The organism is Stenotrophomonas sp. STEN240 (assembly GCF_056756175.1).
Map to the genome: position 1 here is coordinate 57,672 of NZ_JBRRBO010000013.1, position 53,876 is coordinate 111,547.

Annotated in this window: 39 protein-coding genes and 3 pseudogenes (1 of these 42 only partly in view); 12 read left to right on the forward strand and 30 right to left on the reverse strand. The window is 60.7% G+C overall.

The genetic code is table 11. The annotated features are described in order from the left end of the window. The 5 genes and pseudogenes from ACVOKO_RS08245 to ACVOKO_RS08265 all read right to left on the reverse strand — a co-directional run. A protein-coding gene (locus ACVOKO_RS08245; protein WP_346498454.1) for a hypothetical protein crosses the window boundary here: on the reverse strand, positions 1-1,671 show its 5' portion. Its footprint begins 393 nt before the window's first position; 1,671 of the gene's 2,064 nt are visible here — the first part of the coding sequence; it begins with the start codon at positions 1,669-1,671; its stop codon lies beyond the left edge, outside the window. Beyond that, positions 1,668-3,389 carry a hypothetical protein gene (locus ACVOKO_RS08250; protein ID WP_346498455.1) on the reverse strand — a complete coding sequence of 574 codons (1,722 nt, stop codon included), beginning with the start codon at positions 3,387-3,389 and terminating at the stop codon, positions 1,668-1,670. Before ACVOKO_RS08250 ends, ACVOKO_RS08245 begins: the two co-directional genes overlap by 4 nt. Further along, a complete protein-coding gene (locus ACVOKO_RS08255) occupies positions 3,382-4,665 on the reverse strand; it encodes a site-specific integrase (protein WP_346498491.1) in 1,284 nt (427 codons plus the stop codon). The genes ACVOKO_RS08250 and ACVOKO_RS08255 overlap by 8 nt, the downstream gene beginning before the upstream one ends. Before the next feature lie 67 nt (positions 4,666-4,732). Next, positions 4,733-4,882 (reverse strand): annotated as a pseudogene (locus tag ACVOKO_RS08260) (ATP-binding protein); the annotation flags it as partial. 544 nt (positions 4,883-5,426) lie between these two features. Next, positions 5,427-6,179, reverse strand: coding sequence for an HNH endonuclease (locus ACVOKO_RS08265; protein WP_346498456.1), 753 nt, complete (start codon positions 6,177-6,179; stop codon positions 5,427-5,429). Positions 6,180-6,434: 255 nt separating this feature from the next. On the opposite strand from ACVOKO_RS08265, the gene ACVOKO_RS08270 reads away from it, so the two are divergent. Beyond that, entirely contained in the window at positions 6,435-7,325 is an 891-nt protein-coding gene (locus ACVOKO_RS08270; protein ID WP_346498457.1) for a hypothetical protein, read from the forward strand. Between the two features lie 356 nt (positions 7,326-7,681). Further along, positions 7,682-8,836, forward strand: a complete 1,155-nt coding sequence (locus tag ACVOKO_RS08275) for a hypothetical protein (RefSeq protein ID WP_346498458.1) — start codon at positions 7,682-7,684, stop codon at positions 8,834-8,836. Between the two features lie 365 nt (positions 8,837-9,201). Here the strand turns inward: ACVOKO_RS08275 and ACVOKO_RS08280 are convergent, their stop codons facing one another. From ACVOKO_RS08280 to ACVOKO_RS08295, 4 genes are all read right to left on the reverse strand, one after another. Next, positions 9,202-10,878, reverse strand: a complete 1,677-nt coding sequence (locus ACVOKO_RS08280) for a UvrD-helicase domain-containing protein (RefSeq protein WP_346498459.1) — start codon at positions 10,876-10,878, stop codon at positions 9,202-9,204. Further along, positions 10,875-12,779: an ATP-dependent nuclease gene (locus ACVOKO_RS08285; protein WP_346498460.1), complete on the reverse strand. Its 1,905-nt coding sequence runs from the start codon at positions 12,777-12,779 to the stop codon at positions 10,875-10,877. Before ACVOKO_RS08285 ends, ACVOKO_RS08280 begins: the two co-directional genes overlap by 4 nt. 581 nt (positions 12,780-13,360) lie before the next feature. Next, a complete protein-coding gene (locus tag ACVOKO_RS08290) occupies positions 13,361-13,678 on the reverse strand; it encodes a hypothetical protein (RefSeq protein ID WP_346498461.1) in 318 nt (105 codons plus the stop codon). Positions 13,679-13,680: 2 nt separating this feature from the next. Further along, on the reverse strand, positions 13,681-13,962 hold the full coding sequence (locus tag ACVOKO_RS08295; protein ID WP_346498462.1) for a hypothetical protein: 282 nt from the start codon (positions 13,960-13,962) through the stop codon (positions 13,681-13,683). A 1,490-nt stretch (positions 13,963-15,452) separates the two neighbouring features. On the opposite strand from ACVOKO_RS08295, the gene ACVOKO_RS08300 reads away from it, so the two are divergent. Next, positions 15,453-15,929, forward strand: coding sequence for a helix-turn-helix domain-containing protein (locus ACVOKO_RS08300; protein ID WP_346498463.1), 477 nt, complete (start codon positions 15,453-15,455; stop codon positions 15,927-15,929). Between the two features lie 1,126 nt (positions 15,930-17,055). Next, positions 17,056-17,235, forward strand: a pseudogene (locus ACVOKO_RS08305) (ATP-binding protein); the annotation flags it as partial. 46 nt (positions 17,236-17,281) lie between these two features. On the opposite strand, the gene ACVOKO_RS08310 reads toward ACVOKO_RS08305, so the two are convergent. The 7 genes and pseudogenes from ACVOKO_RS08310 to ubiK all read right to left on the reverse strand — a co-directional run bounded on the left by ACVOKO_RS08310 (position 17,282) and on the right by ubiK (position 26,068). Further along, entirely contained in the window at positions 17,282-17,968 is a 687-nt protein-coding gene (locus ACVOKO_RS08310; RefSeq protein ID WP_346498464.1) for a YozE family protein, read from the reverse strand. Positions 17,969-18,450: 482 nt separating this feature from the next. Next, positions 18,451-19,854, reverse strand: a complete 1,404-nt coding sequence (locus ACVOKO_RS08315; RefSeq protein WP_346498465.1) for a tyrosine-type recombinase/integrase — start codon at positions 19,852-19,854, stop codon at positions 18,451-18,453. Beyond that, positions 19,847-20,443: a hypothetical protein gene (locus tag ACVOKO_RS08320; RefSeq protein WP_346498466.1), complete on the reverse strand. Its 597-nt coding sequence runs from the start codon at positions 20,441-20,443 to the stop codon at positions 19,847-19,849. Before ACVOKO_RS08320 ends, ACVOKO_RS08315 begins: the two co-directional genes overlap by 8 nt. Next, positions 20,440-22,488: a hypothetical protein gene (locus tag ACVOKO_RS08325; protein ID WP_346498467.1), complete on the reverse strand. Its 2,049-nt coding sequence runs from the start codon at positions 22,486-22,488 to the stop codon at positions 20,440-20,442. The genes ACVOKO_RS08320 and ACVOKO_RS08325 overlap by 4 nt, the downstream gene beginning before the upstream one ends. A gap of 37 nt (positions 22,489-22,525) precedes the next feature. Further along, complete coding sequence (locus tag ACVOKO_RS08330; protein WP_346498468.1) at positions 22,526-24,805, reverse strand: hypothetical protein; 2,280 nt, start codon at positions 24,803-24,805, stop codon at positions 22,526-22,528. 86 nt (positions 24,806-24,891) lie between these two features. Beyond that, positions 24,892-25,800 (reverse strand): annotated as a pseudogene (locus tag ACVOKO_RS08335) (YifB family Mg chelatase-like AAA ATPase); the annotation flags it as partial. A gap of 10 nt (positions 25,801-25,810) precedes the next feature. Beyond that, a complete protein-coding gene (gene ubiK, locus ACVOKO_RS08340) occupies positions 25,811-26,068 on the reverse strand; it encodes a ubiquinone biosynthesis accessory factor UbiK (protein WP_346498469.1) in 258 nt (85 codons plus the stop codon). 156 nt (positions 26,069-26,224) lie between these two features. Here ubiK and ACVOKO_RS08345 point away from each other — a divergent pair, with 156 nt between their 5' ends. After that, complete coding sequence (locus ACVOKO_RS08345) at positions 26,225-26,563, forward strand: P-II family nitrogen regulator (RefSeq protein ID WP_057628415.1); 339 nt, start codon at positions 26,225-26,227, stop codon at positions 26,561-26,563. A gap of 155 nt (positions 26,564-26,718) precedes the next feature. Here the strand turns inward: ACVOKO_RS08345 and ACVOKO_RS08350 are convergent, their stop codons facing one another. After that, the gene (locus ACVOKO_RS08350) at positions 26,719-27,375 is read right to left on the reverse strand and encodes an RIO1 family regulatory kinase/ATPase domain-containing protein (RefSeq protein ID WP_346498470.1); all 657 of its coding nucleotides are present in this window, start codon (positions 27,373-27,375) and stop codon (positions 26,719-26,721) included. A 269-nt stretch (positions 27,376-27,644) separates the two neighbouring features. Continuing rightward, complete coding sequence (speE, locus tag ACVOKO_RS08355; protein WP_346498471.1) at positions 27,645-28,502, reverse strand: polyamine aminopropyltransferase; 858 nt, start codon at positions 28,500-28,502, stop codon at positions 27,645-27,647. Positions 28,503-28,735: 233 nt separating this feature from the next. Between speE and speA the strand changes: the two genes are divergently transcribed. Beyond that, a complete protein-coding gene (speA, locus tag ACVOKO_RS08360; RefSeq protein ID WP_346498472.1) occupies positions 28,736-30,625 on the forward strand; it encodes an arginine decarboxylase in 1,890 nt (629 codons plus the stop codon). 161 nt (positions 30,626-30,786) lie between these two features. Here speA and ACVOKO_RS08365 read toward each other — a convergent pair whose 3' ends face one another. The 4 genes from ACVOKO_RS08365 to radC all read right to left on the reverse strand — a co-directional run bounded on the left by ACVOKO_RS08365 (position 30,787) and on the right by radC (position 35,987). Further along, positions 30,787-31,536: an SDR family NAD(P)-dependent oxidoreductase gene (locus ACVOKO_RS08365; RefSeq protein ID WP_346498473.1), complete on the reverse strand. Its 750-nt coding sequence runs from the start codon at positions 31,534-31,536 to the stop codon at positions 30,787-30,789. Positions 31,537-32,428: 892 nt separating this feature from the next. Next, positions 32,429-33,310, reverse strand: a complete 882-nt coding sequence (locus ACVOKO_RS08370) for an SPOR domain-containing protein (RefSeq protein WP_346498474.1) — start codon at positions 33,308-33,310, stop codon at positions 32,429-32,431. A 21-nt stretch (positions 33,311-33,331) separates the two neighbouring features. Then, entirely contained in the window at positions 33,332-35,020 is a 1,689-nt protein-coding gene (gene argS, locus ACVOKO_RS08375) for an arginine--tRNA ligase (RefSeq protein ID WP_346498475.1), read from the reverse strand. A gap of 292 nt (positions 35,021-35,312) precedes the next feature. Further along, complete coding sequence (radC, locus tag ACVOKO_RS08380; RefSeq protein WP_346498476.1) at positions 35,313-35,987, reverse strand: RadC family protein; 675 nt, start codon at positions 35,985-35,987, stop codon at positions 35,313-35,315. A 97-nt stretch (positions 35,988-36,084) separates the two neighbouring features. Here radC and coaBC point away from each other — a divergent pair, with 97 nt between their 5' ends. Genes coaBC through ACVOKO_RS08395 form a run of 3 tightly spaced genes read left to right on the forward strand, consistent with a single transcriptional unit; the run spans position 36,085 to position 40,158 of the window. Then, positions 36,085-37,326: a bifunctional phosphopantothenoylcysteine decarboxylase/phosphopantothenate--cysteine ligase CoaBC gene (gene coaBC, locus ACVOKO_RS08385; RefSeq protein WP_346498477.1), complete on the forward strand. Its 1,242-nt coding sequence runs from the start codon at positions 36,085-36,087 to the stop codon at positions 37,324-37,326. Then, a complete protein-coding gene (dut, locus tag ACVOKO_RS08390; RefSeq protein ID WP_346498478.1) occupies positions 37,323-37,790 on the forward strand; it encodes a dUTP diphosphatase in 468 nt (155 codons plus the stop codon). Before coaBC ends, dut begins: the two co-directional genes overlap by 4 nt. Before the next feature lie 16 nt (positions 37,791-37,806). Continuing rightward, positions 37,807-40,158, forward strand: a complete 2,352-nt coding sequence (locus ACVOKO_RS08395) for a phosphomannomutase/phosphoglucomutase (RefSeq protein ID WP_346498479.1) — start codon at positions 37,807-37,809, stop codon at positions 40,156-40,158. Positions 40,159-40,591: 433 nt separating this feature from the next. Here the strand turns inward: ACVOKO_RS08395 and ACVOKO_RS08400 are convergent, their stop codons facing one another. The 8 genes from ACVOKO_RS08400 to pyrE all read right to left on the reverse strand — a co-directional run bounded on the left by ACVOKO_RS08400 (position 40,592) and on the right by pyrE (position 50,772). Further along, positions 40,592-41,299: a response regulator transcription factor gene (locus tag ACVOKO_RS08400; RefSeq protein WP_346498480.1), complete on the reverse strand. Its 708-nt coding sequence runs from the start codon at positions 41,297-41,299 to the stop codon at positions 40,592-40,594. Continuing rightward, a complete protein-coding gene (locus ACVOKO_RS08405; RefSeq protein ID WP_346498481.1) occupies positions 41,292-43,952 on the reverse strand; it encodes an ATP-binding protein in 2,661 nt (886 codons plus the stop codon). Before ACVOKO_RS08405 ends, ACVOKO_RS08400 begins: the two co-directional genes overlap by 8 nt. Before the next feature lie 36 nt (positions 43,953-43,988). Beyond that, positions 43,989-44,597: a potassium-transporting ATPase subunit KdpC gene (gene kdpC, locus ACVOKO_RS08410; RefSeq protein ID WP_346498482.1), complete on the reverse strand. Its 609-nt coding sequence runs from the start codon at positions 44,595-44,597 to the stop codon at positions 43,989-43,991. After that, on the reverse strand, positions 44,594-46,690 hold the full coding sequence (gene kdpB / locus ACVOKO_RS08415; protein ID WP_346498483.1) for a potassium-transporting ATPase subunit KdpB: 2,097 nt from the start codon (positions 46,688-46,690) through the stop codon (positions 44,594-44,596). The genes kdpC and kdpB overlap by 4 nt, the downstream gene beginning before the upstream one ends. 8 nt (positions 46,691-46,698) lie before the next feature. Beyond that, positions 46,699-48,417 carry a potassium-transporting ATPase subunit KdpA gene (gene kdpA / locus ACVOKO_RS08420; RefSeq protein WP_346498484.1) on the reverse strand — a complete coding sequence of 573 codons (1,719 nt, stop codon included), beginning with the start codon at positions 48,415-48,417 and terminating at the stop codon, positions 46,699-46,701. Positions 48,418-48,428: 11 nt separating this feature from the next. Further along, positions 48,429-48,521: a potassium-transporting ATPase subunit F gene (locus tag ACVOKO_RS08425; RefSeq protein ID WP_082746531.1), complete on the reverse strand. Its 93-nt coding sequence runs from the start codon at positions 48,519-48,521 to the stop codon at positions 48,429-48,431. 853 nt (positions 48,522-49,374) lie between these two features. Then, positions 49,375-50,043, reverse strand: a complete 669-nt coding sequence (locus ACVOKO_RS08430; protein ID WP_346498490.1) for a hypothetical protein — start codon at positions 50,041-50,043, stop codon at positions 49,375-49,377. A 69-nt stretch (positions 50,044-50,112) separates the two neighbouring features. Then, positions 50,113-50,772, reverse strand: coding sequence for an orotate phosphoribosyltransferase (pyrE, locus tag ACVOKO_RS08435; RefSeq protein ID WP_346498485.1), 660 nt, complete (start codon positions 50,770-50,772; stop codon positions 50,113-50,115). A gap of 198 nt (positions 50,773-50,970) precedes the next feature. On the opposite strand from pyrE, the gene ACVOKO_RS08440 reads away from it, so the two are divergent. The 3 genes from ACVOKO_RS08440 (at position 50,971) to ACVOKO_RS08450 (ending at position 53,605) form a co-directional block, all read left to right on the forward strand. Continuing rightward, complete coding sequence (locus ACVOKO_RS08440; protein ID WP_346498486.1) at positions 50,971-51,771, forward strand: exodeoxyribonuclease III; 801 nt, start codon at positions 50,971-50,973, stop codon at positions 51,769-51,771. Further along, positions 51,768-53,297, forward strand: coding sequence for an AmpG family muropeptide MFS transporter (locus tag ACVOKO_RS08445; protein ID WP_346498487.1), 1,530 nt, complete (start codon positions 51,768-51,770; stop codon positions 53,295-53,297). The genes ACVOKO_RS08440 and ACVOKO_RS08445 overlap by 4 nt, the downstream gene beginning before the upstream one ends. Before the next feature lie 80 nt (positions 53,298-53,377). Beyond that, a complete protein-coding gene (locus ACVOKO_RS08450; protein WP_346498488.1) occupies positions 53,378-53,605 on the forward strand; it encodes a hypothetical protein in 228 nt (75 codons plus the stop codon). Positions 53,606-53,876: the final 271 nt, after the last annotated feature.

The window sequence follows — 53,876 nt, forward strand, 5'->3', positions numbered from 1 at the left end:
CGAGAACTCAATTGCAACCATTTCGTACATTGTTCGAATATATTCTGCTTTCGCACTGTCGTTGAGCGGAAAATTTAGATGATAGTAGCCCTGTCCGTAGTAGCGGCTCATCGCGCGACTGGCGTGCTTAAGCTGGTACTGAAGGGATGAGTCTCCCACTATCCCCGAGGCGGTCATGTTTACAGCCCCAGTCCGACGCAGCTGATGCCACGCAATTGGCCACACCTTGCCCACCTCGAACAGTTCTGGGTCTAGGCTAGGTGTCACGAGACGAGCAATCTCAAGATCCGCACTGGTGATTTTCATAATCTGGCTATCGAAGAGCTGTGGGAATCTCTCTATGAAGTTCCTATAGCTTTGAGAGGTCTGTCTAATGGCGATAGGGAGATTCATATCGCCTGCCCTGCCGCCCCAAGGCTCATAAGGCCTGAGAGTTAGAAATGGGGCACGCAAGTCATCATCGGTGACCGGGACATCAGGGTTGGCGTCCGCGGCAAGCATTCGAAGCTTGGCAACGCAGGCCATCGCTTCTACTGCGGCATGGGATGTAGGTGCGGTGATCCATCGGGCATCGTCGTCCTCAACGGTCTTGGTCGTAACGCCCTGTAAGATGTGAATATCGTCCCCTAGATCATCTCGCTCAACGGTCAGACAGTCAGAACGCAATGACCACGCTTCCTCGATGCGCATGAGCGAGAAGTTCGCAAGATATGCGGTACCAACAAATCCGATAAGGGTGAAATACGTACTGAGAGAGTGGATGCCGCGTCCTGACTTCTCTAGACTCTCCCCAGGTTGAAGAAGCCAACGTTCCAGCAGGCCGTCTATACCGAATCTACGTGCCGTTAGGTGGAATGGGCCGTGGAACAAACGGCCATCTGTGGATTCGCCTGCTCTTCTATGGCCGCCGAAGGGCCTGTGGCCGGACTTCGTTTCTCTTCGGCACGCTTGAGCTAGGGACCCTGAGTTTCTAGCGTAGGCATCAAGACAAAAAAGATAGCATGCTTCGATTTCCCGTCGATTGTCATTGAAATCATCGATGCAGGCCTTTAGACGGTTTAGCTGATACTGCCAAATTCTGGGTGGAATGTACGGAGTCTGTTCCTTCTCGTGCTTGGAGAGCGATGCACCAATTGCTTTTAAGTTCTCCGTATCAAGTAAATGAAAGCCTAAGGAATCGCGTAGTTCCCACAGTTGATGCAGAAGCGTAAGTCCGTAGTGAGCTGATGAGGGGGCTAGAACTCCTGCCACGAGATCAACAGCGCGAGGAAAGCGCATAAGGTCGCTCGCCTTGATGCGGTTCTGCGAACAAAGTACAAAGATGGGTCGTATTATCTCGAAGCGCCTGAGCAGCGCTTCAGGTGATCTGGCTCGAACGGGGCCGTGAAGCCACCAAGCCGAAATCTGGCGCAATAGGTTCGCATTTTCATTTGATAGGCTGGGGCAGTTCTTGCGCGGTGGGCCGTCACCAAAGTTGAGAGTGACGGGCTTGCCAGCCCAGACGTTGAGATTCCACTTATGGTCACCGTAGTAGCTGACAGTTCTCCCGGAAGCGTCCACGATAATTGGGAAATCTTGAGGAGGAGGCCAAGTCGGTAGCGGAGGTGTGTGCTCCGATTTGCTCAGTTGGCTATCAAAACGCTCCGAAGCCGAAAGACTGTGCGCCTTCACTTAGCCTCCAGAAGTTGAATAAAACCATCCCATGCCGGGTGGAATCTGCCTTCACGAACTCGATCCCGCGCTTCATCCACCCACGCCGATCGCAAGCTGCTCGCTTCTCGGAAGGAGGCAAGCTTGGCATCAATTCGTTCGATCACTGCAACCGCGGGGTGCGGGGAAACTTCTTCTTGGATCGGACGGAATCGAGATAGCTCAAGGCACTTGTAGTAACTAAAGCTAGTTAATGACCACACATAGTCTTGGGTGTCCATATCCCGGTGGAACTGACAGAAAAGACAACCGCTAGGGCTAATGCAATCGGGCGTTGGATATGCGGGAGGAAATCTAGTGGGCGAAGTGGTTTGTGGATTCTGCCCAACGCATGTTCCCGGTCCAGGTGGAGCCCTGCTCGAATCATTGAGCGCATGGAATCTGGAGATCTCCCTTGCAGCTGTTTGATGGTGAGGCCTTTCGTATATGCGAAGAAGGGTTTCCTTCGAGTGCTGCGCCATCTGAGCTGTAATCTCGGGATCGCGACTGCGCCGGAGTACCCAGTTAACTCTAGTGCTTCTGAGCTCCATGGGTCGAACGCACTTTATGTTGAGCTCCTTGCAATGATGGCGTATAGATTTAAAGCCGGGGGCGGTGGCGAAGGATGGGATTTTTCCGGAGTACATGTAAGGAAAGAGTCTTTGATCTTCCTCTTCCGGAATAATGGCGTCCAGCCATTCGATATATTTTTGGAAAAGGGATCGATACTCTCTGAATATCCTGAACTCAGATTCTCCCCCCATTCTCCTTTTGTAGGCCCTATAAACCAAAAAGTTCTCACCTTCTGATCGATAACGAAAGCTGCCTCGTTTCAACTTGTACGCTTGAGTCAGATTCATGCCGGTTTGCGCGATAAACATGAGGAGCTCAGCATCTACCCTTAGATTGATCGCCGGGTATCTACACCTGATTGATGCCGTGTCTTTAAGGGGCGACCGCGCATCCAATGCTTTAACCAGTCTCGACAATGGCGCGCTAAAGTGAAGGCCTTTGATTTCTTTGGAAGGTTTGAGTCCGCACCAGACGAGTGCTTTCTTTCCAATTCGGAGCTCAATTTCTATAGGGAGAGGTCCCCTGATTGCCTCGACTGTGAGAGCTTGCGTGATGTCGAAAAGTGCGTGTCCGAATTCGAACGTTTCGGCGAGGTTCTGCTTGTCAGCTTTTGTGCTTAGGACTTTTTTCTTGACTGGAACCGCCTCAAGCATCGTTTGCCGAATAGGTGACAGCCGTATATCCAAAGCCGTCTTCAGGGGTGAAGATGCCGCATTTGCAAGCCGATATGCGTACATCTGATTCATATCTTTTGCTATGTGCACTCTATGCCACAGTGAGTTACCCCAAGCTATAAAGTCATCGAGTGCTGATTCTACGGTCAAATCCCGTCGGTTAGCGTCAGCCCAGGCGTAGAAGATTCTCAAGGCCTTGATGCGATTGAGAGCCGTGGAACGACTCTTACCCATGGCGATGGACCCCGAGATTGCGTCATGCAGCTTAGTCACAAGAGGTAGGCGCTGCATGATCGGATGACCGAGGCACCCGTCAGCGAGTAAAGCGCCAACCTTGCTTAAGTGCACACTGCTCGCACCGCGGTAAAGGAGCAACTGGAGGTCGTGTTGTACCTGGTGGCTTCCGTAGGGGATTTGCGGAAATGTCAGATCGGGTCGGGCTTGCTTACTCAAGCTCACTTTCCTCCACTACGGCAGGGAAGCCTACGAACGCTTTGGTGAATTCATCTGCAGCGCTTGCCATAACGGAGTTGTTCTCAACAAACCGAATGTACTTTAGGGTGGTTGATTCATCCCGATGAAGCAGGGCTTGTTTCACAAAGCTAATGGCCTGGTTTGCATTTCCGTGTTTGAGTGCTAGTCGCGCTATTTCCGTGGCGAACGTGCAACGGCTTTGGTGAAAGTGAAAGTTGCGTAAGTCCTCTATCCCTTCGGCTATGCTTCTTCTACGCAGACGATGGAGCTCTACGTTGAGCGCGTTCGATTTATCTCCAGAATCGGCACCGTAGGGAGCGCCATTTCGCGTAAGAAATACATGCTCTCTATGCTCAGGAGCGGCCCTAGCCTGCCTGTTCAATCGGCGAAATTCGAACGAGTAGGAGGTGATTGCTTGCAAGTCAGACTCATCTATCCAGATCTGACCTGTTACTCCATACTTCGTGTGCACTGGTGGATGTGCGCCAGGCCCGACGGCTATTCGAAACCAGCCGGGAAAGGACGGATCTGGTACGGCTCGTTGGAGGGTTTTAATCTTTAGGTCGCATATTGTTCCAAGACGCATGCCCGTGCGAAACCCAAGGCCTAGCATTAGGGTTAGTTCTTGACTCGCGTTCTTGTTGCAATAAGTAAGAATTGCATTCCTGCGTCGAAGGGAGACCGGTAGCAGCCCGCCTTCAAGCGGGTCTCGAGATGCTTTTCGATTGGGAATTGCAAGGTCCGTACTGTTCGTGATGAGTGTTCTTTCAAAGCCGAATGAGTCAGTCAGTCGAACCCCGACGACTTTCTCGTTCCACATAGGCCATTCTGGCGATAGTAAATTCTCGGAATGCAGCCAGCGGTAGAACCGGATTACTGCAGACATGCGATGACTTGCAGTCGAGGGTGCCAAGCAGCCCTCTTCGACGTTGTTCATCAAAGCTCCACGGAAGCGCACAAGGCATCGATCGGATTCGCGCGAAGGAAAATCCCACCACCTTACTCCTTCATCCTCTAACCATTTCGCGTAAGCGTTGAGGTGTGTCATCGCCGAGAGCACAGTTTTCATGCTCTTAGTTGCTTTGCGTGCCTGCTCAAGTGCCCATAAATTGGCTTCCCGCCAAGGGCTTTGATCAGCCCAAACGATTTGTGGTAATCCATGGATGGTGCTGCGGATCGTTACCGGCTTCCAACTGACCGTACCCCCACTCGTATCGGCGCGACAAGGCACATGCGAAATCTGTTCGAGTGGCACCGTTACCTCCAGATGGACGGATGTGTCGGCACCCTAGCATGTAATCTGTGCTGACTTGTTTGCCTATGTAATCCTTACAGGGGCAGGGGTTCATGGCCGCGATCAACTGGAAGCGCGCCGGGAACTCCATGCTGCGTGCCGCCCGCGATACCGTGACCGTGCCCGATTCCAATGGTTCGCGCAGCACTTCCAGTGCATGTCGATTCCACTCCGGCATTTAGCTTTTTGCAACCAATTTTCCGTAGAGTTGTCACCGATTTTTCAGTGGGTGCTGTGTCTCGCGATTTGGATGGAGGCGGAAGTCGAAGCATTCTAATCCCGTGTTGCACTTGAATCTTGAGAGTGCTGTTTGGCCCACGCCTGGCCAGCTCTGCTTACCGTCTGTTCATCCCAGCCGTCTTTTTCGCTATCGCAAATGGACTGCATCGGGAGGACTGTAGTGCCTGTCAACTCGGTACACCCTCCGAGCAAGCGAAGCAGAATTCCGACCATGAGCGGCAGCATACCGCCGCCACTCGAATCCTGCCGCGACAGCGAGAATGGATGTTGCTGCGTTACTCGGCGAGCTTCCACTGCAGGTTTCGGGGCTGGATGGAGATATCAGCGATCGATGGAAGCATCCCAGCCCACTGGTAGCGGTGCGCCTTTGATGTCGATTAGCGCGAGCGCGTTGTCGATCTTGCCAAGCTCTGCCTCGCCGAAGGTCAAATCAGCAGCTCCCGGCTGACACTTGAACTTCGTAAAGATGAATTTTAAGTGGCCTAACGGCTTTCGGACGATCCCAAGGAAATTTGCCCTGGGTCGTTATGCCTGACTATTCGGAGATGCAGCACATAGAATGCCGAGGGTGCCGCAATGCCGCCACGTAACTGCTGCCGTTCTCGGGCCAGATAGATCCGTAGACCGGCTTCGTCCAGGTCCATCATGTTCTCCGCTAGCGAACGTTGAGCGCTTATCCTCTCGTGGGGCTCGTCCAAACCAACGTCAATCCAATCTGTCAGATTCTGCAGGAATGCGCCTACAGCATCGAGATCAGGCTCTGAAAGATCGTCGGGGTAGTCGTAGTAGCGGCCGTGGCAGCCTGCAGCGTGATCCAGCAATGTCTTTGCAGATGTAACGAGTAGGAGATGAGTAGGAATGTCAGCGGCTGACCGCACGATTGTAGGGGCCTCCGCTCTGTCGGACTGGCGAAGGCGCTCTTTGACCCATGCTTCGTGATTGCCCCTAAGCTGGCGAAGCATTCCTGCAGAGAAGGTCTCCGGCTGATCATCTACCAGCTTGTGGTGAACTCGACATAGTAGAAGAAGATTGGACAAGTCATCGTTGAGCTCTGGAGAAAAGGATGGATCGTGCCGTGGCCCCTTTGCTGCCCCTGAGATGATGTGACATTCATCGCCGACCACCGACTCGGCATCTAGCATTGACGCGTCTAGGACTAGAGGAGTTTTACAGAACGCGCAAAGATTCCCTGACCGGCCCCAAAGCACTTTCCTTGTCTTGTCGGTGATGCTCATGAAGGAGAAAAGTCCGAAGTTAAGTCGTGGCGCTGCTTAGCCCTAGTAGAATACTCAACGGGGATTGGCCTACGCCAGACCTAAACTACAGCTCGCAAGCAATCCTTAGAGCTATACTCAAAGGTCAGGAAGCGTTGATATAGCACGTATTTGTACTATCTCTCCGTGAACTATAAAGTAGCTGCATTACTTGCGAGTCGGCTATAGCTCCGCAAATTTGGTTATCCCGCTTTCTCATTACATAAGGAGTAGCGCATGCCCAAGCAAGTGAGGGGTCTTTCAATCTACCGAAGCACCATCGCACGGCTGCCACAGTTTCGACTGCTCAGCGCTCCCCTAACTGATGACCAAGCTGTGCTTTTGGGATTTGACCATATTCCACCCACGGGTGCGTCGATCGTGCCGAGCGCCGACGGGCCGGCTACGCTCTTTAATGCGCGTGGTAAAGAGATCATCAGGAAAGACCTTCCGATGATCAGCAAGTCTCGAATGATCAATACCTCATGGAAGGACTGGCACGGGCAGACTCATCACGGCACTCAGACGAGATCGTATGACACTTACCCTAGGGAACATATTGCTCCGCCTGGCGAGTTCCTGACGGCAGTACAGACTGATGCTGGAATCGCAATGGCTACAAGGACCATTGATCGGACGGAGCCAGAAGATAGCATCGCCAACCTTCTCAATATCTACTTGGAGTGCTTCCAGCACTTTGACATCGTTGATCCAGCCCTGGCGGTGCCGGTCAGGGTCCAAAAGATCAACTGGCGCATTCTCCCCCCTGGAATCTTCCCATTCGATAGAGCGGTTCAGGCCTTGGAGGGCTACCTAGAGCGGCTATCGGAAAGCGATCGCGAAACTGCAAAACATCGCATCCGCACTATCACTCGGCACGAGCCTGACTTCATGGCCGTGGGGCTAGGTGGGTTTAGCGAGTACATCGTCTTCGGATTCACACGCAGGCGCCGATACGTCTTCGAGAGTCCGGAGTCAGGCAACGCTACCTACATTTTCAGGAACGAGTGGGAAGCTGTGTCTCAACTAACCAAACGCGAGATCCTTCAAGAGCAGCTGCAGGAGACGCGGATCATCCACACCTCTCGCTGGGCTGTAGAGGTGTCAGAGGCTATCCAACGGCAGTGAGGCTGGCTAACGAAGTTTCGAGCCACGCTGACGGAGTGCGAAGCGGTAGGCTCAATTTATAGCTGAACTCTGTAGCGACCCCGGCAGATCCCGCTTTGGTTCAGAATCGGGCCTCGCTGATCGGCCCTGTCCCTCTGCCGGCCATAGTAGGAACGGTGAGGTCGGGAACCAGTGCGCGCAGTTTCAGCGCGTTTGGAATCCCGGTAGCAGAAGGCATACACTACCTGCGGCGCCCGCCTTGCTTGCACACGAGCAAAAACAGGCCGTATTCCCTGATTGATTCTTCTTCTGGCCAGCTGCCGGGGACTTAAACGTGTGCGCCTGACCCGGATCGGCTTGGCCATCGAGGACGAGTCATGACCATCAAGCAATATGCGTTTCATGTCCATGCGTATCTTCGGACGCAAGTTTCAGCGTCTCTAACCCGCAGCCAGGTCCATGAGCTGCTGGCGGCAGCCGCTGGATTCGCTACCCATGCTGCGTTCCATCATCAGGCCGCGTGGTGCGACGTTCCTTGGTGCAAGACAGGCCTCACGGCAGATGAGAACCTGGTCATCCAGAGGTGTCTGCACTTTGGGATGTCACTCGAGGAGGCAGAGCGAGCAGCCCAAGGCTTGGTTAGCTTACTCGGTACATCCGGCTATGCACCGGTTCGCTTTGAGGAGCTGATTACCGCGCTCGCGAGCCATGAAAGCGAGTGGGCGGAAGCTGGAGGCGCAGGGTCGGCTGTCGTAGCCGAATGGGTGGCGACCGACCTAGTCAGCCGCATGCAGCAAGGGTTTGATGCGCTGCTAGGCGAACTCCCCTTGCTGCTAGAAGGATTGGAGGCGGCCGCGTCGCGCGGCATAGCCGCTGCACATCTAGCGAGCGCCTACATGCTTGAGCCCTATGGGGGGCTGCCAGACGAGGATGACCGCCGCTTCGGCCGCGAACTGCGTCGGCGTGGTCAGTGGTCAGTCGAGCCAGTGGGCTTTGCAGAGATCGCCGCAGGCGCGGACAGGTTCGTTCGAGTTGTGGCCAAACATCGGTACCACCTCCTTGCAGCGGCAAGGGGCGGGGTTGCACGCGCGATGCTGCTCACCGCGGAGCGCTACGGTGATCCCGGGGTGCTCGAGCTTGAGCCGTCGGATGAAATGGATCCCTACGCCATGGCTAACTTGGCCGATACGCATGGTCGACCCGAGTTGGCCCACCAATGGTTAACCGTGCTCGCACGCGACGGTGATGTATCCGCTATGCACGCGCTTATCGAAGACCGGAACGAGACACCGTTCCGCTCGTGGGTCTGGATGCATCTTTCGCGCATGCTAGGGCGGGACCTGAGCCAAAATCGACATGAAGCGATCAATGAAGACGGCACACTCTATGACGATGATGTCGGCGGGCCAATGTATGTCGGGGGTGTCGACGGAATCGAATTGGCACCACTTGCGACCGCGGAGAGCAGGCGTGCCAAAGAAGAGGCTGCTCAGCTGTTCGCCGTAATCGAAAAGCGCTACGAACTGACCTGATCAAGTTCGGTCATGGGCGGGTTCCCGCTAAGGCGGGCTCGCCCGGATTCTCGCACGGGCGCACGCCATGCGCGCGCAGTCAGATTTGCTTCATGCGTCGCCATAATCGACCAGGTCAACTTTCGGTCAAAAGCTGTCGTCCGGCGCGAGATCGAGTACCGCAGGAACAGGCTGATATTTTTCGTTCACCATCAACACGCCGAACGATCGCCTAAACAGATAGCCGACATTCGTAGCCACCAATTTCTACCGCTTCACATGCCTTCGCCCGACCGAGGAAGGCCAAGGAGAAAAGGATCTTGGGTGCCGGCTGTCGACGAACCAAGTCGCCGAATATCACCCGAATCCAGCGTCGCTCTGATTTCCTATTGCTCCTTTTTTAAGAACGGCGTGGCATAACCAAAGTATTCATTTTGAGCAGTGCGTTGCACATCCCAGCGCTTCGTATGTCCCGCTGGGCGCTCCCGTTGATCGGCGTATGTAAGGACCAAACGCTTCTTAGCACGAGAAACCCCGACGAAATAAGCGCATCGGTTCTCATCCTGATCGCCAAAGAAAATTTCGTTCTCGACGGCCATGATGATGACCGAGTCAAATTCAAGGCCCTTGCTCTTATGGATAGTGAGAATTCGTACGGCCTGGTCGTCTGAGAACCGCTCAAGAGCCTTGGGTAAGTCAGGCTCCAACTTTAGCAATTCCTCGATCTTGGCCTTGGTATCGCGAATCACCTCTTTCAACCGATCGTGCGACTCGTAGTCCGGGGAAATCGACACCAACGTTTCGATACTGATTTGCTTCAGGAATGCCTGAACAAACTTCCACCAGCCGGCGAAGGGATCATCGAGCAGTTTGACGATGGCTGTCTCTCTTCGCTGCCGCTTAACGAGCCGATCAAGGTCCTTGCGCGCGTTCGATTGAATTTCTTCATCAGCAAAAGGGATCAGCTGATTCATGAGCCGAATCCAAGCTTTGGGCTCACGCTGACCATAGAGGCAGGAGAGATAATCCACGATCAAACGTGCCGCAGGCTCAACCGTGATGTCCTGCATCTGCTGCTCGTTGCGGAAGGGGATGCCACGCGCCTCCAATGCCGCCATCAGGTGATCGGCGTACAGGTCGAGCTGATTGCGAATCAGGACCGCAATTTCCGCAGGTGGCAGGTGCTCGTTCTTTATCCAGCCTTCAATCAAGCCTGCGAGGCTGTCAGCCTCCTGACGACCATCTTCAAAACGCCAGGCAAGTACCTCGCCTTCGTCGCCGCCAAGCTCCTCATCAGGCATGACGGAAGATGGGTCAAGCTTGCGGATGATCTCGTTCTGCAAGCGAAGCAGCCGCGGCTTTGAGCGAAAGTTTCGGTACATACTGATCGGAGTAGCAGAAAAATCGGCAACGAAAGCCTGAAAGATACCGTCCATGGCTCCCGCCCAGCCCATGATTTTCTGCTTAGTGTCGCCCACGGCGGTCAAGCGAGTGCTCGTACCTTGAAAGACGACCTTGAGCAACTTGTACTGAAGGCTGGTGCAGTCCTGGAATTCGTCGAGGAACACGTCGCTATAGGCTTGCCGAATGGCGTTTCTCGCGACTGCAGACTGCTGCAAAATTTGGATTGCAAACGGCACAAGATCGGAGAATTCGATCAAGGTTCGTGATGGACCAAGTTTTCGATCTGCAATTTTGTATCCAACATCCAGTGCGTATTCACCCGTCAACACCGGACGGAAACGATCAATGATGCGCTTGGCAAAAGCGTGGAAGGTATAGCTGTCAAACCGCGTGGAAAGCTCGGAACCACAGCGCCGCTTGACCCGCTCTTTCAGGTTGCTACTGGCATCAACCTTGAACGAGATGGCCAGAATCCGCTTTGGATAACGACAGGTCCCCGTGCGCAGCAGGAAGTCTGCCCGCTGCGCAAGCATTTCGGTCTTGCCCGCTCCTGGTCCAGCGGTCAGCGCGAGACTGCGCGTGGGCTCCTTAGCTGCCCGTAATGCATTCGGTTCAAGAGTCAGCCCATCCGCGGGCTTCCAGGCATCGACTGCAATCACTCAGGCAACTCCGCGATTTTGGCGATAACGGCATCAGCCAATCTGCTCAGCGATGCTGGCATGTCAGCCAGCAACTTCTCATCTGTTAGCTGAGCCAATGCGTCTATATGGGCTGCGGGTTTGCTACCAAGCTTGAAGCGCTTATGGTAGGTACTGAACAGCTTCTGTTCGTCTTCGCTGTACTGGCTGGCGTCGTGGTGCTGCTTGCCGAGAACAGCCTTGACCGTAGATTGATCCGGCTCTTCTTGCTCGACGCCGTAGGCTTCTGGGAAGGAGAGCAGCATGGTGAAATCCAGGTCCATGGGGTACGAGAAGTACACATCTCGTTTTTCAAGCTCCGCAAGATAGTGGTCGTAATCTCGAACCTTGTGGGTGGCGTCATTCCACTTAGGAATGACATGGTTGGCGGGGAGGACCTTGCTCGGCGCATAGACAGCCAGTTGGTCATTGACGTATTTTATCCGTCCCCAGCCAGCGGCATATCGAGCCACATCCAGATCAAGGAGTGTCAGATATGGGATCTGCAAAGCCGACAGCAGACGCCAGAAGTGATTGACGTGCCTGCCCCCAAGCGGGGCAATGGTGACAGCGGACTCATCAACCGGCGCTCCTTTGACCTGTAGCAGGCGCGGCAGCACTATTTCTTCGCTATCGCCTTCTCCAAGAATGACAAGCCGCGAGAAATATACTTCTGGAAAGGCTTGCACTGCCTCACGCACAAACTTGTGAGCTTCATCAGCTGCATCTGGCAGCAGGATATGTGTGACGCGCGTTGTTCGCTCCTGGGTCAGCCGCAGATAGCGGATACGTTCCGGAGCGACACGCCGCAGTATTGATGGCGCGTGGGTCGCAATCAATGCTTGCGCGTCGCCATCGCTGGTCATCGCGGTGAGTGCATTGACGATCCGTCCAAGGTAGTGTGGCGAGAGACTGTTTTCTGGCTCTTCGACCGCCACCACCGTAAACACGGGCGGGCGCAGCTTGTCTGCATCGAAAGAATCGTCATCTTCAGCCAGGACCGCGCGACCGATGGCTTGCGAGGACAGCACTATGGACAGATACAGCATCGACTTTTGACCATCGCTGAGTCGTGAGAAGTCGACCAACTGCTCGTCATGGCCCGGCGTGAATGAGACCGACATGTGCCGCAGCAAGGCATCAATCTCAGACGCAACAAATGTGAGCTTGGGGTCGGCAAAGAAGCTACCCCTGTGCAAAACGCTCCATGCCGACTTCAAGCTTATGCTGAACGCATTGATTGATGGATTGGCAGCCAAGCTTTCGCTGATTTGGTCGGTCAGGCCCTTGATGACAGTTCGCTCTGCATCCCAGTTTACCGCGCGTAGCATGCGTCCCAGCAGTGCATTGGTGCTATAGGCAATGTGATCTGCGGGATCACGGCGCGCGGGCAGGTAATGAACGTGGATATGGTTTCGTTCAGATCGGGGGACCTGAGCGGTGGTCAGTGGCGATCCATCTGGATTGATGTCCAGCACATAGACCATGCTTTCTTCAATGTCCCCATCCAAGCCCATGGTGGCGATGAGGCGAAAACGCACGCGGGGTATACCATCAACTTCGTCAAGACGCATGTGGCCGAAATGAGGAGCTACAGTGCTGTTATCGTCATCGTCGCCAAGTTCCGGGAACAGGAAGTCGGCCTCGATCCACAGCTGACGCTCAGCAGGCGATGCTGTCTCGTTGAATGCGACGTGAAAGTCCGAGCGCAAGATTCTGCGCAGTGATGGATCAAAGGCAAACAGACGGCACAGGGCTTGGAGTGCTGCTGTCTTGCCAGAGCCGTTCGGGCCGATGAGGTACGTGATCTCCTCCAGCCGAATTTCGGTGGGCGCCGCTCCGCATGATTGGAAATTTGAGAGCCGGATCGTTTGAAGCTTCATTGAATGTACTCACCTGCGTTTGTTTTTATGGGGCAGTAAGTGGCCAGTCCTCGCCGAAGAGCGGTCGTTTGGCCGACAACAACCGCTGCACAGCTGATATCTGTCCGTTGATAACCTAATGGCTGCAATGGGTCGCATGACGCCCTGCGGCCAGAAGCGGTTGCTATCACACCCTACCCGCGGGCATCCGGCCCGAGTCGAGTTTCAGACCAAATGCCACAGAGCGCGGTCTTGTACGCGAATGAACGCCAAAGTAGCTGACCTGAAAGTAGTGAGTGCTATCAATAGTGCCGGAACCGAAAGGACCCTTGACCGACCAAGAGCGCTCCTCTGTGTCACGCCACCAATCAGCACTTTTATCCAGTCTTTGGATCTCGTCGCTACGTAGCTCCACGACCAGATGAATGACCTGTGCTTGGGGTGACCTCTCCGGATCGCCAGCGACAAACGAGGTCGTTGAGATGGCAGCGAGAAGCAAGAACAACAAGGGCTGTAGTGCTTTCATAACTATCCGATCGCGAAAAGGGGTCTAACTCTGGACTTGAGCCGATCCGCGAAACGGGTTCGGCTTGAATGAATCATTAGGCGCCATCGCCAGGATCAATCGTCTTGGGTTGCCAAGGGTTGATCTGCGCCATTGCTCGGAAGATAAGTGGTGCGGATACGCCGATATTAATTGCCAGCATCGGCTTGAGTTGAACGTCCGACATGACATATGCGTAGGCAAGACCACCTCCGAGAAGAGGCATGATTAGGAACGGAATCCAATAAACGAACTCCGCGTAGTCAGGCCTGCTGGCTTTTGGGACATGGTGAAGTTCGGCGAGCTCAAGAAGCTTGAGGGCAAGCGCCCCGAAGAACGCGAAGAGAACAGCGGGCTGAAAAATTGAGCTGTCCATGCTCAATAGACCCGATTCTTGAAGGCGCCGAGAATTTTTTCCCCAATTGTCGCTTTTTCTAGCAAGTGCTCTCGCGTGGTAAACAGTGGTTCGCCTTTGTTGCTCAATGCGGGAGCTCGAACAACGGAGTCGCTGTTTAGACTAATCACCTTAACAACAACGTCCTGAGGAAGGCCGACCTCCTTGGATATGCCGCCGATGGTGCGCCAACGGTACCGATTATTGTTCATAGCGTTTATTACTTTAATTTTGACTTCGCTGTCGCTTGGCACTGGATTCCCCATGTTGTTGGTTGCGCCTAACTACCTAATCGACGGACCCGTGGGTCCGGTTATACGGCTTATCCACAAAGCGCCGTATGGAGGGATTTTCTCTTGATACAGTGCGATCTTAGGGTGGCTAGGTCCGGCTAACAAGCCGAGGTATGACCGGACCCAGAAATAGCGCTGAATACCTCACGGCGCCTCAGCTCGAAGGCAGATGGATGTCCGCTTTGGGTCGTATGAGGTGCTGCGACCAAGAGCCGATACTTTTTAGCAGCAAACGATGGGTCACAAAAGATCGAGCGATTTAGAGGGATGTCTGCCCCATGTAGGTGTCTATCACGACCTGGACATTTCAATGCGATGTCTAGTTTGTGTGACGATCTATTTCCGATCATTTGGCGGGTCACGCCCCACGATGGGGACATCTGACTACATCGGCTAGTTCTACAGGCCCATACGCCGTCACAGTCGCTTCGGCGGTGTCTGCTCTGACGCGTTCGAGGCAGCGCACCGCCATCGCCCATCAGGTGTCCACTAAAAGCTGGGAACTCCAAAGTCGACATCTAAGCGACCGCTCGCGACCATCCATGCTGCACGAAGAGCTTGTGCATCGACCAGCGCGTGATGGCGACGCAATAGAAGATCCGGATGCCTCAAGAACCACCTCTCTAGGTGAGAAGTGGTAATGGGATCTCTGCTCATCAACGTGCACGGGAAGCTCGGTGGCCCCTCTAATTCGAATGCTGTCCCACCCCAGGATATCGCCTGCCGAAACAACCGAAGGTCGTTTGGATAGTCAGCGATCACATGTGGGCAGTGCTGTCTCCTCAGGAAGGCGATGAGGGCTGCCGCGAGGGCTTGGTCAGGTAGTGCGTGGGGACCGCGCTGCAGCAACGGGTAGACAGTTGTTGCCACAAAGTCCGTTGGAGCTGGGGGCAGCGGATCGCGCTCGACGTAGAAGGTGCTAACTCCATCTTCGCCAACTAGTGCCATGCTTACCAACTCGACTCCTTCCGAATCCGCCCATTCAGTGTCTAAGAAGAAGTATGTGACGATAGGAGCCTGATCCGACATGCGTACTGCCTCATGATTGGCCGCGTTGGATATGCGCTAACGATTAACATCTACACAACGGATACCCAGCAGCGCAACCCAGCACTGCCCCTCTTCTTGCAAATTTAGTATCTATATTCTATGCCGCAACAAGCTTGGGTGATATTTCCTCTTTTGAGATGAAGTGCGCAGAGAGGCAGGTTCTCGGTCGTGATCCTTCGCGATAGTCGGTAACAATAATTTTATCGATTTCGCGTCGAAGGCCTCACTCGGCCCCTTGGCTCTATGCAGCTTGCGCTGTTGGCCCCGTTTGCGCTGGAACCATTAGGCCGGCTCCCTGAGCGAACAGAAGCAGTCGTCCGTAGAAGCAAAATTCACCGTGATGACGGATGATCACGAGCTCTAGCCCGATGATATCCATCTACGAGCTACTAATCTAAACTGGAGCACGTCTAATGATCATGACGCCTGAAATGCGGCAGTTGGCTCGCAAGCGGCTAGACGCTCGGCTCGCTGCTGTGATGTCTATACCCCTGACCACGCATCTGATGCCACGCCACGGATGGATCCATACAATCAGAGAGGCGCTCGGTATGCCGAGCCATGAGCTCGCACGTCGAATGTGTGTGAACGAACAGACGGTTCGGCAGATGGAGCTCAACGAAGCGAAGGGGAAGCTCGCAATGGATTCGCTTGCTCAAGCTGCCGAGGCCCTTGAGTGTGATCTTGTAGTTGTCCTTGTGCCGCGGCGCCCATTGGAGCAGGTTGTAAACGATCGTCGGGCGCAACTGGTCTCCAGTTGGCTGCAAACCCGAGTGCTACAAACGATGGCACTGTCTGGCCAGGCTGTTTCCCAAGGGGATCTTCCGAGCATGATAGTTAAGCAGGTCGAACAGCTCTTCCCAGACGAGCAGCTATGGAGCACAGGCTGATACCAGGAGTCCGAGCACCCCGGAGCCTTTGGTTATTCCATCACCCACACATCTAGGGGCGCAATATCCACGTCAGTCCGATGGGATGGACTGGATTCAAAGCAACACACTGCTTGACCACTCGCCCGTCGTCTAGTCAGGAGGAATTATGGAGAATTATGAGGAGAATCATAATTCCGAATTCTGCGTGTGATTCTATTGCGTTTCATTGAACGGCGACACTTCTATAGGATTGAGAATTACTGGGTAACCGACGTCCCCCCAAGATTGAGTTGCCGTACTCTGGTGTATGCGGGCTTGCCCTGGCTGGTGCCACGTGGCACCAGCTCCGCAAGACCTTGGGGGTCATGTTCGTCCTTTTGCCAGTCGCGCGGATGAAGTGCGTTCACTGCTCGCTACGCCCCGAAGCCCGACCCCCTTCGACTCAGGGCAGTCGGTGCCCGCCCGCCGCAGGGCATTGGCAACCAGGCTCATGCACACGTGCCATCGTCAGTGCCACGTGGCACTGACCTCTGCGAGGTCCGAGCCCGGAGCTCGTTCCACGTAGAGGCGAAAGAGCTGGTGCCACATAGCGCCGGTAACAGTGCCACGTGGCACTGACCTCTGCGAGGTCCGAGCTCGGAGCTCGTTCCACGTAGAGGCGGAAGAGCTGGTGCCACATAGCGCTGGTAGCAGTGCCACGTGGCACTGACCTCTGCGAGGTCCGAGCTCGGAGCTCGTTCCACGTAGAGGCGGAAGAGCTGGTGCCACATAGCGCTGGTAGCAGTGCCACGTGGCACGCATCTGTTGCAACGCGCCATTGTTGGGTTGCGCGCGCTCAGCCTTCTATCTTGGCCGGCAGCGAATGTGCCGCTAGCACCGGTCTTTGGCGCAATAGACTAGTGCCTGTTCGGCTCTACAGCCTGGGACAACGGCGCCCTACTTCTACGCAGCAAGGCGACGAGAGCACGGGGACGAGCCAGGTACCTTGAGCATCTGACCCCGAGTTGGTGATGCGGGTCGGCTTGGCGCTGATCACAAACATTGGCTATGGACATAGAAAGGGTTCTACCTACATACCGCCAGACTTCTGGACAGCAACACCAAATGAACTGGAAGGCGTAACCAAATCATCTGGACAGCCGGCGCCACTCCCGTCGCATGCCAACTACCGATCAAGGACTGGCATGGATTCATCAATGACCCGGCGTTGGCTGATGCGATCCTGGATCGGCTCATCCACACCAGCTACAAGCTCACACTCAAGGGCGAGTCGATGCGCAAGCGAAAAGTCGGCGCGAACGACGACCTGGTTCCAATCCTCTAATCAATGGGGAGCAGAGGGGCCGGCCGTAGCCCGCCCCTCTGCTATTTCACCGTTCGCGGTGCCTAGCTGAGAACTCGTCCCATGCTTGCTCCAATGCCTCCAATACATGGTCTCCGTGCATTGAAAGGTAGGACCGTATCTCTTGCAGGCTACTTGCGGTTACAGGAAAAGCCTTGTCAGCACGGACGTCCACCGCCAAGTCGGCTACGTTGTCATCGCGGTCAAGCTGAGTTAGAAGCCAACGGTGGAAAGGAGAACGGGATTTCTGATAGGCGGCATTAATGGACACAGCCTTTGCCGCCAGTAGGTTTATGGCGTCCTCCGGCCGACGCCACTTCGCCCGCCACACTGTGCCTCGTTCGTTCCAGCGTTCAATTGAGTCCAAGTACCGCATTTCATGGGACTGCCCCCGATGCAGGCCCATATCACTGAAATGATCGGGCGTGCAAAACAGGTCACAACGTGCGCAGTAGTAGACGGAAGAATCCTGCTCGTCTATGTCTCCATGTAGGTAGTACCTGGTGAGCGCCGAAGCTTTGGTTGCTTCCGAGATCGTCTTTCGGTGCGCGACGGATGGATCACGCGCCTTTGAAAGCAGCGACCAGTTGGCGAATCCTTGCTCTGTTGCAACCCGGTCGAGGGCTTCGGCATGAATCAAGGAACTCTCGCGCGCTATTTTTTTAGCCTGGCGCTTGAAGCGGCTGATCTGTGCAGACGAAAAACCATTTGCCATGACGCTATCTCCGCGGTCGCTGCAAGATCGATGCGTCCACACACCAAGCCAGCGGCGACCATTGAAGGTCAAGGCAGGTCTAGTCGAAACTCCCGCGCTGTCAGTTCGACTTCGCCTTGTGGACGGGCGGGCCCGCGCATGGGCCTAGTTGTCAGCTTACAACGGGCGATCACCTCATGCCAAGACAGCGCCGGAGGCGGAGTCGAATCGCCCCAAGGGGAACACATAGCTTGTCCAACCTGACCAATCTATGATGTTAGGTCCAAAAAACTCACTGCGGCTGACTGTCCAGTTGCTTGGTGATGCTGACCAGATCATTTGGCTTGGCGCTGGGTGATCAGGTGGTCGCCGTTTGGCAGTTCTACCCCGAAATCAGGGACGGTTGTGAAAGGGTTAAAAACTTCAAATCACGCCTGGCGATCTTACACATTGGCCTTCGCCGCATCGAGTGTTGGATAGCTCGTCCGATATAGCCGTATGCACTACGCTCGAGCTACACTGGCTAGATCATTACGCAGGGCTTGCAAAGACTCAGATAGTCGACCGAGGATTAAGGCTGGCTGCTCGCTGCGTCGTACAGCTTCTAATTCCGCGTCGATTGTGCCGAGGAAAGAATCGAGCGTCACGCCCATAAATGCCAAATCGTGAACGCGTTGAAAATTCCCTACCTCTTCGAATGCAAGATCAATGTAGCGGTCTAAAGACGCCATGTCGGTGTGGTCCGTCCACTCCGAAACTTTGCGTTTAAGCGTCTCTCCATCTAACAAAAGTCTACGAAAAACATCTGCGTTCTCAAGCTTGTGCTGCTCGATCAAGGCGACAAACAATTTCGTTAGGAAACGGTGCCGAAACATGTGCGGGCATGCCTTTTCCTCAATGCGTGCCTTTCTAGCAAGGAGGTGGACCTCTTGCGTGATGGTATTCGCGACCAGCGGCTCGCCGGTGTTCTCATTGATCAAGAGAATTCCGTGATCGACGCATTTATGCCGCTTACGGGTAAGCACGGACCGGCGGTGAACCTCAATGTATTGCTTGAGAAAAGCAATGTCGGAGCGACTGATTGGCAGCATGCGATAACGTAGGCGGCCACCGCGCTTTTTTAATGTCGGCATTCTCAACATTGGATGCTGCATCGCCGCCGCCTCCATGATGTCGGCGACCTTGACTAAGGCGATTTCACCGCGTCGTGCTCCCGTGACCTCAAAAAGTTTCAGCATGACGTGGCGCCGTGTGCGTTGATGACTCGTCTTGCTGGCTACGCCGACCGCCGCACGTAACTGCTCGATGCTCGCTGTGCTGATCGGCATCCGCTTGCGTTGGGGCTCCGGGTTTGGAAACGCAGGGTGGTGCCAGTATCGTCGAACGCCGGCGGATTTATTGCGGTCGCTATCTGTCGTCGGGCGATGCTCATGCACTTCCGCGCGTATCCGACCGCTGGGATGGATGAAGTCGTCGTCGCCATAGTGGCGAGCGACGGATAGCAAGAAGCTGAGGCAAGTGCGCCCGATGGCAATGACCGTCGTATCATCACGCTGTCGACGACTTGGATCACGGGGGCAGCGTTCATTCCGAAGCTCGGCAATGAATTCACGAAATTGATTGTCGGAAAGGTCAATCGGATCCACCTGGCGAGCCCAGAGGAAGCGCAGAAAGTGTCCGAGGTGTGCAGCAGCAACCGCCAATGAACCGCCTCGATTCCTTCGTGAAAGGCCTTTCTCAAAGGCCTCGCGCATGTACCGGTTGGCTGGCGCGCACCACCGACCGTCCGGCCAGAACATTATAGGGATGCTATCCGCCGCTTGGGTCTTGAGCTCCCCGTTATGACCGACATACAGCGGCATCTCGAAGCACGGGCCGGTGAGCACGTGAAGTTGGCTATTAGCCATGCTGCGGAGCTCGCGGCCGAGCGGTCTTTATAGAAACTACTTTTTCATTCTGCGTCGAATGCACGCTGCGCAACGAAAACGTTGCCTCGATTTCTCTCTGCTCCTTCTCGCACAGGGCACGAATTGCGGCGCTAGCGCCCTTGGCATAAGAGCGCGCTTGCGCGCACCGGTGATCGTAGGCGCGCTGGACGATGATCAAATCCTGGCGCAGGGAGAGAATCAACGCTTCGAGCTCGACGATGCGTGCCCTCAAAGCCGCCTTGTTGGTGCGGCCTGCCTCATGCTCGCGTGTGCTCTGCTGTTCGAGGGCACTTTTAACGGCGCGCCTCAGTCGGTCCAGTGCTAGAAAACCGCCTGGCAGTTCCTCCGCAACCTTGCGCTGGTGGTTCAAGCTCATCGCAATGATGCTTCGTCGATCATCAGCTAGCTTTGCTAGCGCACCTTGCGACGAAACGGCACTATGCAGTCGACGATCACTGATGAAGTTAGCGGGATCGGTAACTGCTTCCGACAGGAGGGCAAGCGTACACTTTATGCTTGAGATATCACGTTGGCGTCGCTCTATGCCTTTTGAAGTTGGCCCTTTCAATGTGTATCTCCAGCGGGAATGATAAGTACGGCGATTCGATAGTGGCTGCCACCATCAAGAAACTGAGGTTCGATTCGGACCACCCCGTCTTCCAAAAGGTCTTCCAAGTGTGCGGTCAAGGCCTCATTGTCGATCACCGAAATGTCGCTGGTTCCGAAATGTTCTTCGACTAGGGCCGCAAGTGCAGCGAACTCAGGCGCGCCGGATGAGATAGAGCTGGCCGCCCATTCTGCTGCGACTGATCGTAGAGCTGCGCCCGGTGTGCTTTCAGTGATGTAGTGCCAGAGGTGGGCGGGATCTGTGTGGCCAAGAAACCAGCGCAGCGCATCGAGTCCGCCGAATCCACCGCCCCAAAAAAAAAGCATCGCGAAAAAACGGCGTAGTTGATGCTGGCGCACGTAGTATCGCCGTCCCTTACTATCGACCGGTAGCTGCGCCCAATCACAGAAAAGGTTGAGCTGGCGAGAGTAAGAGGTGCAGCACGTGGTACGAAGCCCGATACGGCCTTTCAATACAGGTGTCGCAAAGAGAAGTCCATGAGACTCCATTGCCCCCATCTCTATCAGTGCGCTCTGAAGCCGTTCGAACATTCGAAGAAGGCGTACGCCAATTTGAGGTATAGGTCGCGCTTCAGTTTCGCGAAGGTCATCGAAGCCTGACTTGCGGTTTTCGAAGACTAGGCGAGTCTTCGACGTGTCGAGATAGCTATCGGCGCGGAGTTCGGTGAGTTCACCGGCCCGACGAGCCATTAACGTGCCGACGACAAGATAGACGGCGCCATACAGTACCTGCAGGACCTCGTAGAGACCTTCGTTATTTCGCAGTGATATATACCAGTCCGATTTGGTAACAGGGCCCGCACGCCCGTTTAAGCTGGCGTTGGTGGGGCTGATACACCAACGAGTGATCCCTAGATGTTTGCATTCGTCTGTAAGGAATTGCTTGATGTCGAGTCGATCTAGTAGCGTTTCAGCGCTTTCGCGATGCGCATGTGCGGCACGTGCTACGTTTATGTAACTATCAATAATCGCGTCGCCGAACGACACGCTGAACTCGAGCGCACGACGCAGACCTGAGAATACAACCGACTGCGGTAGCGTCGCATATCTACCGTTGTCTTTGACGTCCAGCGAAGCCGCAAATGCATGAAGTTCGTCGGTAGGGAATGTGGGAGATTCGAAGCCTTCGCTTTTCAGTAGCGCTAGCACGCAGATGCAACGAACTTGTCTCGACAGGACGCCGCGATGTGGGCCTGAGCGGTCTTGATTTGTCACCGGGACGCGCGATAGCTCGACATCCTGAAGTGCATGTGAGCCCACGTACAGTTCGGGAGGGGCTTGAAAAATTGTCCTGCATCCTAGCAAGGTCCCTCGATAAATTTCTCGCCCTAGCTTGGGAAGATGAAGGGAGTAGCGTGCGCCCTTACTCCGCTCATCGTAGGTACCATTGGCGAGCATCCATGCCCTGGCTCTAACGATCTCATTATCGTTCAGACTGGTCAGGCGCGCTGCGATCGCCGGCAATGCAGTATCGAAGCACGGCGCGATCGATCTTGCTTTCGCTAGGTCAGATTCGGAGACTGCATGTGCTACAGATCGGAGATAGTTAGTGAGGCGGGCAGGCCATTCATAGACGCTCTCGCTGACGTGGGAGGATGAGCAGAGTCCGCTGATCATCGCCTTCAAATCGTTGATTGAAAGTGCGCTCAACCCATGACTGAGAATGCCAAGTTTGTCTGCTCGGAGCAGGAGATAGTCGATGCAATGCAGGTTGCTGGCGACGATGTTTCTGGCTGATTGCTTTGCGTATCGGCGACCGCCGGTGAAGTCAACATGGAAGCGCGCTAGTAACCATGCTCGCAAGGTCGACAGAAGGCGCGCATGAACCCTGTCTGTAAGCATTGTTCCGTCGGGAAGTGGAATTCGCCAATTTACTGAGCTCATCGAGCGGAAACGTACCAGCCATAGCTCTGAATCCAATGGACTCAATAGCCAATCTGCAGTGGAATAGCGAGGCCCGGAAGTGCGCGCGAATGGTGCGAGCATACCCTCAAGATCCTCGAGCTCTAAGTTGGCCTGCGACCTAGCCATAGATGAGGTCCTGCACTAGGCGCGGATCAGCGCGCCTTTGAGCATCTTTAACCATCTCAGTAAACAGCGGTTCGTCGGTCTGTGACTCTAAGAAAGAAACAAGCCGCTCAGAAATTCTTGCCCAGCGTACTGCGCGGCCCGCGGGTACGGACGTCGCGTCCCGGACGGCAGCTTCGGTACTAATGAGTAGAGTTAGGATGTCGACATCGAGGCCAAATACCAGTCGCGTGTTCTCCTGCGGCGGGGTGTCGTTCGCGACATCGGCGTCCTCTAGATGGGTAGGTACGCATTTGAGTGCGTGGTTCTCGAGAAACTGGTCGAGGTCCGCGAGGGACTCGAATCCAGATACGTCTAGCACTAACGGAGAGTTTTCAAGCGCTTTACAGATTATTCCTGTCTGAAATAGACGAATCCACCGCTCGGTAAAAAATTCTTGGATAGGCTTCGGGAGGTAGCGGTCTAAGAGTTTTGGCCTCCACGTCGTGTGGCCCAGTGCCTTTGCCATTGCGTCCACGCTGCCCGTGCCGATGTAGACAAGGACCGCGGCTGAGGAACGAAGTCGTTTGAGCGAAAAAGATGATGCAATCCGTTGCGCTTGCCCCTCACCTTGCAAGCGCCCTTGGCAATTCAAATCCGTATCGGAGGGCTTCGTGGCGCTTTGCATGCGATGCACCAGCCACGCTTTCTGACGGAAGGCTTCTGCGCTGGGTCGCCATTGACTCGGTCGACATCCCATCGAGGCGAGAGCGAGGAACAGCCTTCGCCACAGGGGATCACCTTGATCCTTCAGCCAGCGGCGCATAGGTGCGGTCATCTCAATGACGTCAAGAACAACTTGATGCGTTTCGGTCGTAAGGAGGATGTCTTGCTGGGCGAGCTTTGCGCCCTTTCGTCGCTTGACGCCACGTAAGTACCAGCCGGCGTCTGTGGGTACCAAGCCGACTTGTGTGCCCTCCGCGTCGTACATCTGCAGCTCCTCCAGGAATGCAGTGGTAATCACGGGATGATTGGCCACGAGTACGGCCGCATGTGCGAGAAGCAACGCGGGAGTGGCTAGGCCGAGATCCAAAGGGCAGTAGCTCTGCAGAAGGGTTTCCACTTCGACCTGCTGCGGTTCGTCGCTGAGATACGAGAAGCCGAATTGCTCGAGAGCGTAGGAGCTACGGGCAAAGTGGGCTTCACGTTCTGCCGCTGTATCGGTTTCATGCAGGCGTCGCTTGCGAGAGGGCGTCAGCGATTCAACTTCGCCGGCGGCAGCGACTCGTAGAAGCCTGCGGGACCGAGCTTCGGATACCTCACGTTGTGCCCAAGCCAAGACGTAGTCGAAATCCTGCTGGATGTCTCGGAACAAAAGTTCCTTGGCCTGGGTATCGGAAAGCTGGAGAGGGATTGTCGTTAGAAGAGAGGTCTTGACGACATGTCCTTCGGACGTTTTTCGCACGTGTGCCTGCGAGTTCAAGACGCGACGCCGTCGCGGCAGTGGAATCGTGGGAATAGGGGCCGCCCACACATGCCCGACGAGGTGTTTACTCAGTAGGTCAGCAAAGCGAGACCACTCCGACGTCAAGGTTGCGAGGTGAACCCCGCTGGCGTGTCGCTGCCGAAAGTAGACCGGCATGAAGTCCGCGATAGCGCGGCCGACCGCAATGGAGTCGTCGAAATCAAACGACGGTATGCGGGCCAAGTACTGGGAAAACGGTTCGACGGCACCGATCCTGCTTTGCCGCGATGACGCATACCAGTTTCGTGTGGCTGAATGCAGTTGTCTCGCGCGTTCCGGACCGTGCTGCTGCCAAAACTGCCAGAGCGTCATAGTCGCCAAGCGTCCGCTTGCTCCCACGGCGGTCCAGCCCGTCCAGAATTCCGCAAGTTCCGTTGTTAAGCACGTCCGGTCGTATCGTTCAACCTCTGCGCGAAAACTCGTGGGCCACTTTGACTTGTCCCTTGTGCAAGGGAAATAGGGCTGCAGCGGAATGGGCAGGGCGGTGCGGAACTGGTGAAGACTGTGCCATACCAGCGTCTTCGTGTTGTCCAATTGGAACCATGAACTGTGGAGTGAAGCTACAAACGCTTGAATGAGCGTCGATGCCTGCGAATCAGGCAATCCGATGAGTGACTGCTCGGTCAGTTCACAGAATGCTTGTAGCCGTATCGAGATGCACCTAACTTTGTTCTGCCAATCACGGCTCGCTTGAAGCGCCTCTATCAGCGCATCAGGGATCGCCGACAGGGGGTACCCGGCAAAGCACCGTGGAGCGGTGACATATGGCATGGCATTCTCCCAAGCGTGATGGACTCAAGACGTAAGCTGTAGAAGGCTCTGCGGATTTGTGATAACTATCATACAGAAGACTAAATCGGGCGTTCATCCAGGAACAGCACGCCGTTGTGCGCCAGGGAGATTTCACCGGGCCGTGGATGTGAGCCACCGCCCACCAGGGCAACCGCGCTGGCGGTGTGGTGCGGCGCGCGATAGGGGCGTTGCCGCCAGCGGCTGGGGTCGACGCCACGGCCACTGGCCGAGGCGATGGCGGCGGTTTCCAATGCTTCTGCTTCGCTGGCCTCGGGCAGGATGCCGGGCAGGCGTGAGGCCAGCAGGGTTTTCCCGCAACCGGGCGAACCCAGCAGCAGTAGATGGTGGCCCCCTGCGGCGGCGATCTCCAAGGCACGCCGCGCATGTTGCTGACCGCGCACGTCACTGAGGTCGGCCAGCATCGCCGGTGTGGTTGCTGGCACCTGCGCGTCCGGCAGCTGCTTGTTGCCGCTGAGTGCGGCGCAGACTTCCAGCAGCGTGCGCGCGACTTTGACCTCGGCGCGCTGGGCCAGCGCCGCTTCACCTGCGTTGCCCGGTGGCACGATCAGGCAGCGCCGCGCGTTGGCGGCCGAGATGGCGGCAGGCAAGGCGCCATCCACCGCGCGCAGTTCACCGGTCAGTGCCAGTTCGCCGATGAACTCGTAGTTGGCCAAGGCGTTGCGATCAATCTGCCCGCTGGCGGCGAGGATGCCGAGTGCGATCGGTAGATCGAACCTGCCGCCTTCCTTGGGCAGATCAGCCGGTGCCAGATTGATGGTGATGCGCCGCGCGGGATAGTCGAACTGTGCGCAGAGAATGGCTGCGCGCACCCGGTCGCGCGATTCGCGCACGGCCGCTTCGGGCAGGCCAACGATCTGGGTGAAGGGCAGGCCGCCGGACAGGTGCACTTCCACCTGCACCAGCGGTGCATGCACGCCGGCACGGGCGCGGCTGTGCACCAGCGCCAGGCTCATGGCCGCGCGCTCAGGCGTTCTTGTCGGAGACGCGGTTTTCCAGGGCGACGAGGGCTTGTTCCAGCGCGTCGAGCTTTTCACGGGTGCGCAGCAGGACGGCACGCTGCACTTCGAATTCTTCGCGGGTCACCAGGTCCAGCTTGCTCAGCCCGGCCTGCAGCGCGGTCTTGAAAGTGGCCTGCAGTTCTTCGCGTGATTCACGCAGGCCCGGCGGCACCAGGCTGCTGAGGCGGCGGGCCAGCTCATCGATGTGGTTGAGGTCGATCATGGGGTTTCTCCGCAGGGTTGGGCCTAGCGTGGGAGCTGGCCACCGTTGGCGGGCATCGGTATCCGTTTTGACTTGCGGTAAGGATAGTCCGGAAGCTGGCGGGTGGCACCCTGTCGTCTCGGGGTATGCTTCAGCCACCACTCAAGGAGCCGACCAATGAAGATGATCATGGCCATCGTCAAGCCGTTCAAACTGGACGACGTGCGCGAGGCGCTGGCAGAACGCGGCGTGGCCGGTATCACCGTCACCGAGGTCAAGGGCTTTGGCCGCCAGAAGGGCCACACCGAGCTGTACCGCGGTGCCGAATACGTGGTCGATTTCCTGCCCAAGGTGAAGATCGAAGTGGCAGTCACCGATGCGCAGGCCGACGAAGTGGTGGAAGCCATCGTCAAGGCCGCCGGCACCGGCAAGATCGGCGACGGCAAGGTCTTCGTCTACGACCTGGGCAGCGTGGTGCGGATCCGCACCGGCGAACTGGATGGCGATGCGCTTTGAGGTTTTGCGGGTTTGGGGTTTTAGAGCTTTAGAGCTTTAAAGCTTTAAAGCACCCCTCCCCAGCCCTCCCCTTGGCTGCGCCAAAGGGAGGGAGCAGAGCTTGGCCCTCCCTTGCGCCGCAGGCGGAGGGGAGGGTTGGGAGGGGTCGGCTCAGCTCAGCCCTTGATCCACCGATACAGCCGCTTCCACGTATTCCGCACGGCCTGCACCCAGCCTGGCTCGGCGAGCGCTGCGGCCTGTTCGGCGGAAGGCTTCAGTCCGGTCACACGCTGGCGCATCTTGACCAGGTTCTTCATGTCGCTGCGGCGGAGCTGGCGAAAGATCGGCCAGTTGCGCAGCCAGCGCGGTGCGCGTAGCGCCGAGGTGAAGTCCAGCAGCACCGGCACGCCGGCACTGACCACCACATTGGTGCCGTGCAGATCGTTATGGGTGATGCCGGCGGCATGCAGGCGGGCCAGGGCGTTCTGCAGCTGGTCGAAGACTTCCTGGCTGACACCCTGCACGCCTGCGCTCAAGGTGTCGCCGGGAATGAACTCCATGCCCAGCGCCAGGCCGCCCAAGGTGCCCAGCAGGGCCGGCGCGTGCTTCCAGCCCTGCAGGCGCTTGAGCACCCGGGCCTCGCGGCGGACCAGCAGGCGCGCTACTGGCGACAACGGCGTACCACGGTAGCGACGGTAGTCCTTGACCACAGCCGCACGCCCGTCCAGTTCGGTGCGGTAGACATCGGGCTCGAGCAGGCGTTCGCCGCGCTTGAGCAACTGGTTGTCGGGAACAACAGCGTGTTCGCCGTCGAAGCTGGGCAATGTGTTCATGAAAACCTTCCTGACGCGGGCAACGGCGCGGAAAGCGTCTTGCAAAGCCGGTCTAACGTGCCCGTACGGGCGGGATGTGGCGCAATTATAAAACTGCACAGTCCATGAATTGCTGAATGTAAAAAAAATGTAGGAACTTTGTGACGGAAAGGATTGTTGCGGGGGCGAACCTGTTGCGCTCAGGTGTCTTGTGCGCCGTTGTGTCCTGAAACGAAAAACCCCGCGCCGTTGCCGGGCGCGGGGTCGTGTTCACAACGCTGGCAGCGGGCTTATTCGCCCAGGGCCTTGGCCACGAACGGCGGGCTGACCAGCACGCCGGTGTGCAGCGGCGCGGTGTAGTACAGGGTGTCGAACGGCTTGGCGGCCGAATCGGCCTCGCGGAAGCCGAAGCCGAAACCGGCCTGCTTGCTGGCCACGGTCACCGACCACCAGCCGGTCGGGTAGCACGGCTGCGGGAACGGCAGGGTCTTGAACGACTGGAAGCCGGCCTTGCCCATTTCCGAACGCATGTCCTTGATCAGGTCCAGCAGCGCCAGCGGCGACTCGCTCTGCTGTACCAGCAGGCCGTCGTCCTTCAGGGCGCGGAAGCAGCTTTCAAAGAAGGACTTGTTGAACAGGCCTTCGGCCGGGCCGACCGGGTCGGTGGAATCCACGATCACCACGTCCACGCTGCCCGGGGCGCAGTTGGCCATATAGGCCACGCCGTCGTCGAACAGCAGCTCGGCGCGCACGTCACCGTTGGATTCGCACAGTTCCGGGAAGTACTTCTCGGCCATGCGGGTGACCTGCTCATCGATGTCGCACTGGGTGGCGCTTTCCACGCCCGGGTGCTTGAGCACCTCGCGCAGGGTGCCGCAGTCGCCGCCGCCGATGATCACCACGCGCTTGGGCGCCGGGTGGGTGAACAGCACCGGGTGGCTGATCATCTCGTGGTAGAAGAAATTGTCCTTGGTGGTCAGCATCATGGCGCCATCGATGACCATCAACTTGCCCCAGTCGGTGCTGTTGTAGATCTCGATCTTCTGGAACGGCGACTGCACCTCGTCCAGCTTGCCGGTGATGCGGAAACCAATAGCCGAACCGGTCGGCTGGAAGTGTTCGATGAACCAGTTTTCGTTGGAGGTCATGATGATTCCTGGGTGCTGGGGCTGTCCTTCTCCCCCGGGAGAAGGTGCCCCGGAGGGGCGGATGAGGGTAAGGGCGAAGCCTGTCACAGTCAGGTTTCACGCTTGCCCTCACCCCCGACCCCTCTCCCGGGGGGAGAGGGGAGGTAGTGAGGGCGCGGATTGTAACGGACCCTTGCCCCGCTAGCGTTAGAATGCGCGTCCTTATTTATCCACAGCTGAGAGTTGCTACGCCGATGAGCGATTGGTCCCTCGAACAGGCCCGCAAGACCTATTCGATTCCGCACTGGTCCGACGGGTATTTTGACGTCGATGCCGCAGGCCACGTGGTGGTCCGTCCCGCAGGTGCCCAAGGCACGGCGGTGTCGTTGCCGCAGATTGTCGATTCGGCGCGCGCCGCCGGCGCCAAACTGCCGTTGCTGGTGCGCTTCCCGGACATCCTCGGCCAGCGCCTGGGCAAGCTGCAGGCGGCGTTCGCCCAGGCCCAGTCCGACTGGGACTACGCCGGCGGCTATACCGCGGTCTACCCGATCAAGGTGAACCAGCACCGTGGCGTGGCCGGCACCCTGGCCAGCCACCACGGCGAAGGCTTCGGCCTGGAAGCCGGTTCCAAGCCTGAACTGATGGCGGTGCTGGCGCTGAGCCGGCCGGGTGGGCTGATCGTCTGCAACGGCTACAAGGACCGCGAATACATCCGCCTGGCGCTGATTGGCCGCAAGCTGGGCCTGCAGACCTATATCGTCATCGAGAAGCCGTCCGAGCTGAAGCTGGTGCTGGAGGAATCCAAGGCACTGGACGTGATGCCGGGCCTGGGCGTGCGCATGCGTCTGGCCTCGCTGGGTGCCGGCAAGTGGCAGAACAGCGGTGGCGACAAGGCCAAGTTCGGGCTGTCCCCGCGCCAGCTGCTGGACCTGTGGAAGAGCCTGCGCGACACCGAATACGCCGATTGCCTGAACCTGCTGCATTTCCACATGGGCAGCCAGATCAGCAATGTGCGCGACATCGCCAATGGCATGCGTGAAGCCACCCGTTACTTCGTCGAGCTGTCGCGCCTGGGCGCCAAGATCAGCCACGTCGATGTGGGCGGCGGCCTGGGCATCGATTACGAAGGCACCCGTTCGCGCAGCTACTGCTCGATCAACTATGGCCTCAACGCCTACGCCAGCAACATCGTGCAGCCGCTGGCCGAAGCCTGCGAAGCGCATGGCCTGACCCCGCCGCGCATCATCACCGAGTGTGGCCGCGCGATGACCGCGCACCACGCGGTGCTGATCGCCAACGTGTCGGAAGTGGAGCAGGCAGCCGAAGGCCGCGTGCCCGAAGCGCATGACGACGAGCCGGCGGCAATCCGTCACCTGCGCGAGATCCACGACGAGCTGGACCAGCGCCCGGCGGTGGAACTGTTCCAGGAAGCCCAGCATTTCCACGCCGAAGGCTTGAGCGCTTATGCACTGGGCCAGATCGACCTGCCGCAGCGTGCGCGCATCGACGACCTGTTCTACGCCATCGCCACCGGCGTGCGCGCGCGCCTGAGCTATGACGAAAAGAGCCATCGCCCGGCGCTTGATGAATTGAACGACCGGCTGGTGGACAAGTACTTCGTCAACTTCAGCGTGTTCGAGTCGATTCCGGATGCGTGGGCGATCGACCAGGTGTTCCCGATCGTGCCGATCCAGCGCTTGAACGAGCGCCCGGAGCGTCGCGGCGTGATCGCCGACATGACCTGCGATTCCGATGGCATGGTCAAGACCTACGTCGAGAACGAAAGCCTGGACAGCTCGCTGCCACTGCACGCCGTGCGCCATGGCGAGAGCTACCGCATCGGCTTCTTCCTGGTCGGTGCCTACCAGGAAATCCTCGGCGACATCCACAACCTGTTCGGCGACACCGATGCGGTGGAAGTGGTGGTTGAAGACGATGGCTACGTGATCACCCAGCAACGCCGCGGTGACACCACCGACGTGATGCTCGACTACGTGGGCTACAGCCTGGATGAGCTGCGCGCCTCCTACCGCAAGCGCGTGGCCGACGCCCAGCTGCCGGCCGATCGCGCCGCCGAACTCGACGCAGCGTTGGAAGCCGGCCTGACCGGCTACACCTACCTGTCAGACGAACCGCTGGCCTAAAAGCAAGCGAGATCTAAGAGCCCCTCTCCCGTTGCGGGGTGAGGGGGACTGGTTGCGAACCAAGGGTTCGCAGTCCGCCGAACGCCCTTGCGTCAGCGCAAGGGCCGGGGCGCGGAGCGGGGGTTGGGGTGAGGGGAGGCTTCTAAGCAAGCAAACCCGACTTACCCCCGAAACACCTGAAACCCAGCAAACGACTGACTAACCGGCATCAACTCGATGCGGTTGACGTTCAAGTGTGGCGGCAAGGTTGCCACCCAGAAAATCTGCTCGGCGATGTCCTCGGCAGTCATCGGGCTGGCGCCGCCGTACAGCTGATCCGATGCAGCCTGGTTGCCATGCGTGCGCACCAGGGTGAACTCGGTTTCGGCCATGCCCGGCTCGATCGCGGTCACGCGCACGCCGGTGCCATGCAGGTCGGCGCGCAGGCCCAGCGAGAACTGGCTGACAAAGGCCTTGGTGCCGCCGTAGGCATTGCCGCCCGGGTAGGGATACAGGGCCGCGGTGGAACTGATGTTGATGATGGCGCCACGGCGTTCGACCAGCTTGGGCAGCAGGTGGTGGGTCAACGTGACCAGCGCGGTGATGTTGGTGTCGATCATGGTGCGCCAGTCTTCCAGGCTGGCGTGCTGGGCGGCGGCGGTGCCCTGGGCGAGACCGGCGTTGTTGACCAGCAGGTCGATGTCACGGAAGGTCGGCGGTAGAGCGGCCAATGCGGCTTCCATGGCAGCGGCATCGCGGATGTCGAAGGCAGCGGCATGAACCGTGTCGGCGCCGAATTCTTCCACCAGCGGTTGCAGGCGCTCGGCACGGCGACCGGTGGCGATCACTTTCCAGCCCGCAGCAGCGAAGCGACGGACGGCGGCGGCGCCGAAACCGGAAGTGGCGCCAGTGATCAGAGCGGTCTTGGACATTGCGGAATCCTTGGGGCAGGGGAGGCCGATTTTCGCACTGTGGCGGCGGAAGCGGGAGAAGGAATCCAGGCAAAGCCAAGCCTCAACTGTAGTGCCGAGCCACGCTCGGCAGGAGCTTTGCCGCAAAGCCCAAAGCCCCCTCATCCGCCCCTTCGGGGCACCTTCTCCCGCTTGCGGGAGAAGGGACAAAGCCAAAGTCGAGCGGTGCCTGTAGTGCCGAGCCATGCTCGGCAGGGCTTTACCGCCAAATCTAAAGCCAAAAGCACCCCTCCCCAGCCCTCCCCTTGGCTTCGCCAAAGGGAGGGGGCAGAACGCGTGACCTGACAACGAGCACGGTGGCGAGCGCTGCAGGTACCAGGCAGCAGAAAACAGAAAGCAGAAAGCAGAAAACAGAAAGCTGCCAACGGTCATCAGACAGCAGACAGCGCAGCCGCTCTCAGCCCCCTCCCTTGCGCCGCAGGCGCAGGGGAGGGTTGGGGAGGGGTGCTCCTGCTCTTCGCACCAGCGAAAACACCACACCGAAATCCCTTATGGATCATGCGCCAAAGCCCCGGGTGCGCTCCGCTTACCCGGGCTACAACGGCGCAAACAAAAAGGCCCCAACATCAAGTGATGTCACGGCCTAAATGTTCGAAGAGCTTTTCGAGCGACCCGTTAGCCGCAATAGCCCCCTTTAGTTAAGGGGGCGCGCCGACAGGCGCGGGGATGTGGATGCAACGGGAGTGGGGCCCGAGGTTTGCGCAGCAAATCTTGGGGTGAAGCCGCCATCGGCGGTTTCACTTCCCCCCTTTAGTTAAGGGGGCGCGCCGACAGGCGCAGGGTTGTGGAGAAAACAGGCACGGGGCCCAAAGTTTGCACAACAAACTTTGGGCTAACACTGCCATCAGCGGCGTTACTGCGCCTTGATCGCCATCGCCTGCAGGCCCGTACCGTTGAGCTTGGCCTTGGCTTCGGCCAGTTCGCTGGCGGTGCCGTAGGGGCCCATGCGCACGCGGTACACGGTGTTGCCGTTGATCTGTGCCGATTCCACCCGCGCCGCCAAACCCATCATCGCCAGCTTGGCCTTGGTCGACTCGGCATCGCCGGAGGCACCAAACGCACCCGCCTGCAGGATGTAGCGCACGTTCTCCGTCGCCGCCGGTGCCGCTGCTGCCACCGGCGCGGCCGGTGTTGCTGCTGCGGGCGCTGGCTTGGGCGCGGTAGCCGCAGGTGCCGGCGTAGCGCTGGCAACCTGAGCCGGGCGTGCTGGGGTTTCGCTGATCGGTGCCGGCTGGCGCGCTGTTTCAGCTACCGGTGCCGGCAACGGGCGTCCTTCCAGCGCGGCCTGCGCACGTTGTGCTTCGGTCGGTGCAGCGACCGGCGTGGACGGGTTGGCAGCCGCTGCCGCGCGCGCTGCGGCGGCACGGCGCTGTTCCTCGGCCTTGGCACTGGCGGCCAGTTCGGCGTCGGACATCTGCACTTCCGTGCCCGGCAGCAAGGTGTAGAAATCGTACTGGGTGGCTGGCTTCTCTTCCGGCTTGGCACCGGCAGGCGTGGCTGGCTTGTTCGATTCCACACCGGCGTCGACGTCGGCATCGGCTACCGGCGCCGGCTGTGCGTCCGGGTTGGGTTGCGGGCCTACGCGCAGAAAGCCGTCGCCGTCCTTCTTGAACAGGTTGGGCGCCGCCAGGAACACCACGGCCGCGATCGCCACGCCGGCAACCAGCCACACCCAGCCGGGCGTGCCATTGTTGTTGTTGCGCCGGGCTTGGGTTTTGCCGCGTCGTGCTGCCATGTCTACTGCGTCTCCAGGTGTTTACATCTTTTCCGGGGCACTGACGCCCAGGATGCTCAGGCCATTGGCCAGGGTCTGCCGTGCGGCGCTGGCCAGGACGAGCTTGGCGTTGCGCTCGGCGGCATCATCCACCAGCACCGGCGTGCCGTGATACCACGTGTGGAAAGCGTGCGCCAATTCACGCAGATACTGCGCGACCTGGTGCGGTTCCAGCGCGATGCCGGCCGCTTCCACCACTTCCGGGTAACGCGAAATCTCGTTCATCAGTTCCAGCGAGAGTTCGTCGCTCAGCTGCGACAGCGCTGCCAGGCCTTCGGCCTGCTTGTAGTCCAGGCCCTTCTCCTGCGCCTGGCGCAGCAGCGAACAGACGCGGGCATGCGCGTACTGCACGTAGAACACCGGGTTGTCGCTGCTCTGCTGGCGGGCCAGGTCGATGTCGAAGGTCAGCTGCGAGTCGGGCTTGCGGGCGATCAGGAACCAGCGCACCGCATCGGCACCCACTTCGTCGATCAGGTCGCGCAGGGTCAGGTAGCTGCCGGCACGCTTGGACAGCTTCACTTCCTCGCCGCCGCGCATCACCGTCACCATCTGGTGCAGCACGTATTCCGGCCAACCCTTGGGAATGCCCACGTCCAGCGCCTGCAGGCCAGCGCGTACGCGCGCCAACGAGCCATGGTGGTCGGCACCAAGCTCGGTGATGGCGCGTTCGTAACCGCGCTGCCACTTGCTCAGGTGGTAGGCCACGTCCGGCAGGAAGTAGGTGAAGGTGCCGTCGGACTTGCGCATCACGCGGTCCTTGTCGTCACCAAAATCGGTGGAGCGCAGCCACAGCGCGCCGCCTTCCTCGTAGGTGTGGCCGGAGCTGATCAGCTGCTGCACGGTCTCGGCAACCTTGCCGTCCTTGTACAGCGAGCTCTCCAGGAAGTAGATGTCGAAATCCACGCCGAATGCAGCCAGGTCCAGGTTCTGCTCGTTGCGCAGGTAGGCCACGGCGAAACGGCGGATTTCATCCAGGTTCTCGGCATCGCGGGCGCCGACGATCTGGCTGCCTTCCAGGTCCACGGTCTGGCCCAGCAGATAAGCCTTGGCCACATCGCCGATGTATTCGCCGTTGTAGGCATCGGCCGGCCACTGTTCGTCGCCCGGCTTGAAGCCACGCGCACGTGCCTGCACCGACTTGGCGAGGTTTTCGATCTGCACGCCGGCGTCGTTGTAATAGAACTCGCGCTTGGCGTTCCAACCGTTGACTTCCAGCACGCGCGCGATGCAATCGCCGATCACGCCAGCGCGGCCGTGGCCGACATGCAGCGGACCGGTCGGGTTGGCCGATACGTATTCAACGCCGACGCTGCGGCCGTTGCCGCTCAGGTTGCGGCCGTAGTCTTCGGCCTCCTTGAGCACGCTGACGACTTCGCGCTGGTAAGCCACCGGCGAGAGTTTGAAATTGATGAAGCCTGGGCCGGCGATCTCGACATTGACGATGTCGTCGCTGACCGGCAACGCGGCAACCAAAGCCTGCGCAACGGCGCGCGGATTGCTGCGCGCGGCCTTGGCCAGCAGCATGGCGGCGTTGGTGGCGAAATCACCGTGTTCGCGGGTCTTGGGTCGTTCGACCACGAAATCCGGCGGCAGGGTGTCGGCAGGCAAAGTGCCGTTGGCGCGCAAGGCTTCGATGCCTTGGCCGATGAGGGCGCGGAGTTGGGGTTTCACGTGACTATTCTGCTTGAAGCGCGGAACTGACCATTTTACCTGACCTGCGGCACGGCCGCCCCAAGGGCCGCAGGCCGGGGGTCAGGAATGTCAAAAAAACAGAAAGATCTCCGGCTCAGCCTGATTGAGATCCGTTGTGCGGATCTGCTTGGCTCGCCCTTTCGCGCCAGCGAAGCGTACTGGAACTGGAGCGGCGCCTGGACCGGTCAGGCAGCCCCCGGCCGGTGGCTGCACGCCATTGGCCCGAAAACCGCAGCTCCCGCCCGGCGCCGCGCCAGCTTGCCCAGCCTGTTCAGACCCAACCCCGTGCCGCCAGCGACACCGGCGCACCATCGCCGATCACAAAATGGTCCAGCAGCCGGATATCCACCAGCGCCAAGGCCTGGCGCAGGCGTTCGGTGATGGCGCGGTCGGCCGCCGACGGTTCAGGATTCCCGGACGGGTGGTTGTGGCCGATGATCAGCGCCGCCGCGTTGTGGGCCAGGGCCTGGCGCAGCACTTCGCGCGGGTGGACCTCGGCGCTGTCCACCGTGCCTGTGGATAACTCTTCGAAAGCCAGCGCCCGGTGGCGGTTGTCCAGGAACAGCACGGCAAACACCTCCTGCGGGCGGTGGCGCAGGCGTTGCGCGAAGTAGCGGCCAGCGGCGGCCGGGTCGGTCAGCACCTGGCCGCGTTCCAGGTCCGCAGCCAGGTGGCGTGTGCCCAGTTCCAGCGCAGCGCTGAGCTGACAGGCGCGGGCAGGGCCCAACCCCGGCAGTTTGGCCAGCTGTGGGGCACTGCGGTCCAGCAGCACCCGCAGCGGGCCGTGGCTCTGCAGCAGTTCGCGCGCGGTCTGCACCGCATCGCGGCCGCGCAGGCCCGAACCCAGAAAGATCGCCAACAGTTCAGCATCGGAAAGCGCAGCCGCCCCGCGTGCAAGGAGTTTTTCGCGCGGGCGTTCCGCGCTGGGCCAATCACGGATATGCATGCGTCGCAGATTCACCGCTATTTGCCAAAAACTGGATCAGGCGTAACAAACCCTTCGGTTAAGCTAATGATTCTTCTGTACCTAGGACTATCCACCCGTGACCAGCGTTTCCCCCACTTCCCGCCCCTTGGAAGGACAGAAGCTGCTGCTATGCGTAGGCGGCGGCATTGCCGCGTACAAGTCGCTGGAGCTGGTGCGGCGGCTGCGTGATGCCGGCGCCACCGTGCAGGTGGCGATGACGGCTGGTGCACAGCAGTTCGTCACGCCGCTGAGCTTCCAGGCCCTGTCCGGCCATCCCACCCGCACCACACTGTGGGACAGCGCCGCCGAGCAGGCCATGGGCCATATCGAGCTGGCGCGCTGGGCCGACCGCATCCTCATTGCCCCGGCCACCGCCGATCTGCTGGCACGGCTGGCGCATGGCAATGCCGACGACCTGGTGACCACGCTATGCCTGGCTACCACCGCGCCGTTGACCGTATGCCCGGCAATGAACCACCGCATGTGGCTGCATCCTGCCACCCAGGCCAACATGGCCCTGCTGCGCGAGCGCGGGGTGCAGGTGATCGGGCCCGAAGACGGCCCGCTGGCCGAAGGCGAATCCGGCCCTGGCAGGGTCAGTGAGGCACCGACCATCATTGCCGCGCTGGCGGCCAATCTGGCGCCGCAGGCAGCGCCCAAGCCGGGCCGCCTCAACGGCATGCGCGTGTTGATCAGTGCCGGCCCCACCTATGAAGACCTGGACCCGGTGCGCTATGTCGGCAACCGCTCCAGCGGCAAGATGGGCTACGCCCTGGCCGCCGCCGCCGCCCGTCAGGGCGCGCAGGTTGTGCTGGTCAGCGGCCCGGTGCAGCTGGCCACCCCGGCCGGCGTGCAGCGCATTGATGTGCGCTCGGCCGCGCAGATGCGTGAGGCCGTGCTGGCGGCGTTGCCGGCCGATATCTATATCGGTGCCGCCGCCGTGGCCGATTACACGCCGCGCCAGGTTTCGCCGCAGAAGCTGAAGAAAACCGCCGGCACCCAGACGCTGACCCTGGAGCTGGTGCGCACCGCCGACATCTTGGCCGAAGTCGCCGTGCAGGAGCAGGCACTGAAACTGGTGGTGGGCTTTGCCGCTGAAACCCACGACGTGGAGAAGTACGCGCGCGGCAAGCTGGCCGACAAGCACCTGGACCTGATCATCGCCAACCAGGTCGGCATTGCCGGCAATGGCTTTGAAAGCGACCAGAATGCCGCCGTTGCCTACTGGGACGGTGGCCTGCGCGAGTTCCCGGGCACCGCCAAGACCCAGTTGGCCGAACAGTTGTTGGATCTGATTGCAGAGAGGTTGGACGCATGAGTAATGGACTGCAGCCCTTGCAGGTGAAGTTGCTGGACCCGCGCTTCGGCGACAGCTGGCCGCTGCCGGGCTACGCCACCGAAGCCAGCGCCGGCATGGACCTGCGCGCGGCGACCGAAGTCGCGCTCACCCTGGAACCCGGTGATGCGGCGCTGCTGCCCAGCGGCATCGCGATACATATTGCCGACCCGGGCCTGTGTGCTGTGGTTTTGCCGCGCTCGGGGCTGGGCCATCGCCACGGCATCGTGTTGGGCAATGGCACGGGTTTGATTGACGCCGACTACCAGGGGCCCTTGCTGATCAGCGTCTGGAACCGTGGTCGTGACGCATTCACGATCGAGCCCGGCGACCGCATCGCGCAATTGGTGGTGATGCCGATTGCACGCGTTGCATTGCAGGTAGTGGATACTTTCATTGACAGTGCACGTGGAACGGGTGGATTCGGCCACACCGGGGTGCGCTGACAGGGGGAAACGCACGATGAGCCAAGGGAATGAAAGCGGGCGGCCACGTCCCGCACTGGGTCGTTCTACGCCATTGCTGGCGGTGATGCTGCTGCTGTTGGCCGGTTGGTTCGGCTGGAGCGCGGCGGACCAGTGGATGCAGTCCGGCGCCAGTGCCGGGCTGGAGCAGTCCCGCGACCAGGCGGTGGCCGAGGTGCAGAAGGCACTGGACGCCCAGACCGCGCAGTTCAACAAGCAGCTCGCGCTGGAGCCAGTGAAGGCCGCCTTGGCCAGCGGCGATGCGACTGCGGTCGCCTTGGCCGTACGCGACAAGTGGAACGGCGTGGAAGACGCGCAGGTGCTGGATGCCACCCTGGCCCAGGCCTATGCCGAGCCGGCCACGTTTGGTTACTCGCGCCTGGCCTTGCTTGAGCAGGCAATGGCCGCCGGCCAGCCGACCGCCAAGGTGGTCCGCGATGGCGGCAGCCCGCGTTTGGGCCTGGCCGCACCGGTACTGCTGCAGGGCAAGCCGGCGGTGATCTATATCCGCCAGCCGCTGACCCGGCTGACCTCGGTATTTGACGGCATTGCTTCGCCGGCCAGTGCCTTCCTCGGGCTGCGCCAGGGCGGTTTCACCATCGTCCAGAAGGGCTCGACCGATCTTGGCAACAGCGCCGATGCACTGGCGCGCCCGGTCGGTGACAGCGGCCTGCGGGTGGTTGCAGAACTGCCCGATGCCAGCGCCGGCCCGCTCGGCCTTGGGGTAATTCCCAGCGCCATTGTGGCGCTGCTGTTGCTGGCCACCGCGCTGCTGTTGCTGTTGGGGCGCAAGCGCCTGATGAACCTGCCGGCGCTGCGCAAGAACACGGCACAGGCCGATGACACCGGCCCAACCCTGCAGGAAGCGCTGGAACAGGACCCGCAGCCGTTGCCGCTGTCGGCCAATGCGCGCGCTGGCGATCAGCCGCAGGCGCAGCCTGAGCCGGGGGCCGAAGCGGTGTTGCCGGGCATTTTCCGGGCCTACGACATCCGTGGCGTGCTCGGCGCCGAGTTGAATGCCAGTGTCGCCACGCTGATTGGCCAGGCCATCGGCAGCGAGATGCAGGCACAGGGCCTGCGCGATGTGGTGGTGGGCCGCGACGGTCGCCTGTCCGGCCCGGAGCTGTCCGACGCCTTGATCACCGGCCTGCGCCGCGCCGGCTGCGATGTGATCGATATCGGCCTGGCGCCTACCCCGGTGGTGTACTTCGCCAGCTATCACCTGCGCGCCGGCAGCTGCGTGGCGGTGACCGGCAGCCACAATCCGCCGGATTACAACGGTTTCAAGATCGTCATTGGTGGCGAAACCCTGTCCGGCGACGCCATCACCGACCTGTACAAGCGCATCCAGGAAGGCCGCCTGCAGCGCGCCGACAACGACGGCAGCCTGCAGCAGCGCGAGGTCATCGACGACTACGTGCAACGCATTGCCGACGACGTACAGCTGGACCGCCCGCTCAAGATCGTCGCCGACGCTGGCAATGGTGTTGCCGGTGCGGTGGCACCGCAGTTGCTGGAAGCCATCGGCGCCGAAGTGATTCCGTTGTACTGCGATGTGGATGGCAATTTCCCCAACCACCACCCCGACCCCAGCGACCCGCACAACCTCGAAGACCTGGTGCAGATGGTCAAGCGTTTCGACGCGGACCTGGGCGTGGCCTTCGATGGCGATGGCGACCGCCTAGGCGTGGTCACCAAGGACGGCAAGATCATCTTCGCCGACCGTCTGCTGATGCTGTTCGCCGCCGACGTGCTGACCCGCAACCCGGGCGCGATGGTCATCTACGACGTCAAGTGCACGGGCAAGTTGTCGGACTACATCCTGCGCAATGGCGGCAGCCCGATGATGTGGAAGACCGGGCATTCGCTGGTCAAGGCCAAGATGCGCGAGACCGGCGCCGAGCTGGCCGGCGAGATGAGCGGCCACTTCTTCTTCAAGGAGCGCTGGTACGGCTTTGACGATGGCTTGTATGCGGCCGCGCGCCTGTTGGAAATCCTGGGCCAGCGCGATGAAGAGCCTTCCGAGGTATTGGACGAATTGCCGGATGCGGTGTCCACGCCGGAGTTGAAGGTGGCGGTGGAAGAGGGCACCCAGCATGCGCAGGTGGCCTTGATCGTGGCGACCGCGCAGTTGGAGGACTCGGCGTTCTCGGGCGCGCGTATTTCGACGATTGATGGCCTGCGTGCCGACTTCAATGATGGCTGGGGCCTGGTGCGCGCGTCCAACACCACGCCGGTGCTGGTGCTGCGCTTTGAGGCCAATGATGAAGCGGCGCTGGAGCGGATCAAGGGCGTATTCCGCGAGCAGCTGCTGCAGGTGTTGCCGGCCGGGACTGAACTGGGGTTCTGATTGGTTTTTGCATGACGAAAGGCCGTCTGCGCGTAGCGCAGGCGGCTTTTTGTTTTTGTGGGTTGGACTTCGCTGGCTGCTTTTTGCGGAGCGGGCGCTGCTGGGGTGGTTTGGATTGCTGCGAAAAGCACCCCTCCCCAACCCTCCCCTTGGCTGCGCCAAAGGGAGGGAGACAAGCGGCTGCGCTTCGACCCAGCAGGCCGCGCGCACTGCGCCCCCTCCCTTTGGCGTAGCCAAGGGGAGGGTTGGGGAGGGGTGCCGTTGCCCTTGCTGTCGCTTTCGCTTGTGGGAGCGGCGTAAGCCGCGAAGCTGACGCAGCCTCGGCGTTCAACAATCTGCAACCTCAGATCAACGGGTGTCTGTTGTTTGGATAGCTTCGCGGCTGACGCCGCTCCCACAACAACAACCACAACCCCAATTGCCCGGCGTCACTTCAAGTCCCACCAAACCGCAAACCAACCCCCGGCTCGGTGAACAGGTAACGCGATTCCAGTGCCGAATCGCCCAGCTTGTGCCGCAAGCGCCCCACCAGGATGCGTAGGTAGTGGGTGTCATGCCGGTGCGTTGGCCCCCAGATTTCCTGCAAGATCTGCGGCTGCGTCACCACCCTTCCGGCATTGCGCAGCAACAACGCCAATAGCGCATATTCCTTGCGCGTCAATGCAATCGCTTCATCATCCACGCGTACATCGCGGCGCGACAGGTCGATATGCAGGCGGCCGTCATCGAACACCGGCACCTGACCTTCGCTGTCGGTGCTGCGGCTGCGCAGCAAGGCACGCACGCGCGCCATCAATTCCTGGGTGCCGAATGGTTTGGTCACGTAGTCGTTGGCGCCGTTGTCCAAGGCGCGCACCTTCTCCGCTTCGCCGGCGCGCACGCTGAGCATGATCACCGGCACCTGGCTCCATTGCCGCAGTTCGGCCAACACCTCATGGCCCTCCATGTCGGGCAGGCCGATATCCAGCACCACCAGGTCGGCACCGTCCTCGGCCAGCCGCTGCAGGCCTTCGGCGCCATTGCTGGCCTGGCTGACCGCATAGCCTTGCGCACGCAGCGAGATATCCAGAAAGCGCCGGATCTGCACTTCGTCATCCACCACCAGCACGCGCGGCGGCGGAATGGCCGGCGCGTCAGCCATCGTCGCGCGGGCTCTCGGGATGCGGCTGGAGCAGGGGCAGGGTCATTCGTATCAGCGTACCGCGTCCGTCGCGCCCCGGCAGCGCTTCGACGCTGCCGCCGTGTGCGCCGATCATGCCCTGGCAGATGGTCAGGCCCAAGCCAGTACCTTGGCGGCCGCGGTCGCCGCGCTCCACGCTGTAGAACATGTCGAAGATGCGCGAGCGCTCGGCATCGGGAATGCCCGGGCCGGCGTCGATAACCTCGATGCGCAGCTCGTTGGCCTGCTGGCGTGCACGTACCTCCACCGGCACGCCGGGCGGCGAGAACTTGGCGGCGTTCTCCATCACGTTGAACACCGCCTGCTCGACCAAGGCCGGGTGTACCCAGATCGGCCCCAGTTCCGCTGGAATATCCAGCTGCAGGCGCACATCCGGTTGATAGCGCTGCAGGCGCCGCGCGGCCGAGCCGATCAGCTCGTCCACGCCGATCCAGTCACGGTTGAGCTTGAGCCCGTCGTGGCCAAGCCGGGTCATGTCCAGCAGGTTCTGGATGTAGCGGTCCAGCCGCTCGCCTTCGACCACGATGGTGTCGAGCAGGGCGCGGCGGTCGCTGGCGTCCATCGCATCGGCGTAGTTGGACAGGCTGTCGGCCGAACCGATCATCGCCGCCAACGGCGAGCGCAGGTCGTGCGACACCGAAGACAACAGCGCCGAGCGCAGGCGTTCGGTCTCGTTGTGCAGATGCGCGGTTTCAAGGTCGGCGACCAGCCGCGTGCGCAGGGCGGCTTGAGCGATGTCGTCAGCCATCGCCTGCACCAGCTGGCGCTGCTCCGGGGCAAGCCGTGGATGCTGATGATCAAAACGCAGGCCGGCCACGCCTATCGCCCGCGCGTCGCCATCCAGCAAGGGCAGGAACCACCAGCAGGCGCCGGCCAGCGTATCGGTGAAGCGGCCCGCCGGTTGCCCGTGGCGCAGTGCCCAATCGGCAGCGGCCAGGTCGGTGTCGCCAGGTGCAGCCGTGCCGCTGGTGCTGGTGTCACCGGCCAAGCGCACCCAGGCCGGCGCATCCAACGCCTGTTCCAGGGCAACGCGGCCGGCATGTGCGACCTGCGCGTTGTCGGTGGCACCGACCAGCTGCCGGCCCAGCGTCTGCCGCACATTGGCATGGCGATTGGCCGCACGCAGCGCCACCACCTGCATGCGCAGCCGCGATGCCAGCCGGCCGGCGACCAGCGCGGCGGCCAGGAACAGGAACACCGTGATCACGCCTTGCCGCGCGCCGATCGCAAAGGTGAAGCGTGGCGCGATGAAGAAGAAGTTGTAGGCCAGAAAGCACAGCGTCGCCGCCAGCACTGCCGCGCTCATCCGCGTGCGCGCAGCCACAAGCACCACGGCGACGATGAACACCATCGCCAGGTCGCTCAGCCCTATCCAGCGCTCACCCAGCCACGCGGCCAGGCAGGCAATCGCGGTGGCCAGCACGGCGGTGGTTGCGTCCTTGCCCCAGCTGTCCGGCGCGAGCGAGAGCCCAAAGCGGCGCGCATTGGCGCGTGCCTGCGGGGTGCTGATGATGGTGATTTCGTAGTGCGCGCCGCGTTGTATCAACTGCTGGGTCAGGGTCTGGTTGAACAGCCGCGCCAACGGCCGCTCGCGGGTGCGGCCCAGCAGCAGCGAGGACACCGCGTTGTGCGCGGCATAGTCGAGCAGCGCATCGGCGATGCCTGGCCCGTGCAGCAGTTCGGCATCGCCGCCGAGCCGTCGTGCCAACGCGAACGCATCATCGATCTCGCGGCGGGTGGCCTCGTCGTAGCGGCGATGCTGCACGGTCACCACCGTCCACGGCGCATCGCGGCGCTCGGCAATGCGCCGCGCCACCCGCACCAGGTATTCGCTCTGGCCGCTGCCATCGATGGCGACCACCACCCGCCGCCGCAGCGGCAGATTGCTTTCGCCGCGCGCTGCGCGGGTCTCGCGCAGGCTGCTGTCGACGCGGTCGGCGGCTTCCTGCATTGCCAGTTCGCGCAGTGCGGTGAGGTTGGCCGGCGAAAAGAATGCCTGCAGCGCCTGCGCCGCCTGTTCGGGCACGTAGACCTTGCCTTGCTGCAGGCGTTCGATCAGCTCGCGCGGTGGCAGGTCGACCAGCACGATGTCGTGCAGGCGGTCGAACACCACATCCGGCACGGTCTCGCTGACGCGCACGCCGGTGATGCGCATCACCACATCGTTGAGGCTTTCCAGGTGCTGGATGTTGATCGTGGTCCAGACGTCGATGCCGGCGTCGAGCAGTTCCATCACGTCCTGCCAGCGCCGCTCATGGCGGCTACCGGGAGCATTGCGATGGGCCAGCTCATCGACCAGCACCAATGCCGGCTTGCGTGCCAGCACCGCGTCCAGATCCATCTCCTGCAGCTGGTGGCCGTGGTACGCCAGCGCGCACATTGCAATGCGCGGCAGGCCGTCGAGCAGGGCGGCGGTATCGCTGCGGCCATGGGTTTCAACCACGGCCGCCATTACATCCACGCCGCGCCGCAGTTGTTCCTGCGCGCGGGTGAGCATGCTGAAGGTCTTGCCCACGCCCGGCGCGGCGCCGAGGAAGACGGTCAGTTTGCCGCCGGCGTCGCGTTGCAGGGCGCCCGCAAGGGCATCGGCCTGGCGGCTACGGGAGTCGTTCATGGCCGCGATTGTGCGCCGTTGCGGGTGCGGGCTGCATCAGGGCGCATGCGCGGCCTGATCCAGCGCACGGTTGAGCGCGATGACGTTGATACGCGGCTGGCCGAACACGCCCCATTGGCGGTCCTCTGTTTGTGCATCCACCAGCGCCTGCACGCGGGCCTCGGGCCAGCCGCGCGCTGCCGCCACGCGTTGTATCTGCACCTGCACCGCAGCTGGCGACAGCTCCGGGTCCAAGCCACTGGCCGACTGCGTGACCAGATCGCCCGGCACTGTGGCCGGATCGATCTTCTCGCGCGCGGCAACGGCAGCAGTGGCTTCGCTCACGCGCTTGACCAGGTCCGGATTGCTGCGCGCCATATTGCTGCCGGCTGCGGCCATGGGGTCGTAGTTGGCGGCCGAAGGACGGGTCTGGAAATAGCCGTCGCCAGCAAAGGGCTGTGCCAGATACAGCGAGCCACGCACCTGTCCAACGGCATCGCGGATCAGGCTGCCATCGGCCTGCGCCGGAAACAGCGCACCGGAGAGGCAGGTTGCCAGCACCGCATAGACCAGACCGGTGCCGAACAGACCGAACAGTGACAGGCCAATAGCCGGCCGCCACAACGGGTTGCCGGAACGACGGGAAGAAGCGATTGAAGTGTTCATGCGCCAAATACCAGAGCAAGAAGGAAGTCGATGGCCTTGATGGCCGCAAACGGCAGCAGCACGCCGCCCAGTCCGTACACCAGCATGTTCCGCCGCAGCAGCGCGGTGGCGGTGGCCGGACGGAAGCGCACACCGCGCAGGGCCAGCGGGATCAGCGCCGGGATCACCAATGCGTTGAAGATCAGCGCCGCCAGCACCGCATTGCGCGGGCTCGACAGCTGCATCACGTTCAAGGCCGCCATCGACGGGATGCTGGCGGCAAACAGCGCCGGCAGGATGGCGAAGTATTTGGACACGTCATTGGCCAGCGAGAAGGTGGTCAGCGCGCCACGGGTGATCAGCTGCTGCTTGCCCACTTCCACCACCGCCAGCAGCTTGGCCGGGTCCGAATCCAGATCGACCATGTTGCCGGCCTCTTTGGCCGCCTGCGTACCGGAGTTCATCGCCAGACCAATATCGGCCTGGGCTAGTGCGGGCGCGTCGTTGGTGCCGTCGCCGACCATCGCCACCAGGCGGCCACCGGCCTGCTCGGCGCGGATGCGTGCCAGCTTGTCCTCGGGCCGCGCCTGCGCGATGTAGTCATCGACGCCGGCTTCGGCGGCAATGGCGGCAGCGGTGAGCGGGTTGTCGCCGGTGATCATCACCGTGCGGATGCCCATTGCCCGCAGCTGGGCGAACTTCTCGCGCATACCGTGCTTGACCACGTCGGCCAGCTCCACCACGCCGAGCACATGCCGGCCTTCGCTGACCACCAGCGGCGTGGCACCACCACGGGCAACCTGATCCACCCGCGCCTGCAACTCGTTCGGTACCGTGCCACCCAGCGCCAGCACATGCGCGGTGATGGCATCGGCAGCGCCTTTGCGGATGCTGCGGCCGTTGTCGAGGTCGACGCCGGACATGCGGGTTTGCGCGGTGAACGCCAGGAAATTTGGAACGCCGTACATGGATGTGCGGGCTTTTGCGGAGGGATCCGCATCAACGTGGTCGGGTTCGGCGGTGGTGCAACCCTGCTCGCGGGCCAGACGCACGATGGATTTACCTTCCGGCGTCGGGTCGGCCATTGAGGACAGCAGCGATGCCTCACGCAGCTGCGCAGCATCGATGCCGGCCAGCGGATGGAAGTGCGTGGCCTGACGGTCGCCGTAGGTGATGGTGCCGGTCTTGTCGAGCAGCAGCACATCCACGTCGCCGGCCACTTCCACTGCCTTGCCGGATTTGGCCAGCACATTGGCCGACAGCGCACGGTTCATGCCGGCGATGCCGATGGCCGGCAGCAGGCCACCGATGGTGGTCGGGATCAGGCATGCCAGCAGTGCGATCAGCAGCAGCGGGTCAACGCTGACGCCGACGAAGCCCGCAATCGCCGGCAGCGTTGCCACCACCACCAGAAAGGTCAGCGACATCGCCGCCAGCAGCAAAGTGAGCGCGATCTCGTTCGGCGTCTTCTGCCGGTTGGCGCCCTCGACCAGCGCGATCATGCGGTCGAGGAAGCTGTGGCCCGGTTCGGCACTGACCCGCACCACGATCTCGTCGGACAGCACCTTGGTGCCACCGATCACGCCGGAGCGATCGGTATCGGCCTCGCGCAGTACCGGTGCCGATTCGCCGGTGACGGCAGCTTCGTTGATGGTGGCAAGGCCGCGCACGATTTCGCCATCGGCTGGCACGAACTCACCGGCGCTGACAATTACATGGTCGCCTGGGCGCAGCTCGGCCGCCGGAACACGGTTTTCGGCAGCACCCTGCAACGGCGTGGCGACACGCCGCGCGACAAGGTCCTGACGTGCACGGCGCAGCGACGCGGCCTGGCCACGGCCACGTGCCTCGGCCACGGCTTCGGCGAAATTGCCGAACAACACCGTCACCAGCAGGATCGCGGTGACGGCCAGGCCGAAGCCCAGCGGCGCGTTGCCGCTGAGGGTGACGATCAGCGCCAGCACGGTGCCGGCCATCACCACCGCCATCACCGGGTTGTGCAGCAGATGCAACGGCGACAGCTTGCGTACCGAGTCGATCAGCGCACGGCGCAGGCCGGCCGCATCAAGCAGGGCGGGGCGGCGCGATGCCGCAGGAGAAGCGGAGCGGTTCATGGGGGCGTTCACGGTGAGGGGGCTCCCTGCAGGGCCAGCAGGCTCAGGTGTTCGGCCACCGGGCCAAGCACCAGCGCTGGCAGGAACTGCAGCACGGTAAGGACGATGACCACGCAGATGAGCGTCAGTGCGAAGGTCGGGGTTTCAATCTGCAGGCTGCCGGCGCTTTGCGGCACCTGCCGCTTGGCCGCCAGCTGTGTGGCGATGATCAGCGGGATGATCAGGATCGGGAATCGGCCCAAGGCCAACACCAGCGCACAGCTCAGGTTCCACCACACGGTGTTGTCGGCCAGCCCTTCAAAGCCGGAGCCGTTGTTGGCATAGGCCGAGGTGAACTCGTAGAACACCTGGCTGATGCCGTGGAAGCCGGGATTCGACGTGCCGGCCAGACCGGGCACGGCCAAGGTCAGTGCGGTCAGCCCGAGCAGGGTGATCGGCTGCAGCAGCACCAGTACCGCGAGCAGGCGCACCTGTGGCGTTTCCAGTTTGCGGCCGAGCAGCTCGGGCGTGCGCCCGGTCATCAGACCGGCCAGGAACACCGCCATCATCAGATAGACCAGGAACTGCTGGATGCCGCAGCCAATGCCGCCCCAGATCGCGCTGATCAGCATGTTGACCAGCGGCACCAGTCCGCCGAGCGGGCTCAGCGAATCATGCATGCCATTGACCGAGCCGTTCTGCACCTGGGTGGTGATGGTCGACCACAAGGCCGTGCCATCGGCACCAAAGCGGGCCTCCTTGCCTTCCATCAACAGGCCGCTGGCGGCGCTGGCGCTATGGCCTTCCAGCCACAGGCTGGCGGAAGTGGAGAGCACCGACATGGTCAGCATGCAGCCGAACACCAGCGCGCCGAACCGCCGCCGGCCGGTGAAGCTGCCGAGCATGCAGATAGTGGCCATCGGAATGAGCAGGATGCCGATCAGCTCCAGCGCGTTGGACAGCGGGGTCGGGTTTTCCAGCGGGAAGCTGCTGTTCGGGCCATACCAGCCGCCGCCATTGGCGCCGAGCTGCTTGGCCGCGACCATTGCTGCGACCGGGCCGAGCGGGATCTTCTGCGTTTCCATGCCGGCACTGGCGTCGATCGGCGTGGCCTGCGGCCCAGCGGCCAGTGTGGAAGGTACGCCCTGCCAGTTCAGCAGCAGCGTCCAAACCAGGCATAGCGGCAGCAGGAAGCGCAGGCACAGGCGCACCACGTCGGCGTAGTAGTTGCCGACGGTGACGTGCACCGGCGCGTTGCTGTTGTCGCTTGTCGCCGGCTTCATGAACAAGGCGCGCAGCGTGGCCACTGCAAGAGCCAGGCCCATCATCGGGGTGATCACCTGCAGGCCGGTGATACCGGTCATCTGCGACAAGTAGGACAGCTGTGCCTGGCCGCTGTAATGCTGCTGGTTGGTGTTGGTCAGGAACGAGACCATGGTGTGGAACGCGGTATCCCAACGCATGTTGGGGATGTTGTCCGGGTTCAACGGCAGCCAGGCCTGGGTCATGAACACCGTCTGGGTCAGTATCGCCAGGACCAGGTTGCTGATCAGGAAGGCGAGCACATAGCCGCGCCAGGACATGGAGTGGTTGGGGTCGACCCCGAGCACGCGGTACAGCGGTTTTTCGATCCAGTGGAAGAGGATGTCGATACGCATCGGCGTACCGCGCATCAGCCGCGCGAGGTACAGGCCCAGCGGCCAGGCCAGCGCAAGGCTGGCCAGAATGATGATGATGGCTTCGATCACGATGGCGCTCCTCAGAACGAATCGGGTCGAAGGACCGCGTACAGCAGATAGGCAGCGGCGATCAGCACCACTACGCCGCACAACAGAGCAAGCCAGCCAGGCATGGAAACCTCGAATTACGATCAGCACGTAGCCGCAGCTGCCAGCACGCGCGTTGGTGGACGGGCGGGGCGACAGGCCGCAAAGGAAGGCAGTTCTGATCACCCCGATCAGAGCGCTATCGTCCGCCTGGGGGGCGTAAACGATCGACGCTGCAGAGCGGGGGCTGGCGTAAAAGGCGCGTAAAAAGTGGGGTTTGGGGGGCTTGGGGTGTGGGGGTAGATGCGGAAGCAAAGCCAAAGCCAAAGCCAAAGCCAAAGCCCCCTCATCCGCCCCTTCGGGGCACCTTCCCCCAAAAAGGGGGCTGCAGTCCCGCACGCGGGAGAAGGGAAACGGTTCATGGCTTGCGGCAAGTCCGCTGCAGCCTGCGGATCTGCCGCGACTCGGGCACTCCAAGCCGTAGGAAGCGACTCGCAGACCCGGAGCCACTCGCGGACTCAGCGCCGTAGGGAGCTACTTGCAGCTCCGGAACCACTCGCGGACTCAACGTCGCAGGGAGCCACTTCAGATCCGGAGTCACACCCGGACTCAACGCCTCAGGAAGCCACCCGCAGAGCCGGAACCACACGCAGACTCAATGCCGCAGGGAGCTACTCGCAGACCCGGAACCACGCGCAGACTCACCGCCGCAGGGAGCCACTTCAGATCCGGAGCCACACGCGGACTAAATGCCTCAGGAACCCACTCGTAGACCCGGAACCACTCGCGAACTCAACGCCGCAGGAAGCCATTCCCTTCTCCCGTTTACGGGAGAAGGTGCCCCGAAGGGGCGGATGAGGGGGAGCTCTTGACTGAAAGCCCCAAAACAAAAAAGCGGCCCGAAGGCCGCTCCCATACTTCAATCCAACACCAATCGGCTCAGCCCTTGGCAGGCACAACCGCAGCAGGCGCCGGTGCAGCAGCCGACGCGGCGCTGGAAGCATCCACCGGTGCAGCAATGCCCTTGAGCTCGCGATACCGTGCCAGGCTCTCGGCGATTTCAACATCCATCGCCTGCCGCTGCTGCTCGAACGCAGACTGCAGACGCAGCTGCGCCAGCAGTTCATTGTGACGCTGGCGGATTTCAGTGGCCTGCTTGTCGGCCACCTTCTGCCCGGCCAGTTCCTTGTTGCCGGCGGCAGTGAGCTGGGCGGCCAGCGCGCTGCGCAGGCTGGTCACGTTGAACACTGCGGTCTTGATGTTGTTGTCGACAATCGCGGTGCGCTCATTGAACACACGGCGCAGATCGTCTTCGGTGGCGTAGGTGGACAACATCGCCTGTTCGGTACGCTTGCGCGTGTCCGCCGCCGCTGCGTCCACTTCCTGTTGGGCCTGTGCCAAGGCAGCGTCGGCTCGTTCTTCGGCGGTTAGCGCGCGCTGCACCTCGGCACCGCGCGTTCCACTGCGCGCACTGAACTCCTGGCGCGCGCTGTTCACCGCTTCCGGCGGCAGCGTGTCCGAACAGATGCGCTTGCCGCCTTCATCCCAGCAATACAGCTTCTTGCCGGTGTCGGCGGGCTTGTTCTGGGCAAGCGCCGGGGCTGCCAGTGCGGCCAGCACCAGCAACAACGTTGCCGCTTTCTTCGTCGGATTTGGCACCTTGGCAGCCCCCTGCTATCAGCCTGTCGGATTGCTCCCGTAGCGGCCACGGTAGGCCAGCAACGGTTCGCGATAGCCGACAAGTTCCGGGTTCCCGGAGGCGAATGCAAGCAGATCGGCCAGATTGGCCACCGCAATCACCGGAATACCGGTTTCGGCAGCCACGGCCTGCGCGGCTGAACGCGGGTCGGTCTCCGAGGCGATTTCCTGGCGGTCCAGTGCCACCACGATGCCGGCGGGAATGCCATTGGCTTCGCGGATGATGGCCAGCGCCTCGCGGATGGCGGTACCGGCGGTGATCACGTCATCGACGATCAGGATGCGCTTGCCGGCCATGTCGGCGCCGATCAGGGTGCCGCCTTCGCCGTGGTCCTTGGCTTCCTTGCGGTTGAAGGTCAACGGCAGGTTGCGGCCGCGGTGCGAGAACTCGCAGGCGATGGCGGTGGCCAGCGGGATGCCCTTGTAGGCCGGGCCAAACAGCTGGTCATAGGCAATGCCGGCGGCATCGATGGCGTCGGCATAGCAGTTGCCCAGCTGGGCCAGGGCCAGACCGGTGTCAAAACGGCCGGCGTTGAAGAAATACGGGCTCACCCGGCCGGACTTGAGGGTGAACTGGCCAAAACGCAGCGCGTCGGCATTCAACGCCAGCTGCAGGAAACGGGAACGATGGTCACTCATGTAAATACGCATTCTTGTCGTCTATTGAGGGTCCTAGGGTAAAGCATGCCCCTTGCAAATGCTGCGTTGCGGGCGCTCCCGCCGGCTGAAGCCCGGGCCCGGCTCACTGTCAGGGGAAAGCACCGGCCCAGTGTGTCGACCGCCCTGGTCCGGGCGGTATGCTGTGCCGGTCTTGAGCTTTCCCAACAGCGGTCCTTCATGCGTATTACCAGCTTCAATGCCAACGGCATCCGTTCGGCCACCACCAAGGGCTTCAACGAGTGGTTCCTGGGCCAGCAGGCCGACGTGCTCTGCATTCAGGAAACCAAAGCGCAGGAGTCGCAGCTGACCGATGCGCTGTTCCGCCCGGACGGCCACCACTGTTTCTACCGCGATGCGATCACCAAGAAGGGCTACAGCGGCGTAGGCATCTGGAGCCGCCGCGAGCCGGACGAAGTACGCACCGCGCTGGGTTGGGCACCGTTCGACGATGAAGGCCGCTACATCGAGGCGCGTTTCGGCAACCTCAGCGTGGTGTCGTTCTATATCCCGTCCGGTTCCTCGGGCGAGCTGCGGCAGGGCTTCAAATACGAGGTGATGGAGTGGCTGAAGCCGATCCTGGACGAATGGCTGGCCAGCGGCCGTGACTACGTGCTGTGCGGCGACTGGAACATCGTGCGCAGCGCGCTGGACATCAAGAACTGGAAATCCAACCAGAAAAACTCCGGCTGCATGCCGCAGGAACGCGACTGGATGAACGGTTTCTGCGCCGACCAGGCCGAGCTGACCGATGCGGCCAACGGCCGTGGCTGGGTAGACGCCTACCGCGCGCTGCACCCGGAAGGCCAGGACTACACCTGGTGGAGCAACCGTGGCGCGGCCCGCGCCAACAACGTGGGTTGGCGCATCGATTACCAGTTCGTCACCCCGGGCCTTCGCGAACGCCTGCGCAGCAGCTCGATCTACACCGGCCAGCGCTTCTCCGACCACGCCCCGTTCACTGTGGACTATGACCTGTGAGTGAGGCGGTAGTGGAGGCTCCGCCGGCTGGGCTGCAACGCCTGCGCCGGCTGTTCGTGATCCTGTTGCTTGGTTTTGCCTCCGGCCTGCCCTTGGCACTGACTGGCGGTGCGATGCAGGCTTGGCTGACCGTGGACGGGCTCGACCTGGTCACGCTCGGCTTCCTGTCGCTGATCGGCATTCCGTACACCTTCAAGTTCCTTTGGGCGCCGTTGATCGATCGCTTCGACCTGCCGGTGCTTGGGCGCAGGCGCGGCTGGATCGTGTTGATGCTGTTCGCGTTGGGCGCGGCGCTGACACTGATGAGTACCTTGTCGCCTTCTCGCAACTTGGCGCTGTTTGCGTCCGTGGCGGTGCTGGTGGCCTGTTTATCAGCCACGCTGGATGTGGTGATCGATGCCTACCGCACCGATCTGCTGGCACCGGCCGAGCGCGGCCTGGGCGGGTCGTTGACGGTGCTCGGCTACCGGCTGGCGATGGTGCTGTCCGGTGGCATTACCCTGATCTGGGCCGAGCAATGGCAAAGCTGGCCGCAGGTGTATCGGGTCATGGCGGGGCTGTCGGTAGCGGTCGGCGTGCTGGCGTTGTTGCTGATGCCGAAGCTCCCAGAGCGCTTCAAGGCTCCTGTTTCCAAAGCCGGCGGCGAACTGCGTGGCTTTCTGGCGCTGGTCGCCGGAGTGGCGCTGGGCGCCTGGTTGGCGCATCAGGCACTGGTGCTGATTGGACTGGATCCGGACAGTACCGATCGCTGGGTGCGGCTGGTGTTTGTGGTCACCCAGATCGCCGCCGCCATGTTGTTGGGGCTGGGTGTCACCCGCTGGGTGCGCTTCGAAACCCTCAATGCCTCACTGCGCAGCTATTTCAGCATGCGAGGGGCCGGGGCATTCCTGGCGCTGGTGGTGCTGTACAAGGTGGGCGATGCATTCGCATTGAGCCTGTCCACGCCGTTCCTGCTCAAAGGCATGGGTTTCAGCCAGGCTGAAGTGGGGCTGGCCAACAAGACCATTGGTTTGCTGATGACGATTGTTGGCGCCATCGTCGGTGGGTTCTTCCTGTTGCGGCTGCGCCTGTCGACCGCGGTGATCGGGTTCGGTGTGCTGCAGCTGGTATCCAATCTTGGCTTCTACCTGCTGGCGCGGGAAGGGGCAGGAGCCTGGGGCACGGTGCAGGTGCCTGCGTTCAACCTGCTGATCGTCCATCTGGATCACCCCACCCCGATGGATGGCCTGCTGCTGTTTGCGCTGAGCCTGGACAATTTCGCCGGTGGCATGGGCACGGCGGCGTTTGTCGCGCTGCTCAGCGGCCTGTGTGGCACACGCTTCTCGGCTACCCATTACGCCTTGCTATCGGCATTCGCCACACTCGGGCGGGTATTTGTCGGTCCGTTTGCGGGTGTGCTGGCCGATGCCTATGGCTGGCAGATCTTCTTCCTGGTTTCAGTGGTGGTGGGCCTGCCTGGGTTGCTGATGGCGTGGTGGCTGCGGCGCGAGGTTGATGCCACTACCCAGCTCTCCCACACCGGTTGATCGGTCGCATGGATTGAATCCCCGGATGGTGTCGTTGATGATGCCGTCGGGGGATCCACCGACAACGCGGTGTGGTCGACATGACTGATGTAACTCTGCGGGATATCGACCCGCTGCTGATGGAGCGCATCCGCCGCCTGTCGGTGGCGCGTGGCTGGACCCGCGAAGAAACCTGCCTGGCGTTGCTGGAGCAAGGTTTGTTTGCCAGCGAGCAACACGTGCGCGGCGGCTTCGAGAGCCCTGAAGTGGACGTTCTGTCTGAGGCCATCAAGGCCCTGCAGGCAATGCCCGCCGGCAGCGACATCTAACCCCGTAGTGCCGAGCCACGCTCGGCAGGGGCCTTCCCAACAAAGCCAGCCCTGTAGTGCCGAACCATGCTCGGCAGGGGCATTCCCGACAAAGCCAACCCTGTAGTGCCGAGCCACGCTCGGCAGGGGCATTCCCGACAAAGCCAGCCCCGTAGTGCCGAGCCATGCTCGGCATGGGCATTCCCAACAAAGCCAGCCCTGTAGTGCCGAGCCATGCTCGGCAGGGGCATTCCCGACAAAGCTGACCCTGTAATGCCGAGCCATGCTCGGC

What these genes read in the sequence shown, in the direction of transcription:
- ACVOKO_RS08265 (WP_346498456.1), bottom strand. Translation starts at nt 6,179, where the DNA reads ATGAGCATCACCGACAAGACAAGGAAAGTGCTTTGGGGCCGGTCAGGG.
- ACVOKO_RS08270 (WP_346498457.1), top strand. Translation starts at nt 6,435, where the DNA reads ATGCCCAAGCAAGTGAGGGGTCTTTCAATCTACCGAAGCACCATCGCA.
- ACVOKO_RS08275 (WP_346498458.1), top strand. Translation starts at nt 7,682, where the DNA reads ATGACCATCAAGCAATATGCGTTTCATGTCCATGCGTATCTTCGGACG.
- ACVOKO_RS08285 (WP_346498460.1), bottom strand. Translation starts at nt 12,779, where the DNA reads ATGAAGCTTCAAACGATCCGGCTCTCAAATTTCCAATCATGCGGAGCG.
- ACVOKO_RS08290 (WP_346498461.1), bottom strand. Translation starts at nt 13,678, where the DNA reads ATGGACAGCTCAATTTTTCAGCCCGCTGTTCTCTTCGCGTTCTTCGGG.
- ACVOKO_RS08295 (WP_346498462.1), bottom strand. Translation starts at nt 13,962, where the DNA reads ATGGGGAATCCAGTGCCAAGCGACAGCGAAGTCAAAATTAAAGTAATA.
- ACVOKO_RS08300 (WP_346498463.1), top strand. Translation starts at nt 15,453, where the DNA reads ATGATCATGACGCCTGAAATGCGGCAGTTGGCTCGCAAGCGGCTAGAC.
- ACVOKO_RS08310 (WP_346498464.1), bottom strand. Translation starts at nt 17,968, where the DNA reads ATGGCAAATGGTTTTTCGTCTGCACAGATCAGCCGCTTCAAGCGCCAG.
- ACVOKO_RS08315 (WP_346498465.1), bottom strand. Translation starts at nt 19,854, where the DNA reads ATGGCTAATAGCCAACTTCACGTGCTCACCGGCCCGTGCTTCGAGATG.
- ACVOKO_RS08325 (WP_346498467.1), bottom strand. Translation starts at nt 22,488, where the DNA reads ATGCTCGCACCATTCGCGCGCACTTCCGGGCCTCGCTATTCCACTGCA.
- ACVOKO_RS08330 (WP_346498468.1), bottom strand. Translation starts at nt 24,805, where the DNA reads ATGCCATATGTCACCGCTCCACGGTGCTTTGCCGGGTACCCCCTGTCG.
- ubiK (WP_346498469.1), bottom strand. Translation starts at nt 26,068, where the DNA reads ATGATCGACCTCAACCACATCGATGAGCTGGCCCGCCGCCTCAGCAGC.
- ACVOKO_RS08345 (WP_057628415.1), top strand. Translation starts at nt 26,225, where the DNA reads ATGAAGATGATCATGGCCATCGTCAAGCCGTTCAAACTGGACGACGTG.
- ACVOKO_RS08350 (WP_346498470.1), bottom strand. Translation starts at nt 27,375, where the DNA reads ATGAACACATTGCCCAGCTTCGACGGCGAACACGCTGTTGTTCCCGAC.
- speE (WP_346498471.1), bottom strand. Translation starts at nt 28,502, where the DNA reads ATGACCTCCAACGAAAACTGGTTCATCGAACACTTCCAGCCGACCGGT.
- speA (WP_346498472.1), top strand. Translation starts at nt 28,736, where the DNA reads ATGAGCGATTGGTCCCTCGAACAGGCCCGCAAGACCTATTCGATTCCG.
- ACVOKO_RS08365 (WP_346498473.1), bottom strand. Translation starts at nt 31,536, where the DNA reads ATGTCCAAGACCGCTCTGATCACTGGCGCCACTTCCGGTTTCGGCGCC.
- ACVOKO_RS08370 (WP_346498474.1), bottom strand. Translation starts at nt 33,310, where the DNA reads ATGGCAGCACGACGCGGCAAAACCCAAGCCCGGCGCAACAACAACAAT.
- radC (WP_346498476.1), bottom strand. Translation starts at nt 35,987, where the DNA reads ATGCATATCCGTGATTGGCCCAGCGCGGAACGCCCGCGCGAAAAACTC.
- dut (WP_346498478.1), top strand. Translation starts at nt 37,323, where the DNA reads ATGAGTAATGGACTGCAGCCCTTGCAGGTGAAGTTGCTGGACCCGCGC.
- ACVOKO_RS08395 (WP_346498479.1), top strand. Translation starts at nt 37,807, where the DNA reads ATGAGCCAAGGGAATGAAAGCGGGCGGCCACGTCCCGCACTGGGTCGT.
- ACVOKO_RS08400 (WP_346498480.1), bottom strand. Translation starts at nt 41,299, where the DNA reads ATGGCTGACGCGCCGGCCATTCCGCCGCCGCGCGTGCTGGTGGTGGAT.
- ACVOKO_RS08405 (WP_346498481.1), bottom strand. Translation starts at nt 43,952, where the DNA reads ATGAACGACTCCCGTAGCCGCCAGGCCGATGCCCTTGCGGGCGCCCTG.
- kdpC (WP_346498482.1), bottom strand. Translation starts at nt 44,597, where the DNA reads ATGAACACTTCAATCGCTTCTTCCCGTCGTTCCGGCAACCCGTTGTGG.
- kdpB (WP_346498483.1), bottom strand. Translation starts at nt 46,690, where the DNA reads ATGAACCGCTCCGCTTCTCCTGCGGCATCGCGCCGCCCCGCCCTGCTT.
- ACVOKO_RS08425 (WP_082746531.1), bottom strand. Translation starts at nt 48,521, where the DNA reads ATGCCTGGCTGGCTTGCTCTGTTGTGCGGCGTAGTGGTGCTGATCGCC.
- pyrE (WP_346498485.1), bottom strand. Translation starts at nt 50,772, where the DNA reads ATGAGTGACCATCGTTCCCGTTTCCTGCAGCTGGCGTTGAATGCCGAC.
- ACVOKO_RS08440 (WP_346498486.1), top strand. Translation starts at nt 50,971, where the DNA reads ATGCGTATTACCAGCTTCAATGCCAACGGCATCCGTTCGGCCACCACC.
- ACVOKO_RS08450 (WP_346498488.1), top strand. Translation starts at nt 53,378, where the DNA reads ATGACTGATGTAACTCTGCGGGATATCGACCCGCTGCTGATGGAGCGC.